This window comes from Sphingomonas qilianensis, from assembly GCF_039614825.1.
GTDB classification, from domain to species: Bacteria; Pseudomonadota; Alphaproteobacteria; order Sphingomonadales; family Sphingomonadaceae; genus Sphingomonas; species Sphingomonas qilianensis.
The window spans coordinates 1-57,327 of sequence record NZ_JBDIMF010000008.1 but is presented as its reverse complement, the minus strand read 5'-3'; the positions used below and the strand labels follow the sequence as shown (position 1 = coordinate 57,327).

The 57,327-nt window shown below is 64.4% G+C and carries 55 protein-coding genes and 1 pseudogene (1 of these 56 only partly in view); 33 read left to right on the top strand and 23 right to left on the bottom strand.

From position 1 onward, the window contains the following. A protein-coding gene (gene bchF / locus ABC969_RS15925; RefSeq protein ID WP_345866144.1) for a 2-vinyl bacteriochlorophyllide hydratase crosses the window boundary here: on the bottom strand, positions 1–381 show its 5' portion. It extends 138 nt beyond the left edge of the window; the window shows 381 of its 519 coding nt (coding positions 1–381); the start codon lies at positions 379–381; its stop codon lies beyond the left edge, outside the window. Between the two features lie 224 nt (positions 382–605). Between bchF and ABC969_RS15920 the strand changes: the two genes are divergently transcribed. The 7 genes from ABC969_RS15920 (at position 606) to ABC969_RS15890 (ending at position 7,372) form a co-directional block, all read left to right on the top strand. Beyond that, a complete protein-coding gene (locus tag ABC969_RS15920) occupies positions 606–1,493 on the top strand; it encodes a cobalamin B12-binding domain-containing protein (protein ID WP_345866143.1) in 888 nt (295 codons plus the stop codon). A 36-nt stretch (positions 1,494–1,529) separates the two neighbouring features. Next, complete coding sequence (gene ppsR / locus ABC969_RS15915; protein WP_345866142.1) at positions 1,530–2,960, top strand: transcriptional regulator PpsR; 1,431 nt, start codon at positions 1,530–1,532, stop codon at positions 2,958–2,960. Positions 2,961–3,184: 224 nt separating this feature from the next. Further along, positions 3,185–4,093: a chlorophyll synthase ChlG gene (gene chlG / locus ABC969_RS15910; protein ID WP_345866141.1), complete on the top strand. Its 909-nt coding sequence runs from the start codon at positions 3,185–3,187 to the stop codon at positions 4,091–4,093. After that, positions 4,090–5,460, top strand: a complete 1,371-nt coding sequence (locus ABC969_RS15905; RefSeq protein ID WP_345866140.1) for a BCD family MFS transporter — start codon at positions 4,090–4,092, stop codon at positions 5,458–5,460. Before chlG ends, ABC969_RS15905 begins: the two co-directional genes overlap by 4 nt. Further along, positions 5,457–6,647, top strand: coding sequence for a geranylgeranyl diphosphate reductase (locus tag ABC969_RS15900; protein ID WP_345866139.1), 1,191 nt, complete (start codon positions 5,457–5,459; stop codon positions 6,645–6,647). The genes ABC969_RS15905 and ABC969_RS15900 overlap by 4 nt, the downstream gene beginning before the upstream one ends. A gap of 3 nt (positions 6,648–6,650) precedes the next feature. After that, complete coding sequence (locus tag ABC969_RS15895; RefSeq protein ID WP_345866138.1) at positions 6,651–7,130, top strand: TspO/MBR family protein; 480 nt, start codon at positions 6,651–6,653, stop codon at positions 7,128–7,130. A gap of 26 nt (positions 7,131–7,156) precedes the next feature. Beyond that, a complete protein-coding gene (locus ABC969_RS15890; RefSeq protein WP_345866137.1) occupies positions 7,157–7,372 on the top strand; it encodes a hypothetical protein in 216 nt (71 codons plus the stop codon). Between the two features lie 36 nt (positions 7,373–7,408). On the opposite strand, the gene ABC969_RS15885 is transcribed toward ABC969_RS15890, so the two are convergent. Beyond that, complete coding sequence (locus ABC969_RS15885; protein ID WP_345866136.1) at positions 7,409–7,960, bottom strand: c-type cytochrome; 552 nt, start codon at positions 7,958–7,960, stop codon at positions 7,409–7,411. A gap of 109 nt (positions 7,961–8,069) precedes the next feature. Continuing rightward, positions 8,070–9,242: an MFS transporter gene (locus ABC969_RS15880; protein ID WP_345866238.1), complete on the bottom strand. Its 1,173-nt coding sequence runs from the start codon at positions 9,240–9,242 to the stop codon at positions 8,070–8,072. Positions 9,243–9,416: 174 nt separating this feature from the next. On the opposite strand from ABC969_RS15880, the gene ABC969_RS15875 reads away from it, so the two are divergent. The 6 genes from ABC969_RS15875 to ABC969_RS15850 all read left to right on the top strand — a co-directional run bounded on the left by ABC969_RS15875 (position 9,417) and on the right by ABC969_RS15850 (position 16,239). Next, complete coding sequence (locus ABC969_RS15875) at positions 9,417–10,094, top strand: fumarylacetoacetate hydrolase family protein (protein WP_345866135.1); 678 nt, start codon at positions 9,417–9,419, stop codon at positions 10,092–10,094. Further along, complete coding sequence (gene otsB, locus ABC969_RS15870; RefSeq protein WP_345866134.1) at positions 10,084–10,842, top strand: trehalose-phosphatase; 759 nt, start codon at positions 10,084–10,086, stop codon at positions 10,840–10,842. Before ABC969_RS15875 ends, otsB begins: the two co-directional genes overlap by 11 nt. Continuing rightward, positions 10,839–12,620 (top strand): glycoside hydrolase family 15 protein, encoded by a 1,782-nt coding sequence (locus ABC969_RS15865; RefSeq protein ID WP_345866133.1) that lies wholly within the window; start codon positions 10,839–10,841, stop codon positions 12,618–12,620. Before otsB ends, ABC969_RS15865 begins: the two co-directional genes overlap by 4 nt. Further along, positions 12,617–14,014: an alpha,alpha-trehalose-phosphate synthase (UDP-forming) gene (locus ABC969_RS15860; RefSeq protein ID WP_345866237.1), complete on the top strand. Its 1,398-nt coding sequence runs from the start codon at positions 12,617–12,619 to the stop codon at positions 14,012–14,014. The genes ABC969_RS15865 and ABC969_RS15860 overlap by 4 nt, the downstream gene beginning before the upstream one ends. A gap of 73 nt (positions 14,015–14,087) precedes the next feature. Then, positions 14,088–15,212, top strand: coding sequence for a DUF47 family protein (locus ABC969_RS15855; protein WP_345866236.1), 1,125 nt, complete (start codon positions 14,088–14,090; stop codon positions 15,210–15,212). Positions 15,213–15,225: 13 nt separating this feature from the next. Continuing rightward, positions 15,226–16,239: an inorganic phosphate transporter gene (locus ABC969_RS15850; RefSeq protein WP_345866132.1), complete on the top strand. Its 1,014-nt coding sequence runs from the start codon at positions 15,226–15,228 to the stop codon at positions 16,237–16,239. A gap of 71 nt (positions 16,240–16,310) precedes the next feature. On the opposite strand, the gene ABC969_RS15845 is transcribed toward ABC969_RS15850, so the two are convergent. The 4 genes from ABC969_RS15845 to ABC969_RS15830 form a co-directional block, all read right to left on the bottom strand. Continuing rightward, entirely contained in the window at positions 16,311–19,736 is a 3,426-nt protein-coding gene (locus ABC969_RS15845; RefSeq protein ID WP_345866131.1) for an amidohydrolase family protein, read from the bottom strand. A gap of 73 nt (positions 19,737–19,809) precedes the next feature. Then, positions 19,810–20,553: a DUF72 domain-containing protein gene (locus ABC969_RS15840; RefSeq protein ID WP_345866130.1), complete on the bottom strand. Its 744-nt coding sequence runs from the start codon at positions 20,551–20,553 to the stop codon at positions 19,810–19,812. A gap of 38 nt (positions 20,554–20,591) precedes the next feature. Beyond that, positions 20,592–23,579 carry a glycosyl hydrolase family 28-related protein gene (locus ABC969_RS15835; RefSeq protein ID WP_345866129.1) on the bottom strand — a complete coding sequence of 996 codons (2,988 nt, stop codon included), beginning with the start codon at positions 23,577–23,579 and terminating at the stop codon, positions 20,592–20,594. Between the two features lie 56 nt (positions 23,580–23,635). After that, positions 23,636–23,854: a helix-turn-helix domain-containing protein gene (locus ABC969_RS15830; protein WP_345866128.1), complete on the bottom strand. Its 219-nt coding sequence runs from the start codon at positions 23,852–23,854 to the stop codon at positions 23,636–23,638. A 334-nt stretch (positions 23,855–24,188) separates the two neighbouring features. Between ABC969_RS15830 and ABC969_RS15825 the strand changes: the two genes are divergently transcribed. Then, complete coding sequence (locus tag ABC969_RS15825; protein WP_345866127.1) at positions 24,189–25,529, top strand: GntP family permease; 1,341 nt, start codon at positions 24,189–24,191, stop codon at positions 25,527–25,529. A gap of 16 nt (positions 25,530–25,545) precedes the next feature. Beyond that, on the top strand, positions 25,546–26,223 hold the full coding sequence (locus tag ABC969_RS15820) for a FadR/GntR family transcriptional regulator (RefSeq protein ID WP_345866235.1): 678 nt from the start codon (positions 25,546–25,548) through the stop codon (positions 26,221–26,223). Positions 26,224–26,457: 234 nt separating this feature from the next. On the opposite strand, the gene ABC969_RS15815 is transcribed toward ABC969_RS15820, so the two are convergent. Beyond that, a complete protein-coding gene (locus tag ABC969_RS15815; protein ID WP_345866126.1) occupies positions 26,458–26,853 on the bottom strand; it encodes a VOC family protein in 396 nt (131 codons plus the stop codon). A gap of 330 nt (positions 26,854–27,183) precedes the next feature. On the opposite strand from ABC969_RS15815, the gene ABC969_RS15810 reads away from it, so the two are divergent. The 4 genes from ABC969_RS15810 (at position 27,184) to ABC969_RS15795 (ending at position 29,757) form a co-directional block, all read left to right on the top strand. Next, complete coding sequence (locus ABC969_RS15810) at positions 27,184–27,753, top strand: hypothetical protein (RefSeq protein ID WP_345866125.1); 570 nt, start codon at positions 27,184–27,186, stop codon at positions 27,751–27,753. Positions 27,754–27,925: 172 nt separating this feature from the next. Then, positions 27,926–28,237, top strand: coding sequence for a hypothetical protein (locus ABC969_RS15805; RefSeq protein WP_345866124.1), 312 nt, complete (start codon positions 27,926–27,928; stop codon positions 28,235–28,237). Between the two features lie 90 nt (positions 28,238–28,327). Next, positions 28,328–29,017, top strand: coding sequence for a hypothetical protein (locus ABC969_RS15800; protein WP_345866123.1), 690 nt, complete (start codon positions 28,328–28,330; stop codon positions 29,015–29,017). Positions 29,018–29,157: 140 nt separating this feature from the next. Then, a complete protein-coding gene (locus tag ABC969_RS15795) occupies positions 29,158–29,757 on the top strand; it encodes a TMEM175 family protein (RefSeq protein ID WP_345866122.1) in 600 nt (199 codons plus the stop codon). An 18-nt stretch (positions 29,758–29,775) separates the two neighbouring features. On the opposite strand, the gene ABC969_RS15790 is transcribed toward ABC969_RS15795, so the two are convergent. From ABC969_RS15790 to ABC969_RS15730, 13 genes are all read right to left on the bottom strand, one after another. Beyond that, a complete protein-coding gene (locus ABC969_RS15790; RefSeq protein WP_345866121.1) occupies positions 29,776–29,904 on the bottom strand; it encodes a hypothetical protein in 129 nt (42 codons plus the stop codon). Positions 29,905–29,934: 30 nt separating this feature from the next. Continuing rightward, the gene (locus tag ABC969_RS15785; RefSeq protein ID WP_345866120.1) at positions 29,935–30,639 is read right to left on the bottom strand and encodes a YoaK family protein; all 705 of its coding nucleotides are present in this window, start codon (positions 30,637–30,639) and stop codon (positions 29,935–29,937) included. 14 nt (positions 30,640–30,653) lie between these two features. Beyond that, positions 30,654–32,087: an alginate export family protein gene (locus ABC969_RS15780; protein ID WP_380808908.1), complete on the bottom strand. Its 1,434-nt coding sequence runs from the start codon at positions 32,085–32,087 to the stop codon at positions 30,654–30,656. After that, the gene (locus ABC969_RS15775; RefSeq protein ID WP_345866119.1) at positions 32,080–32,529 is read right to left on the bottom strand and encodes a DoxX family protein; all 450 of its coding nucleotides are present in this window, start codon (positions 32,527–32,529) and stop codon (positions 32,080–32,082) included. Before ABC969_RS15775 ends, ABC969_RS15780 begins: the two co-directional genes overlap by 8 nt. Further along, positions 32,526–33,431: a glyoxalase gene (locus tag ABC969_RS15770; protein WP_345866118.1), complete on the bottom strand. Its 906-nt coding sequence runs from the start codon at positions 33,429–33,431 to the stop codon at positions 32,526–32,528. Before ABC969_RS15770 ends, ABC969_RS15775 begins: the two co-directional genes overlap by 4 nt. Positions 33,432–33,455: 24 nt before the next feature. Then, entirely contained in the window at positions 33,456–35,300 is a 1,845-nt protein-coding gene (locus ABC969_RS15765; protein WP_345866233.1) for an amidohydrolase, read from the bottom strand. A gap of 83 nt (positions 35,301–35,383) precedes the next feature. Then, positions 35,384–35,632, bottom strand: coding sequence for a XapX domain-containing protein (locus tag ABC969_RS15760; protein ID WP_345866117.1), 249 nt, complete (start codon positions 35,630–35,632; stop codon positions 35,384–35,386). A 25-nt stretch (positions 35,633–35,657) separates the two neighbouring features. Continuing rightward, positions 35,658–36,500, bottom strand: coding sequence for an alpha/beta fold hydrolase (locus ABC969_RS15755; RefSeq protein ID WP_345866232.1), 843 nt, complete (start codon positions 36,498–36,500; stop codon positions 35,658–35,660). 158 nt (positions 36,501–36,658) lie between these two features. Next, the gene (locus ABC969_RS15750; protein ID WP_345866231.1) at positions 36,659–37,321 is read right to left on the bottom strand and encodes a hydrolase; all 663 of its coding nucleotides are present in this window, start codon (positions 37,319–37,321) and stop codon (positions 36,659–36,661) included. A gap of 146 nt (positions 37,322–37,467) precedes the next feature. Further along, positions 37,468–38,532, bottom strand: coding sequence for a FecR family protein (locus tag ABC969_RS15745; protein WP_345866116.1), 1,065 nt, complete (start codon positions 38,530–38,532; stop codon positions 37,468–37,470). Beyond that, a complete protein-coding gene (locus ABC969_RS15740; RefSeq protein WP_345866115.1) occupies positions 38,529–39,050 on the bottom strand; it encodes an RNA polymerase sigma factor in 522 nt (173 codons plus the stop codon). Before ABC969_RS15740 ends, ABC969_RS15745 begins: the two co-directional genes overlap by 4 nt. A 139-nt stretch (positions 39,051–39,189) precedes the next feature. Next, positions 39,190–42,258, bottom strand: coding sequence for a TonB-dependent receptor plug domain-containing protein (locus ABC969_RS15735; RefSeq protein ID WP_345866114.1), 3,069 nt, complete (start codon positions 42,256–42,258; stop codon positions 39,190–39,192). A 402-nt stretch (positions 42,259–42,660) separates the two neighbouring features. Next, positions 42,661–43,401: a class I SAM-dependent methyltransferase gene (locus tag ABC969_RS15730; protein ID WP_345866113.1), complete on the bottom strand. Its 741-nt coding sequence runs from the start codon at positions 43,399–43,401 to the stop codon at positions 42,661–42,663. A 145-nt stretch (positions 43,402–43,546) separates the two neighbouring features. Here ABC969_RS15730 and ABC969_RS15725 point away from each other — a divergent pair. From ABC969_RS15725 to ABC969_RS15675, 12 genes and pseudogenes are all read left to right on the top strand, one after another. After that, positions 43,547–43,768, top strand: a pseudogene (locus ABC969_RS15725) (IS3 family transposase); the annotation flags it as partial. A 620-nt stretch (positions 43,769–44,388) separates the two neighbouring features. Then, the gene (locus ABC969_RS15720) at positions 44,389–45,690 is read left to right on the top strand and encodes a tyrosine-type recombinase/integrase (RefSeq protein WP_345866112.1); all 1,302 of its coding nucleotides are present in this window, start codon (positions 44,389–44,391) and stop codon (positions 45,688–45,690) included. A gap of 97 nt (positions 45,691–45,787) precedes the next feature. Beyond that, positions 45,788–45,988 (top strand): helix-turn-helix transcriptional regulator, encoded by a 201-nt coding sequence (locus ABC969_RS16525; RefSeq protein ID WP_380808904.1) that lies wholly within the window; start codon positions 45,788–45,790, stop codon positions 45,986–45,988. Beyond that, positions 45,985–46,374 (top strand): hypothetical protein, encoded by a 390-nt coding sequence (locus ABC969_RS15715; protein ID WP_345866111.1) that lies wholly within the window; start codon positions 45,985–45,987, stop codon positions 46,372–46,374. Before ABC969_RS16525 ends, ABC969_RS15715 begins: the two co-directional genes overlap by 4 nt. Then, positions 46,371–46,631, top strand: coding sequence for a hypothetical protein (locus ABC969_RS15710; protein WP_345866110.1), 261 nt, complete (start codon positions 46,371–46,373; stop codon positions 46,629–46,631). Before ABC969_RS15715 ends, ABC969_RS15710 begins: the two co-directional genes overlap by 4 nt. Next, positions 46,628–48,703, top strand: a complete 2,076-nt coding sequence (locus tag ABC969_RS15705) for an AAA family ATPase (protein WP_345866109.1) — start codon at positions 46,628–46,630, stop codon at positions 48,701–48,703. The genes ABC969_RS15710 and ABC969_RS15705 overlap by 4 nt, the downstream gene beginning before the upstream one ends. A 73-nt stretch (positions 48,704–48,776) precedes the next feature. Continuing rightward, the gene (locus ABC969_RS15700; RefSeq protein WP_345866108.1) at positions 48,777–49,262 is read left to right on the top strand and encodes a terminase small subunit-like protein; all 486 of its coding nucleotides are present in this window, start codon (positions 48,777–48,779) and stop codon (positions 49,260–49,262) included. After that, positions 49,262–49,630 carry a hypothetical protein gene (locus ABC969_RS15695; RefSeq protein WP_345866107.1) on the top strand — a complete coding sequence of 123 codons (369 nt, stop codon included), beginning with the start codon at positions 49,262–49,264 and terminating at the stop codon, positions 49,628–49,630. The genes ABC969_RS15700 and ABC969_RS15695 overlap by 1 nt, the downstream gene beginning before the upstream one ends. Before the next feature lie 81 nt (positions 49,631–49,711). Beyond that, positions 49,712–50,332 (top strand): hypothetical protein, encoded by a 621-nt coding sequence (locus ABC969_RS15690; protein ID WP_345866106.1) that lies wholly within the window; start codon positions 49,712–49,714, stop codon positions 50,330–50,332. Beyond that, positions 50,332–52,377, top strand: a complete 2,046-nt coding sequence (locus tag ABC969_RS15685; protein WP_345866105.1) for a hypothetical protein — start codon at positions 50,332–50,334, stop codon at positions 52,375–52,377. The genes ABC969_RS15690 and ABC969_RS15685 overlap by 1 nt, the downstream gene beginning before the upstream one ends. 64 nt (positions 52,378–52,441) lie before the next feature. Continuing rightward, entirely contained in the window at positions 52,442–53,116 is a 675-nt protein-coding gene (locus tag ABC969_RS15680) for a recombinase family protein (RefSeq protein WP_345866104.1), read from the top strand. 280 nt (positions 53,117–53,396) lie between these two features. Beyond that, complete coding sequence (locus ABC969_RS15675) at positions 53,397–54,587, top strand: DUF6161 domain-containing protein (RefSeq protein WP_345866103.1); 1,191 nt, start codon at positions 53,397–53,399, stop codon at positions 54,585–54,587. A 364-nt stretch (positions 54,588–54,951) separates the two neighbouring features. On the opposite strand, the gene ABC969_RS15670 is transcribed toward ABC969_RS15675, so the two are convergent. Both ABC969_RS15670 and ABC969_RS15665 read right to left on the bottom strand, forming a co-directional pair. Beyond that, positions 54,952–55,917 (bottom strand): DUF2971 domain-containing protein, encoded by a 966-nt coding sequence (locus ABC969_RS15670; RefSeq protein WP_345866102.1) that lies wholly within the window; start codon positions 55,915–55,917, stop codon positions 54,952–54,954. A gap of 52 nt (positions 55,918–55,969) precedes the next feature. Further along, positions 55,970–56,209 carry a hypothetical protein gene (locus ABC969_RS15665; protein WP_345866101.1) on the bottom strand — a complete coding sequence of 80 codons (240 nt, stop codon included), beginning with the start codon at positions 56,207–56,209 and terminating at the stop codon, positions 55,970–55,972. Between the two features lie 44 nt (positions 56,210–56,253). On the opposite strand from ABC969_RS15665, the gene ABC969_RS15660 reads away from it, so the two are divergent. Then, positions 56,254–56,769 carry a hypothetical protein gene (locus ABC969_RS15660; RefSeq protein ID WP_345866100.1) on the top strand — a complete coding sequence of 172 codons (516 nt, stop codon included), beginning with the start codon at positions 56,254–56,256 and terminating at the stop codon, positions 56,767–56,769. 39 nt (positions 56,770–56,808) lie between these two features. Continuing rightward, entirely contained in the window at positions 56,809–57,237 is a 429-nt protein-coding gene (locus ABC969_RS15655) for a hypothetical protein (RefSeq protein ID WP_345866099.1), read from the top strand. Positions 57,238–57,327: the final 90 nt, after the last annotated feature.

The window sequence follows — 57,327 nt, the reverse complement described above, 5'->3', positions numbered from 1 at the left end:
GTCGCAGGCCAGCGCGACGAGATAAAAGGTGTGCAGCGCCAGCACGAGCATGCTGAACACGTCTTCCCAATAGAAAGCGGGCGCGAACAGCCAGCGATCGAACACGACCTTTTCCCAGATCGAGCCGGTGATCATGATCGTGTAGAGCGCGACCGTCTTGATCACGATCGAGGCCGTGGCGGCGGCGGCACCCTCTGCGGTGACGAGATAGCGCAGCACCAGGGCGAGGCTGATCAGGAAGATCAGAAACTGGATCGGCGCGAGAATGCCCTGGATCAGCGTCCAGCGCGACGAGTCGCGACGACGGCGCTGTTCGGGCGTGTAGAGCGGCGCGGCGCCGCCCTTCTGTCTCTCTGCGATGGAGGAAAAATCCGCCCGCATACCGCGTCCCACCTGCTTATTTTCTGTAGCAAGACTGACTTGCTCATCGGAAAGTGTCAACAATAATTGACGTCTATTAAATATGACACTTGCTGCCCTGCAGCATGCGATCGCGGTTGTCAGGGCCGGCAATGAGGCATAAGTTGCGAGTCGCGGGAGACTCGAAACATAACGAGTTGCGGCCAGTAACGAGAGCGTGTCGTCCAGGCTGGGGAGAGCCGGTAATGGCAGCGATGACCCATTATGCACATGGTGGCCTGGGGCTTGGCGGGGGACGGCTTGCCCGTAACTTTGCGATTGATGCGCATCGACTTGGGGACATCGGTGACCCGGGCGATCGTGACTATGGACTATCCTTGTCTCGCCTGATCGAGCGCGAGATTATCCCGCGGCTGATGGCGGTGCATGCCGCGGAGCCGCGCCAGCCGCTGACCGAGGCACCAGCGATCGACGCGGACGAGATCGCCGCTTTCGCGCCCCTGGTGATGCAAATCGATGCCGATGCGCTGCTCGCGCATGTCGAAGCGATTTTAGATCGTGGCGTGGCCGTGGAAACGGTGATGGTCGATCTGCTCGCCCCGGCCGCGCGCCTGCTGGGCGAATATTGGGAAGACGATCGCTGCGATTTCGTCGATGTGACGATGGGGCTGTGGCGGCTGCAGGAAGTGGTGCATGAAATTGCCGCGCGCACGCCGACCGGCAGCGCCGGCCCGTATCGCGCCTTGTTCGTCTCAATGCCGGGCGACCAGCATAGTTTCGGTGCGGTCGTGATCGACGAAGTGTTTCGGCGGGGCGGCTGGCAAACCGAGCGCATCAGCGACGCGCACACCGCGGCGTTGCTCAAATGCGCGGTCGATCACCACTATGACCTGATCGGATTGACGATCAGTTGTGACTGCCATATCGCGCCCTTGCCGTCGATCATTGCTGCGCTGCGCAACGTTTCGTGCAATCCGCAAGTCTGCATCATGGTGGGGGGCAGGGTGTTCAGTGCGAACCCCAGGCTCGCGCGCGAGGTCGGCGCTGACGGCACCGCGCGCGATGCCAAGCTGGCACTGACACTCGCCGAGGATCTCGTTCGCAAGCGCGCATGGGAGACGGTAAGCGTGTAATGTAACTATTTTCCCATGGGAGCGCGACGCTCGTCAATGAACAAGCCTATCGCCTCTTCCGCCGCCACGGTGTTCACCAAGACTGACGTCTTGCCCGGCACGCTTTCCGCACGCGCCGCGGCCGCCTTGCTGGCCGCCGTCGGCGACGTCTCCTTCATCCTCTCCGCCGATGGCACTGTGCTCGACGTCGCGGTGTCGCAGGGCGATCTGGCCAATCATGGCTTTGCCGAATGGATCGGCGAGCCCTGGATCGAGACGATGACGATTGAGAGCCGCCCCAAGGTTGCCGAGATGCTGGCTGGGGCAAACGCGACGGAGGCGCCGCGCTGGCGGCAGGTCAATCACGCCGCGGCGGGCGGCGACGTACCGGTGCGTTATCTTGTGCTGGCGTTGGGCGAGGCCGATCGGCTGATCGCGATTGGCCGCGACATGCGCGGCGCGGCCGCCGTACAGCAGCGGCTGTTGCAGACGCAGCAATCTCTGGAGCGCGATTATATCCGCCTGCGCCAGGCCGAGACGCGCTATCGCCTGTTGTTCGATATGACCTCCGACGCGATGCTGATCGTGGATGCCGACACACGGCGCATTCGTGAGGCGAACCCGGCGGCGCACCGGCTGCTCGATTCGGTAGAAGGCGATCTGGTCGGCGCGGGCATCGGCACGATTGTCCAACAACAAGACCGTGACGATCTGGTGGCTTATCTGGGGGCAGCGGAAGCGGCGGACGATGTTGCGCCGATCACGGTACGGCTGGGCGCGCGCGGCGCGGAGGCCAAAATCACCACGCGCTTGTTCCGCCAGGCGCGTCAGCCGCTGCTGATTGTGCGGCTCGAGCCGGCAGAGGCTGTCGCGCCCGGGCATCGTTATGATGCAACGCTGACCGACGTGATCGAGCGGATGCCCGATTCGTTCGTTCTGGTCGATCGCGATCTGGTCGTGCTGACGGCCAATGCCGCGTTCGTCGAGCTGACCGAAATGCCCTCGATCGAGCGCGTGACGGGCGCACGGCTGGGGCTGTGGCTGGGACGGCCAGGGATCGATCTCGAATTGATCGTCGCGCAATTGCGCGAGCATGGATCGGTCCGCAACGTAGCGACGATCTTGCGCGGCACGGCGGGCGCGCAGGCCGAGATCGAAGTGTCAGGCGTGGTTGCGCCGATGAACGGCGGCGATTGCTACGGCTTCACCCTCCGCCATGTCGGGCGGCGGCTGCGGCCGACTCCGCTGGTGCTCAATGATGCGCCGCGCTCGGTCGAACAATTGACCGAATTGGTTGGTCGAATGTCGCTGAAGGAAATCGTTCGCGAATCGACCGATCTGATCGAGCGGCTGTGCATCGAGGCGGCGCTGACTTACACCTCCGACAACCGTGCGTCGGCGGCGGAAGTTCTCGGGGTAAGCCGTCAGAGCCTGTATTCCAAGCTGCATCGCCATGGGTTGGGCAATCTGGTTTCCGGGGACAATTGAGGGCTCTCGTTCGCCTGAGCAATCTTGCTTGGCTGTCTTCCGCGGCACTGGCTGGGGTCTAGCCGCGAAAGGGCAGTACCAAGCAGCGCACCGCCTTACCGGCCATTCCACTGATGCGTTCAGCAAAGCTGACGGGAAAGGCGCGCCCGGCACGGGCTGGCATAAGCATGCGCTAACCGTCAATTTTATTTGACGGTTTCCTTTGTCCATCCTAGCTTTATCAGATGGATCGGTTAACCGCCCCCGGCCTTGCCACCCCGCTACCCGCGGCGCGCGACGTGCTGGAATTGCTCAAGCCGGTGACTTGGTTTCCGCCCATCTGGGCATTCATGTGCGGCGTCGTGTCATCGGGCGTGCCGCTGGCCGAGCGCTGGCCGTTTCTGATCGCGGGCGTATTGCTTACCGGGCCGTTGGTCTGCGGCACCAGCCAGGCAGTCAACGATTGGTTCGATCGGTATGTCGACGCGATCAACGAGCCGAATCGGCCGATCCCCTCGGGCCGCATTGCCGGGCAGTGGGGGCTGTGGATTGCGATCGCCGGCACGGCGCTGTCGCTGCTGGTCGCGTGGGCGACCGGGCCATTGGTGTTCGGCGCGACCTGCCTGGGGCTGATCTGCGCCTGGGGCTATAGCGCGCCGCCATTCCGCTTCAAGGTGAGCGGCATTTGGGGGCCGGCGGTGGTCGCGCTGACCTATGAGGGGCTGACCTGGTTTACTGGTGCAACGGTGATGGCGGGAGCATGGCCGGCGGGATCGGTGCTGATCGTGCTGGCACTCTACAGCCTCGGTGCGCACGGCATCATGACGCTCAACGATTTCAAGGCGGTGGAAGGCGATCGCGCGATGGGCTTGCGCTCGCTGCCGGTGGTGCTGGGGGTCGGGCCGGCGGCGCGGGTGGCGTGCGCGGTGATGACGCTGCCGCAGATCGTGGTGATCGTCTTGCTGGCAGGGTGGGGACATGTGCTGGTCGCTGCTGTCGTCGCGGCGTTGCTGCTCGGGCAGCTTGCGTTGATGCCGCGCCTGCTGCGCGATCCGCTGCGCCACACGCCGTGGTATAACGCAACCGGCACCAGCCTGTATGTACTCGGCATGCTGGCGTCCGCCTTCGGGCTTGGCGGCGTGGGCGGCTTATGAGCGGGGCACCGCTCGGCTGGCTCGGCATCGCCCGGCTGGGGCTGGTGCAGAGCGCGATCGGCGCGATCGTGATGCTGGCGACGTCGTTGCTCAACCGGGTGATGGTGGTGGAATATGCGCTGCCCGCGGCGTTGCCCGCAGGGCTGGTGGCGTGGCATTACGCCGTGCAACTGACGCGACCGGCCTGGGGGCATGGCTCTGATCGTGGGCGGCGGCGGACGCCGTGGATCATTATCGGCATGGGCACGCTGGCCCTCGGCGCTTTGCTCGCGGTGGATGCGGTGGCGCTGCTGGCGGCGCGCTCGGCGGCGGGCGTGCTGCTGGCGGTGTTGGCCTTCGCGCTGATCGGCGCAGGCGTCGGCGCGGCGGGAACGTCGCTGCTGGCCTTGCTGGCAACGCGCGTGGCGCCGGCGCGGCGCGCCGCGGCGGCGGCGCTGACCTGGATCATGATGGTCGGCGGGATCGCGGTTACCGCCAGCGTGGCGGGGACGCTAATCGAGCCGTTTTCGTTGCAGCGGCTGGCGGTGGTGGCGGGCGGCGTCGCCGGCGCGGCGTTTTTGGTTGCGGTGCTGGCGGTGTGGGGCGTCGAAGATGCAGCGGTGGCCCTGCCCACGGCGGAAGCGCCGGTGGTGTCGTTCGGCGACGCGCTCGGCGAAATGCTGGCCGATCCGGTGGCGCGACGCTTCACGCTGTTCGTGTTCCTGTCGATGCTCGCTTATTCGATGCAGGATCTGATTCTCGAGCCGTTCGCCGGTTTGCTGTTCGGCTACACGCCCGGGCAATCAACGCAGCTTTCGGGGCTGCAGCATGGCGGCGTGCTGCTGGGCATGATCCTGGCGGGCGTCGGCGGGAGCGCATTTGGCGGGGGGCGAGCGGGGCGGCTGCTGCCGTGGATCATTGCCGGGTGCATCGGCTCGGCATGTGCGCTGGCCGGATTGGCGCTTGCTGCGCGGGTGGGATCGGGCTGGCCGCTGGCGGCCAATATTGCGCTCCTGGGGTTCGCCAACGGGGTTTTCGCGGTAGCGGCGATCGGCACGATGATGGGGCTGGCGGGAGCCGGGCACGGCGGCCGCGAAGGCATTCGCATGGGCGTGTGGGGCGCGGCACAGGCAATTGCGTTCGGCCTTGGCGGGCTGATCGGGGCGGTCGGCGTGGATGCCGGGCGCGCGGCGCTTGGCTCGACCCCGCTGACGTTTACCGTGGTTTTCCTAGTCGAGGCGCTGCTGTTCCTGCTCGCCGCGCTGCTCGCGGTGCGCGCACCTGCACGCGAGGCCCCAGCGCGCGAGGCCCCGGCGCGCGAGGCCCCGTCGCGCGAGGCCCTGTCGCGCGAGGATCAGGCGACAGTGGCGCGGGGGGCGACAACATGATCACCTATGACTGTGTCGTGGTCGGCGGTGGGCCGGCCGGTGCGACGGCGGCGACGGAACTGGCGCGGGCGGGACGATCGGTGCTGTTGCTCGATCGCGGCGGGCGCATCAAGCCGTGCGGCGGCGCGATCCCGCCCCGGCTGATGCGCGATTTTGCCATACCCGAGACGCTGCTCGTCGGGCGCGCGGTTGCCGCGCGGATGATCGCGCCATCCGATCGTGCGGTCGACATGCCGGTCGATCCCAGCGGGGCGGGGGGCTATGTCGGGATGGTCGATCGCGAGACGTTCGACGAATGGCTGCGCGACCGGGCAGCGTCGGCGGGGGCCGAGCGGCGGACCGGGACGTTCGAGCGCATCGTGCGTGACGAGGATGGCTGTGCCTTGGTCTGCTATGCCGAAACGCGCGATGGGCCGGAACAGCGCGTGCGCGCCAAGGCGGTGATCGGCGCGGACGGCGCGCGCTCGCGCGTGGCGCTGGTGGCGCTGAAAGATGTCGAGCCGGCGCGGTGCGTATATGCCTATCATGAAATCATCCGATCGCCTGCGGCGAGCGATCCGTACTTCGATCGCAACCGCTGCGACGTTTTTTACCAAGCTGCCTATTCGCCCGATTTTTACGCCTGGATCTTCCCGCACGGCGATACGGCAAGCATCGGCGTGGGCAGCGCGAACAAGGGCTTTGGGCTGCGCGACGCGACCACGCGGCTGCGCGCGCACGTCGGGCTCGATGCGTGCGAAACGCTGCGCCGCGAAGGCGCGCCAATCCCGCTGCGGCCGCTGGCCCGATGGGATAATGGCCGCGACGTGCTCGTCACCGGGGATGCGGCGGGGGTAGTCGCGCCAGCCTCGGGCGAGGGTATCTATTATGCCATGGTCTCGGCGCAGCACGCGGCCGACGCCGTCGCGGCATTCCTGGCGACGGGCAATCCGCGCGCGCTGCGCCAGGCGCGGCGGACTTTCATGCGCGCCCACGGCCTGGTGTTCCGTATCCTCGGCATCATGCAATATTTCTGGTATCAGAACGACCGACGGCGCGAGCGCTTCGTGGCGATGTGCGCGGACCGCGATGTGCAACAGCTGACCTGGCATGCGTATATGAACAAGCGGCTGATCTATGCCCGCCCGCTGGCCTATGCGCGCATCTTCGCCAAGGATCTGCGGCATTTGCTGCAGACTGCGGGTTGAGCGATGGGCCGGTGGATCTTCCCTGTATTCATCGCCGCGATGCTTGCCGGGAGCGTCGCGCTGCTCGGCGCGACGATCACCGATACCGGCGCCTGGTATCAGGCGCTGCGCAAGCCCGATTGGGCGCCGCCCGATGCCGCTTATGGCGTGGCCTGGACCGTGATCTATGCCTGCACCGCGCTGGCCGGGGTGACCGGGTGGCTGGCGCTGTCATCGTGGCGCGAGCGCGAATGGCTGATCGGCCTGTTCGCGCTCAACGGCTTTCTCAACATCCTGTGGAGCCTGTTGTTCTTCCGGCTGCACCGGCCGGATTGGGCGGCCTATGAGGTGATTGCGCTGTGGTTGTCAGTCGCAGTGCTCACGGTGGTGGCGGCGCGGCGTTCGTGGACCTCGGCGACGTTGCTGCTGCCTTATCTGCTGTGGGTCGCGTTTGCCGGCTATCTCAACTGGACGATCGTGCAGCTCAACGGGCCGTTCAGCTGAGCGGGTTGTTCGCCAGCGGCCATGCCGTGGACATCGTGCTGCTGGTGATCGGCATCGAACTGGTATGGCTGATCGTCAAAGGCTGGAGCATGGCTGACGCGGTGCTGCGGCTGGCGCCGGGCGCGCTGCTGCTGCTGGCGCTCCGCGCGGCGCTGACCGGGCTCGATTGGCGCTGGATCGCGCTGGCGCTGCTGGCGTCGTTTCCGCTGCACCTGGCCGATGTGGTGCGCGCGCGCCGATGACGGCCGGCGGCGCGCACCGCCGGCCCGGTCGATCGATCAGGAGGTGGATTGCAGATAGGCGATCGTGTCGGCGCGCTTCTGCGGATCGGCCCAGCCGGGGAAGACCATCTTGGTGCCGGGCACGACCCGCTGGGGCTTTTCGAGATACTGGAACAGCTTTTCGGGCGTCCAGGTGATGCCGCTATTCTTGTTGGCGGCGGTATAGGCGAACCCGGCGACCGTGCCGGCCTGGCGCCCGACCACGGCATGGAGCGACGGCCCGATCTTGTTCACCCCGGGCTCGACCGCGTGGCACGTCTGGCAGGTGATGAAGGCGATTTTCCCCTTGGCGGCGTCGCCGGTATAGGCAGCGTATTGCACGCCCGAGAGCGTATCGGTGTTGTCAGGCGCGGGCGCGGCTGCGGCCGTTGCGGCAGGGGCGGCCGCGGGAGGCGCTTCGGCGGGCGTTGTAGTCACCTCGCTTTGCGTGGTGGTGGTCTCGGCCGTGGTGGTTTCCTCGGCCTTTTTTGAACAGGCGGCGAGCGCCAGCACGGATACCGCCGCGCACAGCGCTACATGGCCAAAACGAGTCGTCGATCGTGATTGCATGTTCGAACTCCTCTCACCTTACCGTCGATACCGGCACCATCCGCTTGTTGCGGCTGTGTGTCCAATAATCTTTACGCGGCTGACTATCCAGCGAAAGTTGCGATGACGATCAGGTCTGTCGGCGCTCCCCCACGAGCACGGATGCCGCCCAGATGGCAAAGCCGCCCAGCGCCAGCGCAGCACCGACCCAGCCGGTCGAGGTCCATCCATAGCCTGCGGCGATGGCCATGCCGCCGAGCCAGGGCCCGAGCGCGTTGGCGGTGTTGAAGGCGGAATGGTTGAGCGCGGCGGCAAGCGTCTGCGCATCGCCCGCCACATCCATCAGCCGCGTCTGCAGCACCGTGCCGAGGGCGCCACCAAGACCAATGGCGAACACACAGACAGTGACCGCCCAGAAATTGTGCGCAGCGACGGTATACAGCGCGAGCACCGCCGCCGACCACAGCAGCAACAGGCCCGCGGTTGGCATCAGCGCTTTGTCGGCAAAGCGCGGGATGAGTAGGTTGCCGACCGTCATGCCGATGCCGAACACGGCCAGCACCAGCGGGACCATTACCGCTGACACGCCGGTGACTTCCATCAGCGTGGAGCTGAGATAGGTGTAAACCGAGAAGAGTCCGCCAAAGCCGATCGCGCCGATGCCGAGGGTCAACCACACCTGGCCCTTCTTGAGTGCGCCAAGCTCACGCAGCGGGCTGGCATCGACGGGTGCTTCGTCACGCGGCACGATGAGGACGGCCAGAGCGGCGGAGATGACGGCAAGGACGGCGACCACGCCGAAGCCCCAGCGCCAGCCCAGTGCCTGGCCAAGCCAATTCGCCGCCGGCACACCGATGATCGTTGCCACGGTGAGCCCGAGCATGACCCGCCCGACCGCTACCGTGCGCCGCTCCGCCGGCACGAGCGAGGCGGCAACCAGCGCGGCGACGCCGAAATAGGCGCCGTGCGGCAAACCGCTCAAGAAGCGGAAGATCAGCATCGAATTGTAGGACGGTGCCAGCGCGGAGAGGCCGTTGGCCAGCGCGAAGACCAGCATCAGCGCGATCAGCAGCGTGCGCTTGGCGACCTTGGCGGACAAGACCGCGATCAACGGCGCGCCGACCACCACGCCCAGCGCATAGGCGCTGATCACATGGCCCGCCACCGGCTCGGTGATCTGCAAATCCTTGGCGAAATAGGGCAGGAGGCTCATCGTGGCGAATTCGGTGGTGCCAATGGCGAAGCCGCCAACTGCGAGCGCGAAATGCACCAGCCCGACGGACGGCGCGGCCTGGCGGCGCATGTCCGCTGTAACGATAAGGGTCACGAAATGCTCCTGGATCCGTGGCCGGGGATCGGCGACGGGCCATCGTGCAGCCTCTCCGGGAAGGTGCGGGGTTGATCCGCGTGGCCAGGGCCATACAAGCCTCAAGCGAACCGGCCATTTCGTTATGTTTTCTGGCCCGAAGCGGAGAAGATGATGCGTCTGCCCGAAATTTCCACCCCCAGCATCGCTATTGCCGACAGCGACGCGCGCTTTCCCGTCCGACGGATTTATTGCGTGGGGCAGAATTACGCTGATCATGCGCGCGAGATGGGCGGCGATCCAGGGCGCGAAGAGCCGTTCTTCTTCTCCAAGCCGGCCGATGCAGTGGTGGCCAGCGGGCGCACACTGGCGTTCCCGCGCGGCACCGCCAATCTGCATTATGAGGCGGAACTGGTCATCGCCCTGGGCGCGGGCGGCAGCGACATTGCGGTGGGCGATGCCGCCGCGTTGATCTTCGGCCATGCCGTGGGCATCGATCTCACGCGTCGCGACCTGCAGACGGCGGCGAAGCAGAAGGGTCAGCCGTGGGACATGGCCAAGGGCTTCGACCAGTCGGCACCAATCGGCCCGCTGGCGCCGGGCGCGCCACCGACGAGCGGCGCGATCGCACTGACGCTGAATGGCGCGCCGCGGCAGGAAAGCGATCTGGCGAACATGATCTGGCGGGTGGACGAGATCATCGCCAAATTGTCTACCCTCGTCACCTTGGCTGCGGGTGACCTGATCTTCACCGGCACGCCGGCGGGCGTCGGCCCGATCGTGCGCGGCGATACGGTGCGCGCGACGGTGGCGGGCGTCGCGCCGGTGGAGGTGACCTTTGCCGCATAAGGCGGTGCCGCCGCGCGACCTGCTGCAAGATGCCGCGTTGCTGCTCGATTTCGATGGCACGCTGGTCGAGCTGGCCGCGCGGCCCGAACTGGTGGTGGTGGATGAGCGGCTGTCGGCGTTGCTCGGGCGGCTGGCCGAGACGCTGGGGGGGCGTGTGGCGATCCTGAGTGGACGATCGGTGGAGAGCATCCTCGGCCTGTTCGGCCCGCTGCCGCTGACCATCGCCGGCAGCCATGGCCTTGAGGTGCGCTGGCATGACGGAACGACATCGCTTCCGGAACGACCCGCGGCCCTCGATCGTATTCGTTCCATCATGACAGACTTTATGCACACCACGCCCGGCCTGCTGGTCGAGGAGAAGCCATTCGGCGCCGCGCTCCATTATCGTGGCGCGCCCGAGATGCAGACGCAAGCGACAGCGCTGGCGCAAGCGCTGGCCAACGAGACCGGGCTGCATCTGCAGACCGGCAAGATGATGGTCGAGCTTAGGCTCGGCGGTGCGGACAAGGGCACTGCGCTCAACCAGTTGATGGAGCGCGCGCCGATGGCGGGGTTTCGCCCAGTGTTTCTTGGCGATGACGATACGGACGAGCCGGCGATGGCGGCGGCGGCAGCGCGCGGCGGGGCGGGCATCCTGATCGGCGCTGCGCGACCGAGCAGCGCGGCCTATCGGCTGCCCGACGTGGCGGCGACGCTGGATTGGCTCGAGACCGCCTGCGCGCAGGCCGCAACAGGACACAGCGCATGAGTTCGGTGGATCTGTGGCCGATCGGCAATTGCCAGGTGAGCGCGCTTGTTGATCGCGCGGGCCGTTTCGTGTGGGGCTGCGTGCCGCGGATCGATGGCGATCCTGTGTTCTCCGCCTTGCTCGGCGGCGAGACGCCCGAGCGCGGTTATTGGGCGATAGAGATCGAGGACAGCGTCAGCGTCGAGCAGCATTATTTGCGCAACACGCCGATCCTGATCAGCCGGCATACCGACGCCAGCGGCAACGCGATCGAAGTGATCGATTTCTGCCCGCGCTTCGAGCGGAGTGGGCGCAGCTATCGCCCGGTTGCCTATGCCCGGATCGTCCGCCCGGTGAAGGGCAGCCCGCGCATTCGCGTGACACTGCGGCCGACCTGCGGGTGGGGCGGCAAATGCAGCGAGCAATCCGCAGGTTCCAACCATCTGCGCTTCCTGATGCCCGGCATGGCGCTGAGGCTCAGCACCACCGCGCCGATCGGGGTGATCGAGGCCGAACGCGTGTTCCGGCTAGAGCGACCGCTGCATTTCTTTCTGGGGCCGGACGAGAGCTTTGCCGGCGATCTGGCGGCGACCGTGGATACGATGCTCGCCGATACCACGCGGCACTGGCAGGAATGGGTGCGCGGCCTGGCCATCCCTCTCGAGTGGCAAGAGGTAGTGATCCGGTCGGCGATCACGCTCAAATTGTGCCAGCACGAAGAAACCGGCGCGATCGTTGCGGCGATGACTACGTCGATCCCCGAACATGCCGATTCCGGGCGCAACTGGGATTATCGCTACTGCTGGATCCGCGACGCTTATTATACCGTGCAGGCGCTCAACCGGCTGGGCGCGCTCGACGTGCTCGAGGGCTATCTTGGTTATCTGCGCAACATCGTCGACGATGCCGCGGGTGGGCATATCCAGCCGCTGTATGGCGTCCTTGGTGAAGCGCGGCTGGAGGAATGGGAAGCGCCCGATCTGCCGGGTTATCGCGGCATGGGGCCGGTGCGCGTGGGGAATCAGGCTTATGAGCAGATCCAGCACGATGCTTACGGCCAGATCGTGTTGTGCGCCGTGCATGCCTTTTTCGATACGCGGTTGTTCCGGATGGGCGCGATCGAGGATTTCGAGGCGCTGGAACGCGTGGGTGAGCGCGCCTGGGCAAATTACGATGCGCCCGACGCCGGCCTGTGGGAGCTGCGCACACGGCAAAGCGTGCACACCTATTCTTCGGCAATGTGCTGGGCGGCATGCGACCGGCTGGCCAATGCCGCACAGGCGCTCGGGCTGACCAAGCGCTGCGCCTTCTGGCAGGAGCGCGCCGACACGATCCGCGCGCGGATCGAAAGCGCTGCGTGGCGGCCCGAGACGCGGCGCATGTCGGCGACGTTCGCGGGCGACGATCTGGATGCCAGCGTTCTGCAATTGCTCGATCTGCGCTTCCTGGAGCCGGACGATCCGCGCTTCCTGGATACGCTGAAAGCGGTCGAGGAGGGGCTGCGGCGGGGCTCATTCATGCTGCGCTATGCGATCGAGGACGATTTCGGGCTGCCCGAGACAGCGTTCAACGTGTGCACTTTCTGGCTGATCGAGGCATTGCATTTCACCGGGCGAACGGATGATGCGCGCGCGCTGTTTGAGGAGATGCTCGCCCGGCGCACCGCAGCCGGGCTGCTGTCAGAGGACATCGATCCGGCGAGCGGGGAACTGTGGGGCAATTATCCGCAAACCTATTCGCTGGTCGGCATGATCAATTGCGCGGCGTTGCTGAGCAAACCGTGGAGTTCGATCCGATGAACCGGCTGGTGATCATCTCGAACCGCGTGTCGGCGCCCAAGGGCTCGGAATCAGGCGCGCAAGGCGGGCTGGCGGTGGCGTTGTCCTCGGCGCTCCGGCAGTATAGCGGCGTGTGGTTCGGCTGGTCGGGCGAGCGCACCGACACATTTACCGGCGATATCCATTTCCAGCGCGATCACGGCGTGACCACCGCCACGATGGACCTGGAAGACCAGGATATCGACGAATATTATAATGGTTACGCCAACCGCACCTTGTGGCCGTTATTCCACTACCGTGTCGATCTGGCGGAGTATGAGCGCGAGTTTGCCGGCGGTTATCAGCGCGTCAACGAGCGGTTTGCGCAGACCGTGACGCCGCTGATCGAGCCGGGCGATGTCGTGTGGATTCAGGACTACCATCTGTTCCCGCTGGGTGACGAACTGCGCCGCCGGGGCTGCGAGAACCGCATTGGCTTTTTCCTGCACATTCCGTGGCCGCCGCGACGGCTGCTGTCGATCCTGCCCGAGGCGCAGGAATTGGTGCGGCGCTTGTTCGCTTATGACGTGATCGGCTTCCACACCGAGGAATGGCTCGAATCCTTCCTCGATTTCGTCAGGCTGGAGATGGGCGCGACCATTACGGGCGATGTCGTCACGCTGGGGACGCGCAGCGTGCGCGTGCTGGCCTGCCCGATCGGCATCGATACGCCTGAATTCGTTGATCTGGCGCGCGGCGTGACCGCGCGGCTGGCCTATCGCCGGATGCGTGACAGCGCGGACGGACGCGACATGATCGTGGGGGTGGATCGGCTCGATTATTCCAAGGGGCTGGAGGAACGCTTCCTCGGCTATGAGCGCTTCCTGGTCGAGCATCCCGAGGAGCGCAAGGAAGTGTTCCTGCTGCAGATCGCGCCGCCATCGCGCGGCGCCGTGGGCAGTTATCAGCGCATCCGCAACACGCTGGAGAGTTTGTCCGGACGGATCAACGGCGCTTATGCCGATGTCGATTGGGTGCCGATCCGCTATGTCAACCAGGGCTATGGCCGCGATACGCTGGCCGGCATCTACCGCGCCGCGAAGATCGGGCTGGTCACGCCGCTGCGCGATGGCATGAACCTGGTGGCCAAGGAATATGTCGCGGCGCAGGATCCCGAGGACCCGGGCGTGCTGATCCTGTCGCGCTTTGCCGGCGCGGCGGCGCAATTGACCGAGGCGATCCTGGTCAATCCCTATAGCGCGGAAGAAGTGAGCGATGCGATCCGCATGGCGCTGCGTATGGACAAGCCTGAACGCATCCGCCGCTGGCGTGCGTGCATGGCCTCGATCGAGCAGCAGGACATCAATTGGTGGCGCCAGCAATTCCTCGATGCGCTGATGCTACCGCTGTCGGTGGCGGCCCCGGCGGCGGACTGAACGCACACGGCGAAGGCTATGCAGCCGCGGCGGTTTGCGGCAAGGGCCGCACTCGTTTTCATCGGATCCCATCATTCGCCAGATCGCTGCTCTTCCCTATCGCACCGAAGGCGTCGCGCCGACGACCACCGTGCAGGTCATGCTGGTGACCTCGCGCGGCACCGGGCGGTGGGTGATTCCCAAGGGGAATATCGAGACGGGCATGGAACCGCATGCCGCCGCGGCGCTGGAAGCAGAAGAGGAAGCGGGAATTTGCGGCGCGATCTGCCCGACGCGGCTGGGCAGCTACCGCTATCGCAAACGGCGCAGCAACGGCGCGTCGCTGATGGTCGATGTCGACGTCTTCCCGCTGGCGGTGACGCGCGAACTGGCGAGCTGGAAGGAACAGGAGCAGCGCGAGCGGCGCTGGTTTTCGCTGGCCGAAGCGGCCGACGCGGTGGACGAACTGGATCTGCGCGATCTGATCCGCTCGTTCGCTACTGCCGAATTCACTGCCGCCGCGCGGCGCACAACTAGGCTCGGCGTGGTCGCCGAGCGATCAAGGGTAGGGTCGATGTTCGCCTGGTTTCAGCGTTTGCTCCCCAAGACGGGGAATTTCTTCGAGATGTTCGAGGCGCATGCGCGCACCATCACTGCTGCGTCGGATGCCACCGCGCGGATGATGCAGGGCGGCGCATCGGCGCCCGATCATATCCGCGAGATCATCGAACGCGAGCATGACGCGGACGAGATTACCCGCACCGTACTGCAGACGGTGCGCAAGACATTCCTTACGCCGTTTGATCGCGCCGCGATCACCAGCCTGATCGCGGCGATGGACGATACGGTGGATGAAATGCAGGCCGCGGCGCAGGCCATCGACCTGTATGACGTAACCGACTTCGCACCCGAGATGAAGGATATGGCGGCGATCGTCGTCGATGCCGCGCGCGTCACCGCGGAAGCCATGCCGCTGCTGCGTGATGTGGCGCGCAACGGCGAGCGACTGCACGAGCTGACCGAACGGCTGGTGCGGATGGAAAGTCATGCCGACGAGATTCATGCCGCCGGGCTCAAGCGCTCGCTGCAGGAACATGGCGCCACCGACACGCTGCGCTTCGTGATCGATCGTGAAATCTACAAGCATCTCGAGCGCATCGTCGACGCGTTCGAGGATGTCGCCGACGAGATTGACGGCATCGTCATCGATCATTCCTAATCGCTGCTGAACCATGCACCAGCTTGCCTTTCCGCTGCTCGTCGGGCTGATCGCCGTCGCGCTGGCCTTCGATTATCTCAACGGGCTGCACGATGCGGCCAACTCCATCGCTACCGTGGTGGCCACGCGATTGCTGTCACCGGTCAAGGCGGTGCTGTTTGCCGCGGTGTTCAATTTCGCCGCATATTTCCTGACGATCGCCTTTCCCAGCTTGCACGCCGTGGCCGATACGATCGGCAAGGGGCTGATCGACAAGGATCTAATCACCCCGGCAGTGATCTTCGGCGCGCTCGGCGGGGCGATGTTCTGGAACGTGGTGACGTGGATCAAGGGCATCCCGTCGTCGAGCAGCCATGCCTTGGTCGGGGGGATGATCGGTGCGGGCGTGGCGCATGCGGGGATCGGCGGGATCCAATGGGCCGGGCTGAACAAGACGCTGATCGCCATCGTGCTGTCGCCGACGATCGGGATGTTTCTCGCCATGCTGGTCATGCTGCTGTCGAGCTGGGCGCTGCACCGCGTCAGCGCGCAGCACGCCGAACGCAGCTTCCGCGTGCTGCACCTCATATCGTCGGCAGCCTATTCGCTGAGCCACGGGCTGAACGACGCGCAGAAGACGATGGGGATCATCACCGTGCTGCTCTATTCGACCGGCTATCTGAGCGGGCCGTTCGCGGTGCCGCACTGGGTGGCGATCAGCTGTTATATCGCCATCGCCATGGGCACGATGACCGGCGGCTGGAAGATCATCGAGACGATGGGCTCGCGCATCACCAAATTGTCCCAGCATCAAGGCTTCAGCTCGTCGCTGGCGGGATCGATCGTATTGTTCACCGCCTCGGCCATGGGCATTCCCGTATCGACCACGCACACAATCACCGGCGCGATCATCGGCGCGGGCACGGCGCGGCGCGCTTCCGCGGTGCGCTGGGGCGTGGCGCGCGGCGTGGTGGTGGCGTGGCTGATCACTATCCCGGCATCGGCGGCGGTGGGCGCGCTGTTTTACGGGATGACGACGCTTTTCTGAGACTGCGGCTCAGGATGAGGCGTCACCCCGGGACGGGCCCGGGGTGACGACGGAACGCAGCAGGCCCGGCCTTAGTCGTGGCCGTGTGCGTCGTTGATGCTCGGCAGGTTGCCAGTGCCGTTGCCCGCACCTTCCCACCACAAGGGCTGACGCTGGCGCGTGCCGGTGCCGACTTCGTTAAGCGTCAGTGGATCATACAGCCGGCCGCCAAGCATGACGCGGTGGATCTTGTCGCTGTTGCGGATATCCGCCGTGGGATCGGCATCGAGCACGACCAGGTCGGCGAGCTTGCCGACCTGGAGCGAGCCGAGATCGGCGGCATAGCCAAGCGATGTGGCGGGCACGATGGTGGCGGCGCGCAGTGCCTCGATCGGGCTATAACCGCCGCGCACGAACGACCACATCTCCCAATGCGCGCCGAGCCCGGGCTGCTGGCCATGCGCACCGATTGAGACCTGAACGCCGCGCTCGGCGAGCTTTTTGGCCTCCCGCGCGGTATCGTCGTCGACGAACGCCTGCTCGGGCGCCATCGTGCGGCGACCATTCTGCGCCAGCAGCATCGCGGGCGGCTCGTAGCGCGACAGGATCGGGTGCTTCCACACCTCCATATGCTGGCGCCAATAGGGATCGCCGGCGAGACCACCATACGCCACGACCAAGGTCGGCGTATAATTGGTCTTCGTCTGCGACCACAGGCTGAGCACGTCGGCATAAAAGGTCTCGACCGGCATATTATGCTCGAGCGTGGCATTGCCATCCTGGATCAGGCTGATGTCAAGCGCGTAGACCGAGCCGCCCTCGGGCACGACCTCCATATTCTCGCGCTGCGCGGCGGCGACGACCATCTGGCGCTGATCGCGGCGCGGCTGGTTATAGTTTTTCACGCTATACGCGCCCTGCGCCTTGAGCCGGCGGACATCGGCCAGTGCATCCTCGATCGTGTCGATCTCGGCATAGACGTCAGGCGATTTGGCCCCATAGATCACTTCGCCGGTGGAGAAGGTGCGCGGCGCGATGATCTTGCCGGCGCGTTGCAGCTCGGCGGCGGCAAAGATTTCCGACGCGGTAGCCGACGGATCGTGGATCGTCGTAGTGCCCATGGCGAGATTGGCCATCGCCGACCAATTCTGCTGCGGGATCAGATCGTCTTCGGCTTGCGGGCCATGCGCGTGCGCATCGATCATGCCCGGAATGATCGTCTTGCCGGCCAGATCAATGATCGTCGCGCCGGCCGGGATGGCGACAGAGGCGCGCGGGCCGATCGCGGCAATGCGATCACCCTGGATCACCACCACGCCGTCCGCGATGATGCCGCCATCGGGCGCGGCCATCGTGACGAGCCGGGCGCCGGTCAGCGCGATGGTGCGCGTCGGGCGATCGGCGGTGACCTCCATGGCGAGCGACAGACCCGTGGCGGGGGGCACGAATTTGGCAGCATCCTTGTCGGCGTCGTCCTGCAGCGGCGCGGTCTTGAACAGGGCATCGGTCTGCACCGTGTAGAAATTGGGCCCGAGCGACCAGTTGAGTTGAGCGCCGTTCGCCGACCAGCCGATGAAGCTGGCGCCTTCGCCGCTGGCGCGCGTGATGGGCAGCGCGCCCTTCTTGATATCGACGGTGACATCCTGCGTGCCGGGCATCAGCGGCATCACAAAGGCTTCGTAATTCTGCCGGAACGCGACGTTGCGGCCATCGGGCGAGACCTGATAATCGTTGACCAGCTCGCCGCTGGCATGGACGCGTTTGGCCTGGCCCGAGAGATCTGTGCTGACCAGCTGGCGCTTGCCTTTCTCGCGCGCGATGAAGAACACGCGGTCGCCCTCCGCGCCGAATTGCGGGGAGATGCCGCCCTTGGCAATGCGCGTCGCCGCGCCGCCTCCGGTGGCAATGCGATAGATGCCCGGGTTATCGCTGCCGCGCGCCGCAGTAAGCGGGCCGCCCTCGTTGCTTTGGAATACGATACTGCGGCCATCGGGCGCGAAGCGCGGGACGCTATAATGGCCGGCGCTGGCCGTCACCGTGCGGGCCGTGCCGCCGCTGGCGGCAACGGTGCGGATCTGGCCGAGCCCGGCGTCGGTCCAGCCGACGAACACCACCGATCGGCCGTCGCGCGACCAGGACGGCCACAATTCGAAGCCCTCCTCGTCGCCGCGCACCAGGCGGCGCGGGGCGCCGCCGCTGACCGGCTTGACCCACAATTTGCCCAGTGTTTCGAACAGTACGCTGCGGCCATCAGGCGACAAGCTCGCCCAGCGCGGCATCTTGGTGGTAAACGTCGCGGGCGCGACCGCCACCTGCGGGTGCACCGCATCGATCACCACGCGCGTATCATTGATGGCGAACGGGATTTCGCGTGCGCCGCTGCCATTGCTGGCGGCGCGGCGGATCTTGCCGCCGGCCCAGAACACCAGGCTGCCACTGTCGGGCGTCCATGCCATGTTGGGATAGACGCCGGTTACCGCCCAGGTCTCTTGTACGTCCTGATCGAGCGCGTCGTAGATCTTGCGTTCGGTGCCGGCGGCCAGATCCTTGACGTACAGCTTCGAGCGACCAGCCTCGCGGCGCACGAACGCGATCTGCTTGCCATCGGGCGACGGCGTCGGGCGGACCGAACCGCCTGCACCGGACACCGCCGTGCTGACCTCGCCCGTAACCATGTCATAGCGTTCGATGTTGAACAGATCCGTGTAGGAATCCTGGGCGTATTCGAAGATCGGCCCCGGGGTTACGTTGCGCGTATAATAGACGCTCCTGCCATCAGGCGCATAAATCGGTTCGCCCAGTTCCTTCTGCAATTCCTCGCTGGCGCGCTTGACCAGTTGCACGCCGCCGCCGCCCGATACGTGATACAGCCAGACCTCGCCCGTGCCGAGCGACCGCCCGGTGGTGAAATGCTTCTTCGCGACGATGAAGCGGCCATCGGGGCTCCAGCTTGGCTGGTTGAGCAGGCGGAAATCCTCCTTGGTCAGCTGGCGCTTGTCGCTGCCATCGACATTCATGATCCAGATATTGTCCCCACCGCCGCGATCAGAGACGAAAGCGATGCGCGTGCCATCGGGCGAAAAGCGCGGCTGTTGTTCATAGGCCAGTCCCTCAGCGATGCGGCGCGGCGTGCCGCCGGTGATCGGCATGGTATAGATATCGCCAAGCAGATCGAACGCGATGGTGCGGCCGTCGCGCGCGACATCGATGTTCATCCATGTGCCTTCGTTGACCGCGATCGGCACCTGGCGCGTGACCATGCCGGGAGGCGCGTTGACATCCCATTTTGCAGGCTTCGGCTGTGCAACGGCGGCAGGCGCGGCGCGAACAGCCGGGGCAACCGGCGTGGGCGTGACGGGCGGCGTCACCGGATTGGGCACGGGCTGATCGGGATTGGTGACCTGGTTTTCCGGCGCTTGCGTCTGTTCGATCGGGGCGGCTGCGGGCGGCGCGTTTTGCGCCATACCGGGCATGGTTACCATCAGGCTGGCGATCACCGCCGTCACATTATTGCGCATCTGAACCCCTTGAGTGGCTATTAAAGCCTTTTCGACAATGCCTTGGTATGCGGCGGCGCGGGTTCGCGCAACGTCATCCGGGCATGAGCATCGTCTGGAGCGCCAGTGCATTGCCGGTGGCGGCGCCGGATGCGGTGTTGTCGAAGATACACCAAGCCGGCGTGTCGCCCGCCAACGTTATGGCAAGCGCTTCGAGGAATGCAGCTTCATAGGACGAGTAATAGATGCGCGGGGCGCCGTGGAGGCGGTGATAGCGGAGGCCGGGCCAGCCGCCGGGCTGCGCACCGCCGGGGGCAATGACCGGATCTGCCGCGACGCGCGCGACACGCTGCATGGCGAGCCAGACTTCGACGTCCGGCGCGAACCAGCTGGCGTGGCGGGGTTCGCAGGCGAGCTGAACCGTCGGCGGTATGCGGTGGCGAAGCGCCTCAAAGAAGCGCGCGACGACCCTTTCGTCATAGCCGAAGCTGGGCGGCAGTTGCAGCAGCAGCACCGCCAGTTTGCCCCCGAGGCCCGCGACCTCGGCGACGAAGGCATCGAGCAGCGGCTCGGTGTCGATCAGCCGCGCCGCGTGCGAGATTGTCTTGGGGATTTTGACGGAGAAGCGGAAATCAGCCGGGACGGTGGCGGCCCAGCGTTCGTAGGTCTGGCGGCGGTGCGGGCGGTGGAATGACGAGTTGATTTCCACTGCCGACAACACCGCGCTGTAACGTTGCAGATGCGAGCCCTCAGCCGGAAACGCCGCCGCATCCGTTTTGGGGATCGACCAGCCCGCCGTGCCGATACGAACAGGGGACGGCGCGGGGGACGGCTGCATGATACGCTCTCATCAACGGTATCATGCAACCGTAGCGATTAGATGCCGGTGGCGTACAGCGTGTGGTGCGTCAGAATGAACAAGGTGCGCTGATCGGCGCCGCCGATGATCAGTTGCAGCGGGCGCTCGGGCACGTCGATGCGGCGCGGCAGCGTGCCGTCCGCTGCGTAGACGAACACCTGGCCGTTGGCGACATAGAGGTTGCCCGCGGCATCGCGCGCGACGCTTTCGCCACCGCGATCGGCGACGACCTTGAGATCGGTGACGGTGCCGCTGGCACCGACCAGCCCGCTATAGGTGCGGTTTTCCGAGGCGTTGGTGAGCCAGACGCGCTCGCCGGGCTTGGCGGTGACCAATCCGTAAGCATCCAGCGTATCCGACCAGCGCCAGCCCTGATGATCGTCCGGCCCCTGATTCCACACGCGGAAAGCGGGGAGCACGAGCGAGCCATCGGGCGAGACATATTCGCGCGGCTTGGGCTCGCCGAGACCGCGCGTAAAGAATTCGGATAACGGCGGGTATTGATAGGTTTTGGGATCGATGCGATCGGCAAATTCGCCATTGGCCCAGACGTTGACGGGCAGGGCGGTGGCGGCGCCGCTGCGCGGCTTGCTCGCCGTGGGGGCGATCACGCGCACGTCGCGCGGATGGGCGGGATCGATGCTGTAAACGCTGGCATCGTGCCCGGCCGAGGACAGCACAAGCAGGTCGCCCGAGCGGTCGATCGCCAGATTGACCGGATCGAGCGGCGCGTCGGCAAGGATGGTCAGGCCTTCCTTTTCCGACCAGCCATGGATGCGCTGGAACTGGCGATCGATGAAGTAGAGCTTGCCCTTGGCGTCGACCGCCGCGCCGGCGATCGAATAGAAGCCGTCGGCGAGCTTTTCGACACCGGGCGTGACGGGAAGGGCGGTGCGCGCCGGAGAGCTGGTGAAATCGAAGCGGGCGAATTCGCGCTCGCGGATTTCCTGGCCGCTGGTCATATCCTTGATCGCGTTTTCGAACGGGAATTTGCTCGCGCGGGTATAGGTGCCGCAGCCTTTGTCGTCGCAGCTGGCGAAGCCGCTCTCGGCGTTGACGTGAACGTTGCGGAAGCGGATGTCGCTGGAATTGTAGAGCTTTACCGCGGCATCCATCGGCTTGATGGTGCGCGTGACGCGGTAGCCGTGATAATTGGCGAACAGGATGTTGCGCGAATTGCGGAATTCGGTGGAGACGGCGTTCACCCCGTCGCGCACTTCCTGCTCGGTTTGCGGCGCGAGGAATTCCCAATTCTCGACATTATCGAGTACGATTTCGGCGCGATAATGATGCTCGGCGGACAGCTCGTAGACATGGCCCGGGGTCTTGGTGTCGGACACGTAGAAGCCGGCCGAGGCCAGGGTGTTGGGTGACCACAAGGCGGCGAAGGTGCCGCCGCCGCCGTCCGTCACCCAGATGCTGGGATGCTGCCCGTCCTGCCGCGCCTTGGCGTCGTTGAGCCCGATCGGGCTGCCCTTCGTCAGCACGGTGCCGCCGCCGCCCTGGATCTTCACATCGTTGACCATCGAGGCTTCGCCCGCCTTCCACAGCAAGGCGGTGGCGCGCGGATTAACACCACCGGTCCATAGCCCGAGCCCGGAGACGATGGCGTTGCCGCCCTTGGCGCTCTGCAGCAGGGCCTTGGCGCTGCCCACGCCCGTAAAAGCGGGGGTTTCATCGGGCAGATACAGATGCGTCAGGCTGGGGTGGAGCGCGATCAGCACGCTATCGGGGCGCAGCCTGAGCGTGTCGGTCAAGCGGTAGCGGCCCATCGGCAGATAGACCACGCGGTGCGTATCGACCGCGCGTTGCAGCGCGGCGGTGTCGTCCGTCTCGTCGTCTCCCTTGACGCCGAGATCGTGCGCATTGGCCCAGTCGCGCACCGGGGGGAGCGCGCGGATCGCCGCCGCGCGGCGCGCGGGCAGGCGGCCGAGCGGAGCGATCTTCACGTCGGTGGCATACTCGCCGATCGCGCCCAGGCCGGGCAGTTTCAGCCCGTAGGAGAAATCGGCGACGCGGTAGGCGCGGCCGGGCGCGTTGACGGTTTTACCGCTCTCGCGAAAGCGCGCGAACACCGGCGTGTTCGCGGCGACGGCATTGTCGAAACCGATCTGCGTGAAGACGTTCTTCTCGTTCGAAATCAGCACGCCGGCCTGTGAGACGTTCTCGAGCCGCACGTCCTTGCCCCAGAGCGAATCCGAATAGCCGCGATCGATTTCGATGCCGACGGGCGTATTCTTGATCGCCACGTTGACGAGGGTGAGATCGACTTCATGTTCGCGGATCGCGGCATCGCGTTGCCCGTCGAATTCGGAATCGATCAGCGTGAACTGCCAGGCGGGCGAAGTCTTTTCGGTAAGAATGCCGTAGCGCCCGCCATAAAAGCGCAGATTTTCCGCCTCGTTGCCGGCCTGATAAATGCCCGCCAGCCCCGAGCCGAGATGGAAATCGATATGCCGCAGATAGCCATGCTGCGCGACGCGGAAGCGCACCGCGACCGCGCCGGCATTGCCGCGCCCGATCTCGAAATCGACGTTGGAGAGCGTGGAATAGAAGGTGCTGGACGTGGCATCGAAGGTGGCCGGATCGAACGGCACGCTGGTGGGTGGTGCAATCGGTGCCCGGCCGACGCGATATTGATCCTCGCCGGTGAAGCTGACCATCGCCGCCACGCCGCTGCCGAAGCCGGCGCTGTTATCGCCGAGCAGGATCACCGGGCGCGTGGCCCCGACGCCGAAGATCCGCACGGCGGAGCGCACCAGGATCGTGCGGCTGATGCGATAACGGCCCGAAGGCAGGAACACGACCCCGCCATGTCCGCCCGCTGCCGCCGCGTCGATCGCGCTCTGCAGCGCGGCGCTGTCATCGGCACGGCCATCGCCCACGCCGCGGACGGTGATCGCGCGCGGATCGCTCGGCGCTCTGAGATAGACCGAGGTGGATTTGGCGAAGGCCGGCGCGGGCGCGATCAGCAATGCCGCGCAGCACAGAATGGTCTGCTTCATGTGTTTTCCGATCGTGCTACGCGCCGCACGGGCGCCGGGGAGGTTGGCGCGCCGCGTCAGAACGGATGCAGTGGCAGCGCGTGGGCAGCGATCGCCACCTGCGTGCGATTGCGCACGTTGAGCTTGCGCATCAGCGCGGTCATGTGCGCCTTGACCGTGGCCTCGGCGATGCCGAGATCGAACGCGATCTGCTTGTTGAGCAGGCCCGAACGGACGCCCTGCAAGACCTTGATCTGCGTCGGCGTTAACCGCACCGTCGCGATCGCGGGGGCCATGGCGGGCGGCGGCGCGATAGGCTCGTGCGCAGACTGGGCGGTTTCCCTCATGACATCCTCGCTCCCCGGCTCATGGCCACATCGTCATCGTAGACCGGGCGTGGTGCCGCGGCATCGATGGTGCCAAATGCTCCGCTTGGTGCGGAATCGGTTGGACAGGTTATAGTATGTTCCGCATTTATACTGCCGATCAAGCCTTTTCTATTGCCGATGCAGAAAAACCTGTCCTACAGCTCTGCCAGGGGCCAGGCGAACGCGCCGGCCGATTGGCGAGGGGAGCGCGGACGATGCCAGCGACGGTAAACAAACCTGCAGCGCACAGCGGTGCGCCGCAATGACCGGGGGCGATATTCGGCTGATCCTTGCCGCGTTGGCCGGGATCCTGCTCGCCGTGCTGATGATCGTGCGCGGCCGGTTGCATCCCTTTATCGGGCTGTTGTGTGGCGCCTTCGTGGTTGGCGCGTTTGCCGGACTGCCGCTGAGCGATACGGCCAAGGCGGTGCAGAAAGGCGTCGGCGACATTATCGGCGGCACCGGGCTGGTGGTGGCGCTGGGCCTGTCGCTGGGCGCGATGCTGCATCTGTCCGGCGCCGCCGCCTCGCTGGCCAGCGGCGCGCTGCGCATGACCGGCGTGAAGGTCGCGCCCTGGGCGACGTTGGGCATCGCCATCATCATCGGGCTGCCGTTGTTTTTCGAAACGGGGCTCGTGTTGCTGCTGCCGATCGTGATGGCGGCCGCCGCGGCGATGCCGGAGGAGGAGGATCAAGATTATGCCAAGCTGCGGCTGATCATGCCCGCGCTGGCCGGGCTTGGCGTGGTGCATGCGCTGGTGCCGCCGCATCCCGGGCCGCTGCTCGCGGTCGAGGCGCTGGGCGCCAGTCTCGGGCTGACAATGCTCTATGGCATCGCCATCGCCATCCCGATCGCGATCCTGGCCGGGCCGGTGCTGACCACGATCGTCGGGCGCGGGGTAAGGCTGACCACGCCGGTGCTGCTCGATCACCCGTTTGAGATCGCGCCGCCGCGCCGCGCGGTATCGTTGTTCATCGTGCTGCTGCCGGTGGTGCTGATCGCGACGGGCGAGTTGGGCAAACTGGTGCCGGCGCTGGCCGACAATACGCTGCTGATGGCGGCGAGCAATCCCGTGCTGGCGTTGCTCATCACCAACCTGGTGGCCTTGCCGCTGCTGTTCGGGCGGCGGCTGAGCGAGGCGGCGATCCAGGATGCGGTGTGGTTTGAAACGATGGGCGCGGCCGGCGCCATCCTGCTGGCGATCGGCGCGGGCGGCGCGCTGAAACAGGTGCTGGTCACCGCCGGCCTGTCCGATCTGCTGGCGCGATTGGTGTTGATGTACTCGATCTCGCCCTTGGTGCTCGGCTGGCTGGTCGCGGTGGGCATCCGGCTGGCGGCGGGCTCCGCCACGGTGGCGACGATCACGGCGGTAGGCATCATGCCCGGCGTGGTTGCCGCCTCCGATGTGTCGCCTGAACTGGTCGTGCTGGCGATCGGCGCGGGGTCGGTATTCTTCAGCCATGTCAACGATCCGGGCTTCTGGCTGGTCAAGGGCTATGTCGGCACGAGTACGGCGGACACTTTCAGGACCTGGTCGATGCTGGAAACGGTGATCTCGGTCGCCGGGCTGGCGATGGTGGTGGGGCTGAGCTACCTTGTCTGACCCGCGCAAACCGGCGGTGGCCGAGGGGCGGCTGGCGGACCGCGCCTATACCGCGATCGTGCAGATCATCAATCAGGATGCGCTGGCGACGGGCGATCGCCTGCCCTCGGAAGCGCGGCTGGCGGAGACGTTCGGCATGTCACGCACGATCGTGCGCGAGGCGCTGGTGCGGCTGGCGGCGGATGGCATCACCGAGGCGCGGCGTGGCGCGGGATCGTTCGTCAAGCGGCGCCCCTCCGAGCGGCTGGGCTCGCATATGCCGATGGATGCGCTGGCGGCGACGCTGGGCACGTATGAAGTGCGCTTCGTGCTAGAAGCGGAAGCGGCGCGGCTGGCGGCACAACGCCGCTCGCACGCGCAGCTCGATGCGATCGAGGCGGCGCTGGCGGCGCTCAGGGCGGCGTTGCTGTCGAGCGCGCCGGCGCATGACGAGGATTGGCTGCTGCACCGCGCGATCGCCGAGGCAACCGCTAATCAGGCGTTCGTCGCAATGTTCGATCATTTGCGCGAAGAAGTGATCCGCATCCTGCGCGCCGGTGTCGACATTTCGCGCTCGCGCCCGCCCGAGGTGATTGGCGCAATGATGGACGAGCATGACGCGATCGTCGACGCGATCCGCGCGCAGGACGCGGATGGCGCGGCGCTGGCGATGCGCTGGCATCTGTCGCAAGGGCGCAAGCGACTGATGCCGTGAGGGTTGCTTGGCCAGATAGGCCCAAGCTTGGCGCCTGCAGACAGAGGATTACCAAAATTGCAGAATAATCAGGCTGGCGTCGGCGCACCCGGCCCGGCCGCAACGCGCGCGTTCGTGGTGCCATGCGGCGATGCCGGCAATCCTTGCAGGGGCAAGGCCAGCGGGCCGGACGGTTCCAGCCCGCTGGTAATAAACCAGGTACGACGATCCGATATCAGCTTGCGTCGCGATCATTTATGCGGGGATGTAAATCCCGCACAGCTTGTTGCCATCCGGATCACGAACATAAGCCAAGTGGACCGTGCCCATTCCGGTTTGGCGGGGGCCCGGCAAGCCCTCGATCGACGTGCCGCCGTTCGCAATGGCGGTTGTGTGAAACAGTTCGACTTGCTCGGGCGATTTGCAGGAGAAAGCCACGGTGCTGCCGTTTGCCACCGTTGCAGGCTCATCGTTGATTGGCTGGGTGACGATGAAGTTCGTTCCTCCCTTTTGCCGGTAGAACAGGCGGGTGTGGCCGCTGCCGGCCATGTTTAGCGTCGCTTCGCCCGCGCCGAGGGCGCCGAGCACCGCGTCGTAAAAGCGCCTGGATCGCTCAATATCGTTGGACCCGACCATTGTATGAAACAGCACATTATCTCTCCCAATATTTATCAGAGCGATCGGCCTAAGCGTCGCCTGATCGGCCTAATAACTGGATTTCGTATGTCGTCCCACAGGGATTGCGCCACAGACAGATGCTGCGCCGCTTCGTAGCGCGCGAGCGGACAGGCGGGAACTCGTGGCCGCTTGTGATCAGCGCCTGGTTTGGGAGGGAAGAGGGTCAGGGGCGCAGCAGCCATGGTCAGTCGCGCCTCGGACGGTTAATGCGGGGTTGGAGAGTGTTTGATGCAAATGTCACAAGATCGGATCGAGACGATAGGTATCGATCGGAGATCGCGGGGGGCGACCCTAAGGGGGATTTTGGCCGCATCCGCTGTCGCCCTGACGGTTTTCGCCAGTGCTGACGTGGTGGCGCAGGACTATGCTGCGCGGGACGTCAGCGGTTGGACGGTCGCGGCAAGCAACGATAAGCAAGGGTGCTTTCTGACCCGCGTATACAAGCGGGCGGGGGACACTACGCTGCTGCTCGGGGTGGATATCGACAGCACTAACCGCCTGTCGGTGCTAAACGCCAACTGGTCGATCAAGCCAAAGGACCGGTTGAGCTTGGATTTTCGTCTGTCTAACGGCGGCTTTGCCAAGCATGCCGCGATTGGCATCGCCGCGGATGGCAAACGGGGGTTCGTCACGAGCTTCGAAGCGAAGTTCCCGTCCCATTTCGCCGCATCCAAATATCTTCATATTTCTCGCGACGACATCCCGGTCGAGCAGTTGAAGCTAGATGGGAGCGGCGCGGCGGTTGCCGAGCTGCGCCGCTGTGTCGCGGGGCTGCGGGCGACACCCGCTGCGACGGCAAGCGACAAGGAGCGGCCTGGCCATATCCCAAAAGATCCGTTTGCCACCGAGGCCAAGCGAAAATCGAGGAAATAGCGGTTCGCGGGAAGCATGCGGGCAAGCGAAAGCCAAAAAGCCGTAAAAGCGCGGGGTTAAGGGCGTGACGCCATCCATCGACCCGACAAGATGCACAGCCCGACCCAATTCGGATTGTCGCAGCTCAAGCGTTCGGCTTGTGTTGGAAACATAGTTAGCGATTGGAAAAACAATGCCCCAGCTCACATCGAAAATCCTCCCTGCCGCAGTACTTTTGGTTGGCGCAGTCGGGCTCGGTGGCTGCGCCACCAAATCCTATGTCAGGGAACAGATCGCCCCGGTAAGCCAGCGTGTAGACACGCTCGAGACCCGGTTGCAGGCGACCGACGGCACAGCCAAATCGGCTCTAGCCGAGGCGCAGGCAGCATCCGGGCAATTGCAGAACAACGGCCAGCGGCTTGATCAACTCACCGGCCGAGTAGACGGCATCGATCAGCGGTTGCAGGTGCAGGAGCGCAAGCCGGCAAAGCGGCCGCGCAACTGATCGCGCGAGCAGCCCGGTTGATGGTATGCTAATTTCCCCGCTCGGCTGCGTTCCAGCCGGCGGGTCCACCTGGATTGGGCGCTTGCATCGATGATCCTTGGTTTCCGGGTGTTGGCCTGGCTCGCGGTGGTGGTTCCGCTGGCTGCGGGCGCGCGTCCCGCGGCCGGGAAGCAAGCCCGCCCCCCGGCGGCAAAGACCGTACCGGTGGTCTCCGCTTCGGTAGCGGCGGCGCGTGTTGCCGATTGGGTCGCTGCGTCGCAAGACAATCACGCGCTTCCTTATATCGTCATCGATAAGACCACCGCGTCGCTGTCATTCTACGATGCGGGTGGCGAAATGGTTGGCCGTGTGCCGGTCTTAATCGGTGTCGCCATCGGGGATGATGCGAGCCCGGGCGTGGGCAGCAAAAACCTGGCGGAGATCGGTCCGGCCGAGAAGACCACGCCGGCCGGCCGCTTCCTGGCGAAATTCGGACGCCCGATCGGTAAGGAAAGAATCCTGTGGGTTGATTACGCCACGTCGGTGGCGATTCACCCCATCCCGCCGGGCGCGAGCAAGAAGGAACGGCGGCGCCAGCGGATGCTGTCGCCGACCGCGACGGACAATCGCATCACCTTTGGCTGCATCAATGTGCCTGCGGCATTTTACGGCAAGACGATACGACCACTTTTCCAAAAAAAGGGCGGCTACGTTTATGTGCTCCCTGACACGAAGCCGCTCGAGATGGTTTTCCCGCGATTGATGGTCGAGGCGCTTAAGAACATCGCGCCTGTTGAGTAGTGAACCGCATTGGCGCGAGCTTATGGTGGTGGACATAGCTTGCCCAATACCGTGAGCGTGTGGGTCGTCGGGCTGCGCAGGATGCGATCAACGCGGACACAATGCCAAGGCGCGCGATGGCGGGCGAACAGGAGAGTGGGGTGAGCGGGGAGGTGATCGGCAAAGGCCGTATCGAAGCGTTTAGCGACGGCGTCATCGCGATCATCATCACGATTATGGTGCTCGAGCTGAAGGTGCCGCACGGCACCGCGTTTGCCGATCTGCTGCCGATCGTGCCGGTGTTGCTGAGCTATGCGCTGAGCTTCGTCTATGTCGGCATCTACTGGAACAATCACCACCATCTGTTGCAGGCGGCGCGCGGCATCACCGGGCCGATCATGTGGGCTAATCTGCATCTGTTGTTCTGGATGTCGCTGATCCCCTTCGTCACCAGCTGGATCGGCGAGACGCGCGATACGGTGGCGCCGGTGGCAAGCTACGGCATCGTCCTGCTGATGACCGCCGCGGCCTATCAATTGCTGGCGACGATGCTGGCGCGGCATGATGGCCCGGGCTCGCAACTGGGACAAGCGATCGGCACGGACCGCAAGGGCACGCTGTCGCTGGTGCTTTATGCCAGCGGGATCGCCGCGTCGCTGCGCTGGCCGGACATCGGGCTGGCCATTTATGTCGCCGTTGCCGTGATCTGGTTCATCCCCGACCGTCGGGTGGAGCGCGTGTTATCGGACGAGCGCCCCTGAGAGCGCTCGGTCGATCGATCAGCGTAACCGCGGCACGATGCCGCCGGGGCGGGCGGTGGTATCGCCGCTCGCCTCGGCAGCGGTGGTCAGGATGAGGGTGACAATGGCCGCTGCGGCGGCACGGGCCAGCGTGTGAGCATGGGGCATGGTGGTATCTTCCTGTCGATCGAACGGTGGTCAGGCGCGAGCGGGCTGCGCGGCGGAAGGATGGATGGCGCAGGCGATCGTGCCGATCAGCACCAGCGCGCCGGCCATCGCGAGCGACACGGGCAGCCCCCAGTGCGACACCAGCAATGCGCCGATCACGGCACCGATGAAGATCGCCAGCACGGCCGCGATTCGCCGCCCGATATTTGGATTACCGCCACCCGCGAGGCTGGAATCCGCCGCCAGCCCGGTCAGCGTCAGTGTCAGCACGGTCGTGCTCAGGTCCGGGATCCTGAGCTGGCGGATCGTGGCGTTGCGAAAGCCCATGGTCACCGCGGTCAGGGCGATGATGGCATAGAGCCGGGCATCGGGGCTTTGCGTGGCGACGTCGAAGCCGATCGCCACGGCGGCGGCGATCCACAGCAGGCTCGCCTCGACCAGCGCCGCGATCAGCAGCCAGCGGCGCAACGGCTTGTCGGTATGCGCCTTGCCCGTCCGCCCGGCGATCAGCGCGCCGAGCAGGAAGGCGGCGATCGCGACGATGTAGGACGACGCGTGGAAATTGGGCGTCCCGGCCACGGCAAAGCCGAGGAACACGACATTGCCCGTCATGTTGGCGGTGAACACCTTGCCCAGCCCGAGCACGCTGATCGCATCGACGAGCCCGGTGGCCACCGACAGCGTGAGCAGCAACGGGACTCGGGGATCGAAGGAAGAAGGGGCGGCGGTGCTCATGGCGGGATCCTTGGTCAGAAGCGAAAATTGCTTTCGAACCCCAGCATCGCGATCGTCCTGGCCGTGCCGGTCTGCCGGATGAAGGCGCCGGGGGCGAAGGCGGACAGCGAGGTGGAGAGTTCGAGTTCGGGCGATGCCTGCCAGGCGAGCGTCGCCTCGGCCTGCTGGCCGATGAAGCGCGCGCGCGACGTGCCCGGCGCGCGCACCAGATTGCCGGGAATATCGTACACGCCGTCACCGCGGGAATAGCGCCAATAGGCCATGCCGGCGATGCTGGCGGTCAGCGCCGGGCGCAGCGTTGCGGCGACTTGCGGGTTGACGCTGACGATGTTGGTCGGCCCGACGGGGGAGAGTTCGCCGAAATACTTGCCCTTGGGGAACAGCGCGTTGAACGTGCCGAGCCGGCCGTCGCCCGCCCGCCTGTCGCCGCTGACGATATTGACCCGGAGCAATGCATCGGGCGCGAGCGGCGTGGCGGCGAAGGAATGGCCGACTTCGGACGCCAGCGTCCAGGCGCGGATGCGTTGCCCGGCGAAATGACCGCGCTGCGCGACGCCCTCGACATTCCAGTGCCAGTCGCCGGCCGCACCGAACAGGCGCGCGCCGAGGCTGTCACGACGCTCGCGCCCCGCCAGCGCGCCGAAGGTCGCGGCGGTATTGCGGTAACCGAGATAATAGAGATCGATGCCGGTGCCGATCCCGCTTGCCGATACGGTCGTATAGACGCCCCGGAGTGCCTTGGCGCGCGAGCGCGTATCATCGAAGCTCTGCGGGCCGGGCTGTACCGGGCGCACCGCCAGCAGGCTGACCGTCGCCCCATCGAGCGACACCAGACCGCGCAGGCCATCGAAGGCCAGTGGCACGTTGGGGCCGTAGCGCGTGCCCACCAGCCGCTCGGTGCCGAGCGACAGCATCTGGCGGCCGGCGCGCAGCGTCACGCCCGGCGCCGCTGTGCTGCCCGTTTCCGCGCCCAGCCGGACGTCGAGAAAGCCTTGCAGCAGATCGATCCGCGTCTGTTCGATCGGTCCGGCCGCCGGCGCGACGCCGAGCGCATAGGCCGCGATCGGCTGGACGAAGCCGCGCACGCCGACACGGCCGGTGCCGACATGCAGATCGGCATAGGGCATCGCGCGGAGCCAGAGATAGCCATCGTCGGGCGCCGGAGCGTCGCCCCACGCATTGTCGCGATACGCCTCGTTGCGGGCACGAAGCTCGATGCCGGTGGTCAGGTACGCGAGCGGTCCAAGCGGGATATATTTGAACCGCCCCGTCCAGTGATCGTCGCGCGCCGCCGGGTCGGCGAGGGCGGTCCAGTGCTCGTCGTATCGCGTGGTGGTCAGCGTCGGGGCCTGCCACGCTTCGGTGGCGCGCGGGGCGACCGCGCCCGGCTCGCTCTGCGCCAGCGCGGGCGCGGCGATGCACAGCGCGAGCAGCGTGACCCTAGCCACGTCCTCCAGCCTTCCGCCGCTGATCGGCCTCCGCCACCAGCGCGGCCAGCACGAACCCGCCGATCAGCCCGAAATGCTCGAAAAAGGCGTTGGTCGCCATGAACCGTTCCGCGCCGGGGGGCATCGTCCAGAAGGCATTGGCGGTGATCGCGGCGAGCAGGGTGAACACGCCGAGCATGCCGGCGCCAAGCCAGACGCGCCGCCCCGACAGGATCAGCAGCGGCCCGACGATCTCGACCGCGATGGTCAGCGCGGCCCATAACGCCGGCGGGTGCATGCCGAAATGCGCCTGCTCGGCGACCGCCGCGGACCAGTCGCTCGCCTTGACGATGGCACCGAGCAGATAGGCGCCGACCAGCGCCAGCCGCGCCACAAACCCGGTCCAGCGCCAATCGAGGATCGCCGCGACGAAGCGCGGATCACGCGCGGGCAGGGCTGTCATCGCGGCAGCGGCGCATGAATTTCGGCGATATAGCCGCCGGGGAAGCGCACCATGGCGGACTGTCGATCACGCTCGGCGTGCGGCGGCACCAGCGTTTCCACGCCGGCAGCGCGCGCCTTGGCGAGCGTCGAAGGCAGGTTCGTCACGGCATAGCCGGTCAGCTCGTGCCCATAGGGCCATGGCACCTGCCCATCGGAGACGATCACCAGCATCGCCCCATAGCCCGAGGTCAGCCGCACGCGGCGATACGTCTTGCCGGGCGCGCCGATCTCGGCGCCATCGGCGGCCTTGGTGTCCTCGGTCACTTTGGCATGCGCATAACCGCCCCAGCTCTTGAGAAAGGCGTCCGCGGAATCGGCGGTCAGGTAGATGCGGTTTTCCGGCACGGTCGCCAGCGGGGCATAATTGGGCTTGGTGGTGTGCCAGTAGAGCTGCATCGTCACGCCGCCGGGCCATTGGATCACGACATCCCGGCCGATCGGATCGGGGAAGGTATTTATCATCCGCGCCGCGCCGTGCTTGCGCGCCGCCGCGACCGCAGCTTCCATATCGGTAACGAGATAGCCGGTGCGCTCCTGCCCGAACGGATACGGGATCGGCGTCAGGAAGCCGAAGCCCGAGACGGTTCCCGCCGGGGTGAGCGCCAGTTGCGACTTGGTCTTGCTCGGCGTCGGCGTAACCTGGAACTGGCCTTGTGCGCTCAGCGTGCCGCCGAAAGTCGCGACGACGCTCGCCATGAAGGCATCATATTGCTCCGGCGGGACGTAAACGTGCGTCGTGTCATATTGCGGGCCGACCGCGTAATCGGGGGTGGTGGTGGTCTGCGCGGCAACCGGCGCGATCGGCGCGATCGGCGCGACACCGAGCAGCGCTCCGGCCAGGAGCAAGGTGAGCCTGTTCACGGATACTCTCCTTCAAGGATGACATCAGACGGCCCAGCAGCCGCAACCGAACGCGCCCCAGAAGCTCTGCACATCGGCGACCGGCACGTCGCGGCCCAGCGCCGCGGCATGATCATGGCCGTGCACCGCACATCCGCTGGCGCAGCCGCACGCGCCGGCGAGCGTCGCCAAGGCCTCGGGCGAGCGGTGGTATCCCCCGAACGTGGCGACCGGCGACCAATCGGGCATCGGCCGCGGCAGCGCGGGCGCCAGCGGGGCATAATCGCCCTCGCCGAACACCACTGTGCCGCCCAGCATCGTCAGCACCGCGCGCAGGTGCGGAATATCGCTTTCCGGCACGTTTAAATAATCGTCCGACAGCAGCGCGAGATCGGCCAGCTGCCCCGCCTTGATCTGCCCCTTCTTGCCGACTTCGCTGGAGAACCAGGTGTTTTCATGCGTCCACATCGCCAGCGCTTTCTCGCGGCTGACGCGGTTGGCGCCGGGATAGAGGCCGAGCCCGCCGACCGTCCGCCCGGTGACCAGCCAGTTGAGCGACACCCAGGGGTTGTAGCTGGCGACGCGCGTCGCATCGGTGCCCGCGCCGACGTGCAGCCCGGCGGCGAGCATCCTGGCGATCGGCGGGGTGCGCTCGGCGGCCCTGGCGCCGTACCGCTCGACGAAATACTCGCCCTGATAGGCCATGCGGTGTTGCACCGCGATGCCGCCGCCGAGCGCCGCGATACGATCGATGTTGCGGTCGCTGATCGTTTCGGCATGATCGAAGAACCAGTTGATCCCGTCGAACGGAATGTCTTTCGCCACCTTTTCATACACGTCGAGCGCGCGGCCGATCGTCTGGTCATAAGTCGCGTGCAGCCGCCACGGCCATTTATGCTCGGCGAGCAAGCGGATGACGGGTTCGAGATCGCCCTCCATGGTCGGCGGCATGTCGGGCCGTTCGACGCGAAAATCCTCGAAATCGGCGGCGGAATAGACCAGCATCTCGCCCGCGCCATTGTGGCGGTAGCTATCGTCGCCCTGGCCGGGCGTGACCTGCTTCACCCAGCCCTGGAAGTCCGCCAGCTCTTCCTTGGGCTTTTGCGTGAACAGATTGTAGCTGATGCGCAGCGTTAGCTGGCCATCGGCATGGAGCTTCTCGATGATGGCATAATCGTCGGGATACTTCTGGAACCCGCCGCCCGCATCGATCACCCCGGTAACGCCGAGGCTGTTCATCTCGCGCATGAAGTGCCGCGTTGAATTCAGCTGATACTCGGGCGGCAGCTTCGGGCCTTTGGCGAGCGTCGCATAGAGAATCGTCGCGTTCGGCTGCGCGAGCAGCAGCCCGGTCGGGTTACCCGCGACATCGCGCACGATCTCGCCGCCCGGCGGGTTGGGGGTGTCCCTGGTATAGCCGACCACGCGCAACGCGGCGGCGTTGAGCAACGCACGGTCGTAGAGGTGCAGGATGAACACCGGCGTATCGGGCGCGACCGCGTTCAGTTCGGCGATCGTCGGCAGGCGCTTTTCGACAAACTGATGCTCGGTAAAGCCGCCGACGACGCGCACCCATTGCGGCGCCGGGGTTTTGTCGACCTGAGCGCGGAGCATCGCCATCGCATCAGCCAGGCTCGGCACGCCGTCCCAGCGCAGCTCCATATTGTAGTTCAGCCCGCCGCGGATGATGTGCATGTGGCTGTCGATCAGCCCGGGGATCATGCGCCGTTGCCTGGCATCGATCACCTCGCCCAGCGGCGCGGCGGCGCGCACCTCCTGCTCGCTGCCGACGACGAGGAACTTGCCGTCGCGGATCGCCACCGCCTCGGCCTGCGGATTGGCGCGATCGAGCGTCGTGATCTTGGCGTTGACGATGATCAGGTCGGTCATGCTGGGCTTCCTTGTGGCGGCGGCCAGGGGGCCGGCCAGGGTGGCGGCGGCGATGCCGGCGAGCGTCTCGCGTCGGTTGGGCGTCATCCCGATTTCTTCCCGCCGGGCAGACGACCCAGGACATGCTCGGCGCACTCGGTGCGGAGATAGGCGAGCGCTGCGGGCGGATGGCGCGCCAACCGCTGCGCGAGCGGGATCGCCTGCTCGCCGATCAGGATGCCGAGCAACCCGACCAGCGCGATTGCCGGCGGCGCCGGCGATCGGACGCCGAGGAGGCTGTAGACGATGCCGACCAGCAGGCCGGCCCCCAGTGACAACAGATAGGGTTTCATCACGTCCTCCTCGGCGCGCGGGAGATCAGCTGCGGATGAACGCAAGCAGATCGGCGTTGAGGACATCGGCGTGCGTCGTCAGCATGCCGTGCGGGAAGCCCTTGTAGACCTTCAACGTGGCGTGCGGCAGCAGCTGGGCCTGCAGCTCGGCGGCGTTTTTATAGGGCACGATCTGATCGTCATCGCCCTGTGCCACCAGCGTCGGCACGGTGATCGCCTTCAGATCGTCGGTCTGATCGGTTTCCGAAAACGCCTTGATGCCCTGATAGTGCGCCAGCGCGCTGCCCATCATGCCCTGCCGCCACCAATTGTCGATCACCGGCGCCATCACCGTCGCGCCGGCGCGGTTGAAGCCGTAGAACGGGCCGGCGGCGACATCATGGAAGAATTGCGCGCGGTTGGCGGCGAGCCCGGCACGCAGCCCGTCAAACACGCTGATCGGCAGGCCGCCGGGATAACGCTCGGTCTTGACCATGATCGGCGGCACCGCGCTGACCAGCACTGCCTTGGCGACGCGACCCTGCGGCTGGCCGAACTTGGCGACATAGCGCGCGACTTCGCCGCCGCCAGTCGAGTGGCCGATATGCACGGCGTTCTTGAGGTCGAGATGCTCGGCGACGGCGGACGCGTCGGCGGCATAATGATCCATGTCATGGCCGAAATCGACCTGCGCGGAGCGGCCATGGCCGCGGCGGTCATGCGCCACGACGCGGTACCCGTTGGCGAGGAAGAACAGCATCTGCGCATCCCAATCGTCCGACGACAATGGCCAGCCGTGATGGAAGACGATCGGCTGCGCGTCCTTGGGACCCCAGTCCTTGTAGAAGATTTCCGTGCCGTCCTTGGTCTTGACGAATCCGCTGCTCATTTTGGATGCTCCTGTGATGGTCTTGCGGTGGGTTTGGGCGAAGGTCGCCGCGGGCAGCAGCGTCACCGCCGCGGCACTGGCGGAAGCGAGCACGACGGCCCGGCGCGACATTTCAATGGCGAGATGTGACATGACGTGTCCCCCGTCGGATCGCGTGATCAGCCGTGGCTGCCTTCGGACGCGCCGAACATCGTCTTGGCGTAGGTAACGCCGAGCCCGTAGGCGCCGCCCCACTTCTTCGCGATGCCGGTGGTCGATTCGTAGGTCTCGGTGCGCGCCCAATCGCGCTGCAGCTCAAGCAGATATTGCAGCGACGTCATCGGCGTGGCACCCAGCTGGATCATGCGCTGGACCCCGCGCTCGTGCGCCTCGGCCGACACGTCGCCACAGGCATCGGCGATGAAATAGGCCTCAAAGCCCTGGTCGATCGCGGACGCGACCGGCCCGACGATGCAAACGCTGGTCCACAGGCCGGCAAACACGATGCGCGGCTTGCCGATGCGGTTGACCTCGGCGATCACGGCGGCGTCTTCCCACGTGTTCATCGAGGTGCGGTCGAGCATCGGCTGATGATCGAAGGCCTCGACGATCTCGTCGAACATCGGGCCTGAAAAGCTCTTCTCGGCCACCGTTGTCAGGATGGTCGAGACGTTGAACGACCTGGCGGCGCGGCTGATCAAGGCCGCGTTGTTGCGCAGCAGTTCGGCGGCAATCGATTTGGTGGCAAACGCCATCTGCGACTGGAAGTCGATCAGGATCAACGTGTGGTCGGTCGGCGAGAGGAGAGATTGGCCGGGGGCGGGTGTCGCAGTGACTGTCATCATGGGTCTCCTTCGAGGGGGTCGGTAGCGATGACGCTGGGCCGAGAAATTTCCACATGAGCAAATCGACAAAAAAATCGCACGCACGGTTGGGGGGACGCTGAACAGGGCAACACAGCGGGGTCGGAGCGCCGGCGCGCGTCGATTTAGAGCCGGTTGCGGAGCTCGATCCGCGTGGGGCTCACACGCACGACGCGCAGGGACAATAACGCGGACACGGTACGCGCAAAACGCTCGGGATCTCGTAAGCGGAACTGGCCGGATACGCGCAGCTTGGCCACGGCGGGATCGGCAATCGCAAGCTTTACGGTGCTTCCGGCGTTGATCGTCGCAACCGCCGCAGCCAGCGTGACGTTATCAAACTGCGCCAGATCCGTCGATCCATCGGCCGACGAAATTTGCGTGATCGCGTCGCGCTGCCCGGCCCGCGCTACCAGCTGCTGCCCCGGGATGAGCGTGGTCGCATGGCCAGCCTGGTCGTCCACGCGCACGCTGCCCTCGTACAGCGCCACCGTCAGCGCCTCATTCCCCAGCGCGACCTTGAAGCGCGTGCCGACATCCACGATCGTCCTGTCGCGGGCGGAAACGGCGAACGGGCGCGCGGCATCGTGAACGACGGCGAAGACCGCATCGCCATGATCGAGCGTTACCCGCCGCCGGGCGCCGGCCATATCGACGCGCGCCTGCGCGCCCGGCGCGAGCGTCATGCGCGTGCCGTCCGCCAGCCGATAGTCGCGGGAGGCGTCCGGTGGCGCGGCATAGGTCCGTGGCATGGATGCCGGTCCGGTCGCTGCAGCCACCTCCTGCTCGCCAGCGGATGGCCGCTGGCTCAGCTGCACGCCGCCGGCGATGGCGGCGATCAACGCCGCTGCCGCCGCCAGCGACCGCCACCCGCCCGGAACGCGATTGCTCTGCGCTGGCGCACGGTCGGCCCCAGTATCGGCCCCAGTATCGGCCCCAGTATCGGCCCCAGTATCTGCCAACGCTGCCTCGCGCAGCGATGCAAAGACGGGATCGTCGGCATCGTCGAAAATATCCCAGGCGCTCTCAGCGGCCGCCCAGGCGTCTTGGTTGGCCTCGCTTTGCGCCAGCCAATCTGCAAACAGGCCCGCTTCGACGGGGGCACCCTGATCCTGCTGGATGATCCATAATGCCGCCGCCTCGGCGGGCGTGAGCGTCGCCAGCCGCGCTTTCGTGATCGGGGTGGTCATCGGCCGTCCCTCAGCGCTGCCAGGTGGGCAACGGCGCGCACCATGTGCTTCTCGACGGCGCTGACCGACAGCCCGAGGCGTTTGCCGATGTCGATATAGCGCATGCCTTCCAGCCGGCGCAGGACGAAGATCGTGCGCGTGCGTTCGGGCAACGTCTCCAGCGCGGCCCGTGCCGCATCCAGCGCCTCGCGCCCGGCCAGGATGCGATCCGATCCGATCTCGGGCTCGGCCATGCTTTCGGGATCGAACTCGACATGCGCATCGGCGTGACGCACCGTGCGCCGACGCTGGCGATCAGCGAGCACGCTGGCGGCGACCTGGAACAGATACCCCCGCAGGTGATCGATGTCGTCGGTGGCGCCCCGCATCGACAAACGTGCAAAAACTTCCTGCACCAAATCCGGCACATCGTCCTGCTCGCGCACGCGGCGGCGGAAATAGCCGGTGAGGGGCGAGCGCAACGCCTCAAGCGCGGCGCCGCGCGCGTGATCATCGGGGTTGAGGGCGGATGGGTCCACCACGCGAATTTGCGCGATCGCGCCGCCAAAGGCCAGCCTCGCTGCCAGCGGCGCGGGCTGAAGTGGCCCAGGGAAGCGGCTAAACTGCGGTCTCATCGACAGGCAGGACGCGCGCGCCCGAGAAATCCACACGGCAGCGCTAAAACCCCGCCACCACGGTCAGCTCGAACCGCCGCCGCCGCGGATCGGCATAGCTGCTATAGTCGCCCGGCGCGTTGATCACGGTGGCGGGGCGGTGATCGAAAAGGTCCTGAATGCCAAAGCGCAGCTCCAGCGTGCGCGGGCGACCCGACAGCCCCGCACCGGGCAGCGCCAGCCGATGTTCGATGCCCATATCGAACGATGCCTGCGCGGGAACGCGCTTGCCGCCCTGCAGCAAGACGTCCTGATCGAACAGCTCCCGCAGATATTCGATCCCGCTGGTGATCCGGTAGCGCCCGGTAAATTGTCCATCCAGCGATACGGACCAGGCGCCCTTGCTCCAGCGCGCGCCGGCATTGCCGCGAATGGCCAGCGCGCCATCGATCGCGTTGCGATAATTGCGGTCGGGCACATCGAACCCGATCACCTGCTGGAAGCGCGGTTGCCAGGTGGCGGCGGCGGACAGCGCGATCGTGCCGGCACGCGCCGTCGGCACGATCCAGTCGAGGCGGCCATTCAGCGTATCGATCGTGGTGGCGCCGGTTTGCAGGCTTCCCGTATCGACGGCGGCGATGCGCCCGGCGGTATAGCCGAGGGCAAGATCGGCCGCGCTGAGCGGCAGTCGCGTCACGCGGCCGGGAACGGCATCTTCGTTGGCAATGAAGAATTCGCTGTCGCCCGCCAGGCTGTCGACGGTCTGGCGTTGATTGGTGATGTGGATGTAATCGAGCGACACGCGCAAGCCGGGCATGGCGACGGGCTGCACGACGATGCCGGCGGAGATGCTGCGCGCGCGCTCCGGCATCGGACGCAGCGGGCCACCGACGATCACGTCAAAGGAATATATGGACCGCTCATTGCCCCGCTTGGGGTCCGGCAGCAGCGATACGCTGGAGCTGCCACGCCGCGCCAGCGCGGTGACGGTCAGCGGCTGCTCCCCCGTTGCCACGCTGCCGCGGAGCATGATGCCCGGCGCCGGCGAGACTTTCACCCCGGCGGTGTAGACGGTGCCGGCGATCTGCACGGTGCGTGTCGCGGTCGCCGCGAGCGCGTCGAGGGGGGCCTGTGTCGTGGAGCGATCGTGGCGCACCGCCAGTTGCAGCTCGAGTTCGCGCAGCAAGGACAGCGCCGAAGACTCGCTCGTCAGCGGCGCCCGCAGCTCGCCGTAGAGCGAGCGTGTGACTTGCGAAAACTGCGCCAGCGGGGTTGGGCCGACCGTGCCAAGCAACGCCGAGGATGCGGTCGCTACCCCGTCGGCGACCTGTTCACGCCGGCGCTCGGCCAGAAAGCTCGCCGTGAGATCGCCACCGCCCAGCCGCACCAGCGGCCCGGCCACCCGCACGGTCGCATCGGAAAAGCGGTTGGTCTGCGCAAACGCCCGGCTGTCCGTCCCGTACAGGCCATCGAAGGACGCCACATAAGCGCTGTAGTCCACCAGCGGATTGCGCGGCCTGCCCACCGCATCGGTTTGCGAAAAATAGCTCTCCAGCCCGGGGAGGGTGAAATAACGGCCCCGTCCATCGAGGCGGCGGCGCCCGGTGCCGAAGGAATAGTCCGCGCTGCCGCGCCAGCGCATCGGCAGGTCGATGATCACCCCGCCGGTCGCGCGCGTCACCGTCGTGCGAAAGTCGTACTCATGCCGCAGGTCGGGATCGGCCGCATAGACTTCGATGGCCTGCGTAAAGGGGTTGCCCGGATCCTCCGCTGCCAGCGTGGTGCCCATCGTGGTGTAGGACACCACCGCATGCCCCTGATTGGTCAGGCGCAGATAATCCGCGAACAGTTCGATTGGCCCCGCGCGGTGCCGCACGCTGGCGATGATCGAGCGGGTGCGGCGCCCAGACAGCAATGAGGCCCCGCCGCCGGCGGCGGTGGCGGTGGGCGTCGTATCCAGCATGCCGGCATTGGCCGTCAGCTCCTGCGCCAGCGCCGCCGCGGCGCGGCCATCGGCAGGCACGGCATAGCTATAGGCAGCGCCGAGCGCCGCGCCGCCATAGCCGGGCTTGAAGGTCAGCGCGCTGCCGTCCTGCGACACGACATTGAGCGAGGACGATGCCGGGGTGAAGTATCTGGCGATGTACGACGGATCGTTGGCAAAGGTCCGCGCGGCGGCGCGCGCCAGATAATCCCGCGCGCCTGCCTCCAGGCCCGCAAAGCTGGAGCTGAAGAGCCCGAGCATGACATCGGTTGCCCCATGATCCGGCGTAAAGCCGAGGCGTGCATCGACCCGGCGGTACGGCGCATCGCCCCGCGCGGTGACGCCGCTGGTGACGGCCACCTCCATGCCGCGATACTCCCGCCGCAACACAAGATTGACGACGCCGGCTGTAGCGCCGGGCCCATATATACCGCCGGCCGTCGCGGTGATCGCCTCGACGCGATCGATCGCCTGTGGCGAGATCGCGTTGACGTCCGATTGGAGGAAGCCGGTGACCTCGTCCGCCATCTGCGGCAGGCGGCGACCATCGACGAGGATCAGCGTCTGCGCCGTGCCCAGCCCGAACAGATTGATCGACGATGCCGTCTCGCCGAACGCTGTCGCTCCCCGTTGTGACAATGTCGCGCTCTGTGCATTGGCCGGCAGGCGTTTGGCCGCCAGTTCCTCAACGGTAGCAATATGCGATGTCGCGATCTGCTGCCGGGTCACGACCTGATATGGCCGGACGTCATTCTCCGTGCGTCGAATATCCGCGTTCTGCGTGCGTCGCCCGATCACGAGGATCTCAGGAATTGCTTCCGGCTTGGCCTTGGCATCGCTAGGCGCAGCGACGACGACCAGATAGCTGCCATCGGGGGTTCGCTGGATTGCCAGCCCGGAACCCGCCAAGATCCGGTTCAATGCTTCGATAGCGTCGAAGCGTCCGGACGCTGCGGGTGCAGAGCGGCCAGCCAGCATGTCGGTTGAGAATAGCAATTCGATGCCGAAGGTGCGCGCAATCGCCTGCAGGCTGTTCGCCAACGGCTGCACCGGGAGATGTATTTTTCGCGGACCGCCGGCTGGCGCCGCGCCGACCGACGCCGGCATGATCAGCGCCGCGATCGCGACGAAATGGATCCGTGTTGTCATGACCCCCTGGCCGGCACCCCGCGATGATCCGCGCCGGCCGCCCCGGTAGAACATCAAATGCCGTTTGTCTCATACCTTTGGCGTGGCGATGGCTACGATTTTTACCATTTTCGTCCGCTGTTGCCGAACCTATTGCGCGGGCGGCATCTAGAACAAAATCCTTGGCCAATTGCTGATCATCTGGCGTGCCGTGCAGAGCCGGTGATGCGCTCGAATGGTCGTGTGGGCTGGTGCGAGCTCCGCAGGCTACAAAGGCACGCAGCCAGCATCGTTGGATTACATGGCGTCCGCCGCCGAGCGATACATTGCACCCCCTATGAGCGAGTAATTCGGCCGGCATATTAATCCGCTCTGCTCAGCTTAATCCGCTCTGCTCAGCAGCTTCGGTGTTTGGCTTGTCGTTTACGCCGGCTTGTCCATCACGGCCAACGACTGCCAAAAAGCAGGATGCCTGCTGTCATCGGAACCATGGGTGAATTGCGGTTCGGCAAACCCGGCGTCCTGGGCAAAGCGGCGAATCCAGTCACGGTGTAGAAACGCATCAAGTTGCTCACCCGGCTGGCCCCTGCGCAGGCGCGCCAGGTTTGCATTCCAAACCCGGTCGTGCGCGGGTTCCTCCATCTCCAGAAAGGAGAACAACATCTTACCCCCGGGCTTTAAAGCGCGGAAAGCATCGGCAGTGTAAAGATAACATTCGCTCGGGTAGAGATGAGTAAATACCGACCAATGGAATATCATGTCCAGCGACGCATCGGGCGCTGCGATTGTGGGCCTAAAATTAAGATGCACATGGTAATCAGGGCACTGGCGCGCTAATTCTTCTATAAGTTCCGGTACTACATCCACACCGATATAGTGACCTGCCCAACCGGAACGACGCAAGGCCTGCGCCGTGCGCCCACAACCACAGCCCAAATCATAAACCGACATGTTGTCCACTAGACCATGGTGGCGGAGGACCGCCACATGACCGTCCCCCTGTGAGATAAAATTCGCCATGGTCTCAGCACCGATCGCCTGGGCCAGCGCCAGCGGACGATCCTTCGGCAGTTCACGCAGCCGGCGCCGCACAAGCTTCTGATAGTCGGCAATAGAATGGCTCTGACGACGCTTCCGACTTTGCAGGCCTAAGAGTCGCATCATAAATTCGCCCCCCGACGTTTCAACCGCATTACCAATCCATATAGCCCTGTCAACGGATCAGTGATCGTCGGTATTTTGTGATCGGCTATCGCGGCGGGAGACCAATGTAATTAAAGCGCCCCGGGTTAGTTGAAGGCTTCAACTCCTGAGAAGGTGGAAGACAACGAACAAGTTTGCATCGGACATCCGCAAGCGAGCGGGATCACCTGTGCAGATGGGCTAGCGTGGTCTCGATCGCCGAGAAGATCGGCTGCGTTCCGCAACGCTGCTTGAGTGGGGCAGGAGGACGGAGGTCAACAGCGGCAAACGCGCCTGTGTCCCGACGGAAGTGGCCCACGAGGCGGAGGCGCTGGAGCGCGATGTCCGTTAACGGCGGCAATCCACCGAGATACTGCGCAAGGCTCGGGTATGATCAGTAGCGCGATCGCGACGAACTAGATCCTCGTTGTCATGCCCCCGGCGGGCACCCGCGACCATCCGCGCGCCCCGGCCCGGCAGAACATCCAATGCCGTTTGTCTCATACCTTTGGCGTGGCGATGGCAACTGGCGTAGTTGTCGATGCAAAGCTGACCGCGCACCCTTGTAACCATGGGCTGCGCGTATGATTGCGGCCCGCTGCTGTATTAAAGGGCGATGTTGAAGCCGGGGAGGGCCAAGTGGTAAGAGCTGTCAGCACCCATGTGGAAAGCGAAACTCTTTGGCCTGTATGCGATCTGATTGCTGGAGCGGTCAAAGACAACTCATGCCCAAAAGTTCAATTATTAAGCCATTTGAAAATATGGTGGACGCACTTGGGCTCGAACCAAGGACCCGCTGATTAAGAGTTACCAGCTATAAGGTAGATCGTTGTTCCCTCTGGTTCCCGGATGGCTAGAAATCCCCTGATTTCCGCGGATCAGGCAATTGTTTTGTTCTTCTTTGTTCCGCGCGGTTCTGTCATGGTGGGTGCACGGTGGGTGCAAACGACTAAGCGAGGGACCAGGCGCATGCCAACTGGCAAGATTACGAAAAGCAGCGTCGACGCTCTGGCGGCGGATGGCACCAAGCAGTTTCTATGGGATGATGAGCTCAAGGGGTTCGGGCTACAGGTCACCCCCGCCGGGGGCAAAAGCTACGTCTATCAGTATCGTACCGGCGGGCGCGAGGCGCAGAAGAAGCGGTACACGATTGGGCGGCATGGCTCCCCCTGGACACCGGCGCTGGCTCGTTCGGAATGTAAGCGTCTGGCGGCGCTTGTGGGGCAGGGGATCGACCCCACCGACACCGATCGTGAGCGTCGACGGCAGGCGGTAGATCTCGCCTTCGTTCCCTTTATCGACACATTCAGGGACGGGTATCTCATGTCCGAATGGAAGGACTGGGAGAAAGCCGAAGCGCTTCTACGGCGCGAACCGGCGACGGTGCTGAAGCGCAAGCCGTTGCCGACGATCACACGCGCAGATCTAGTTGCCGTGTTCGATTTGCTAAAGGACAGGCCGGCGACCGCCCGCCAAGCGCATTCCGTCCTGCGCAAGCTGTTCCGGTGGGCCGAGGGCCGCGGAGAGATAGAGCAGGGCAAATCCCCGCTCGGCGCCGATTTCCCGGCGCCGAAGGTGGTAGCGGCGCGCAACCGCGTCCTGAGCGATGGAGAGCTCGCACTGGCATGGTCAGCAGCCTGCGCCATGCCTTACCCATTTGGCCCGCTCTATCGCTTCTTGATGGCCACTGGTCAGCGCCGCGAGGAATGCGCGGCGCTCGGCTGGGCAGAGCTGGACCGAAAGCAAATGATGTGGACGCTTCCCTCTGAGCGGGCGAAGAACGAGCAGGCGCATATCGTGCCGTTAAACCAGCTCGCCGCGCAGGCGCTCGATGACGTGGCACGGATCGGTCAGGACGACAACGAAGCGACCGATTGGCCCGACGCCGGATACGTGTTCACCACCACCGGCAAGACGCCGGTTTCCGGTCACTCCAAGGCTAAGAAGGCGCTCGACGCGGCAATTGCAGCGCTGGTTGCGAAAGAACCGGCGGTGAAGGAAAAAAAGCCGAGGATCGTGCCGCCTTGGCGGGTCCACGATATTAGGCGAACTGTGGCGACAGGCCTGCAGCGCCTCGGGGTCCGCTTTGAGGTGACAGAGGCGGTGCTGAACCATGTAAGCGGCGCGCGCAGCGGTGTCGCGGGTGTCTATCAGCGGCACGACTGGAAGAATGAGAAGCGTGCCGCGCTTGATGCTTGGGGGCGACATATCGAGCAGATCGGCAAGCCGCAGGCGCCTAATGTCGTAGCGATAAAGGCAGCCAAAACCTGACAAATCCTGACATTTTATCCGGGCTGTGCATTCACGCATTTTAGCGCCGACCGTTCCGTAGGGTTCCTCGCAGTAAACCACTGTTCGAGGTCAGCACATGTCCAGCCAGGTAGTCGATACCAACGAGGCGTCGAGGTTGTTGGGACTTTCCAACGGCACCCTTCGCAAAATGCGTCTTTACGGGAATGGCCCGAGATTTGTGAAACTGGGAAGGGCCGTCCGCTACCGGGTTAGCGAGCTCGATGCCTATTTAGATGCTCGGGTGCTGTGCAGCACGTCCGAGAAGGTGGCAGGATGAGCGGCCCCCTAGACGATAACGCCCCAGCTGTGGAAGCAGCCGGGGCGTCGACCTTAGGCCTGGCGGGCGACGGTCGAGAGGTGTTTACCGAGCTTTGCCAGACGGGAAGCGAGGAATGCACAACTGACCCGGCGAAAGTCGTTTCCATATTTGGCGGTGAGGTCACAACTCCCTACGATCGGGCACGCGTGGTCGTTACCGATACCCGAACCCCCGGCGAATTCTGGATCTTTGTCTGGTTTGCAAACGGGGACCGAGTCCACGTCGGATTTTCTTCCAATTACCTGGATGCGCTAGACGAATCTCGCCACCGGGCGCGGGCATTGGGGGTGTTCGCGATCGACCTGACGACGATTCCCGATGATAACTGGTCGGTGCCCTCATGACCGCGGCGCCGAGGTATCGCCCGCTGATCGTGCTGCGCCAGGTCGAGGGCACACAATGGTGTGTGGTGCGGCATCGGTTCGAGGGCGCTAAGCGGGTCTTTGACGCTCGGATCGCAACGGCTCGCGCCTACGCCCTGGCCTGCCAAGCAGCGATGAAGGCCGCAAACGCCCAACGGCTGCCGCTCGGCATTGAGGCGAATGGCGTAAAGCTGCGCCGGTTCGATCCCGCGCGCGACGTGCCGGAGTCGGCTCGATGAGCGGCGTCGCTGAAAACATCACCCGCCACTTTAAGGGCGACTGGCACGGCAACCAGGGACTGTTCCCGGCACCTGGTCATGGCCCAAAAGACCGCGGTGTGTCCGTCAAGGATGCCGGGGATGGCGACGTCGTGTTCCATTCCTTCAACGGTGCAGACTGGCGCGAGATCAAGGACGAGTGCCGGCGCGTCGGACTGCTGCCCGGGCGTGGGATAGAGCCCGCCGCGCCGGCGACTTGGCGCGAAACCGGCGTCTATGATTATGTCGGCGCGGACGGCGCTGTGGCCTATCGCACGGTGCGCAAGGAGAAGCGCGGCGAGGGCAAGCGGTTCGTCGCCCAGCGCCCAGATGGTCGTGGCGGCTGGATCAACGGCCTCGGTGACGTCGAGCGGGTCGTGTACCGGCTGCCCGATCTGCTCGCGGCTGATCCAACGGCGATCGTTTATGTCGTCGAGGGCGAGCGCAAGGCGGATAAGCTGGCTGATTGGGGCATGGTCGCCACTGCCGTCGCATTCGGGGCCAAGGGTTGGCGAGATAGCTATGCCGCGGCGCTGGCGGGGCGCACGGTGGGGATCCTGCCGGATAATGATGATCCTGGGCGTGCGTTTGCCGAGCGTGTTCGTGAGAGTGTCGAGCGAGCTGGTGGCGCCGCGGTCATTGTTGACCTCCCCGGCCTTGGTATCGGTGAAGATGTGATCGACTGGTCTGGCCGCGGCGGATCGGCCTTCGATCTTCGGGCGCTGACCGCGGCCGCGCTTAAGGCGCCGGCCGAAGATTTGATGGCCATTGATGACGTCGCGGACTGGGAAGGCCTAACGGTTCCGCCGCGGCGCTGGCTGGTCAAGGATTGGTTGCCGATCGGGGAAGCCGCCCTGCTCACTGGTGCGGGCTCGATAGGCAAGTCGCTGGTATCGCAACAGCTCGCTGCGACGGTGGCGGTGGGCCACCCCTTCTTCGGCGTTGGCGTCGAGCAGGCGCGCAGCCTCTACATCACCTGCGAAGATGGGCGCGAAGAGGCCCAGCGCCGGCACAGGGACATTGCCAGCACGCTCGGCGGGCGAATAGCTCGCGGCCAGTGCTTGGTGAAAAGCTGGAAAGGTGAGCTCGGGCTCGAGCTGGTGACGTTCGATTCCGAGCGCCGCATGCGACCGACCGACCGTTATCGCCGATTGCGCGCAACGGTGCTGACCGCTGGCATCCGCTTTCTTGTTCTCGACAACACCTCGCATGTGTTCGGCGGCGATGAGAACGTGAAGCGCGAAGTGGCGGCGTTCGTCAACCTGCTCAACGGTCTCGCGGAAGAGATCGACGGCGTAGTCTTGCTCCTTGGGCATCCAAACAAGACCGGGCTGAACAATCCCGACGCCGGCAATGCGAACCAGTTCGGGGGCTCGGTCGCCTGGGAGAATCAGGTCCGATCGCGCATGTTCATGTCGGGCATGAAGGACGACAACGACGCTCGCGAATTGAGCAACCCGAAGGCCAACTACTCCGCCAAGGGCGCAACCTTAACCTTCCGCTGGCACAGCGGCGCCTTCGTTCGCGACGTAGATCTGCCGGATGATCGGCGCTCGGAGATGGCCGCCGTGATCCGCGCCAATTCCGATGATGCAGCCTTCCTGGCATGCCTTGAAGAGCGCACCCGCCAGCACATGGCAGTGTCCGAAAAGACGTCGAGCACCTACGCGCCCACGGTGTTTGAACGCATGCCAGAGAGCAAGCGTATCGGCAAAGGTCGCCTTGAAGCAGCAATGGAACGCCTGATCCGCGTCAACCGGATTGAGCGCGCACTGCTGCCTTGGAAGCGTGATCGAAAGGACGTTTTCGGGCTGCGCCTGACCTGCGCCGACGGTTGCGCCGACGCTGCGTCGGCACATTGCGCCGACGCTCCCGACGTCTCCGCGCCGAACGCGCCTGACACACACTCAATATCTAAAGATATATCCGGCGCGGCCACTGGCGCCGCCGCGCCGATTGAAGAAGCAGCCCCAGACCCAACCGACCGACATACTTGCCGAATTGCCGGCATGATCCTCGCGGATGGGGAGGACGGCGATGATGTCGATCTCTGACTGTGCATATCCAACCGATGCCGGCCCGGTTGGCGGTAATCCCGCGGGACCAATACGCGCGCACGAGGCAGAGATGACCGACGACGAAACCCGAGCAGCACTGCAGGCCACGATCTGCGAGCGTCTGGCTGATGGGCTGAGCCTGCGGGAGATATGCCGCGGCGAAGGCATGCCGGGCAAATCGACCGTGATGCGATGGCTCGCAGCTGACGAGGCGTTCCGCGGCCAATATGCCACCGCGCGCTTCCTGCAGGCTGACGCGCTCGCCGACGAGGTGCTGGAGATATCTGATGACGGCCGCAACGACTGGATGGAGCGCTTCGAGGGCGACAAGCGCGGCCCCGGCTACGACCTGAACGGCGAACACGTCCAGCGGTCAAAGCTGCGTGTGGATTCGCGTAAGTGGCTGGCTGGCAAGATCGCGCCGAAGAAATACGGCGATGCGGCGCTGCTCAAGCTTGGCGGTCACGATGGCGGGGAGATGGGCGGCGGCGAGATATCCGCAGCTGTCGCCGGCCTGGCGTCTCTCGCCGCCTCCCTCTTAACGAAAGGAAACTGATGATGTTCAAGGCACCAAATGCGGAAGAGGGGCGCCGGTTCGTGACGCTGATCGCGAACTCGACGCAGCAGCAATGTCGCGAAATGGGCGAGATGATGATCTCGCTTGCATCGGCCCCGCGTGACCATCGCTGGCAGACCCAGATGGCGAAGGCGCTGGAGGACTTTCCCGAGCCGCCGGCCAGCACCATTGTGACAGCGATGGAGCAGGGGCGGAAGCGCATCGAGGCACATGACCGCGAACTGTGGTCGACGGGGTGGCACCCGGTTCAGATGCGCCGCGAGCTTGAAGCCCGAGGCTATCAGGGTGAGCAGGCGGCCACGGAGCCTACCGCCACCGACCTTCGGCGCGCGGCGCTCTGCGACTAGGATAGCTGTGCATTGCGAGCTTTGCTCTGCCACGTGATCGCTACCGTCGTGTTGGTACTGGCGAACTGACGGAGACAAATCATGGAACAGCTGAACACCTTTGCGCGCACCCGGGCTGAACTTGTCGCCGAACTTAGCGATGCCGAAGGCGCCCGGCTCAAAGCCTCGCTAGCTGCCCTGAACGGGACTGGCACAAAAGGCGAATTGTTGGCGGCGCGCGGACGGGTAGCCGAGCTCAATGCGCTGATTGAAGAGAGCGATGGTGTTACGGCTGAGCTGGAGCGCCAGGCTGCCAGCCAAGCGGCTCTCGTGCGGGCCGAAGCGCGTGCGCAAGGTGCCACGTTGATCCGCGGCGCGATGCACGACCGCCTTGAGGCCGCGCGCGCGATCGAAAGCGCCATGGCAGTCCTCGCGGCGAACTTGGCGATCTGCATTGCGGCGGACGCGACAATTCAGACGGCGGCAGCGCCATGGGTAGAAGATTATCGCGATCCGGAAACGGCCCGTAGTCTGGTCAGTACGGGTCTGAGCAGGGCGGGCAATGAGAACTGGATCATAGGCGCTCTGCATCTCGCCGGTGTTGACAGCGCGGGCGCTCATCACGCCGCGAAATCTCGGGTGATCACCCTTGCCGAGTTAGTTGAAACCCAGAACGCTACGGTAGCTGAACGAATCTGCCGTTACATGCCGGAGCTCGGCTAATGGCCCGGGTCCCCATCATCGCCACTACTAGCGTCGCAGCGGCTCCACTCACGCGCGAACGTGTCCGTGCAGCAGATAATGAAGGCGGCGCGCTCGGTGGCTTCTCGAAGGGAGCGGCGGGAGCGGCACAAGCTCTGAGCGCTCATTCCGACGTTCAGGAGCAGCTCGACGTTCAACTCGATAACGCAGCGACAAAGCGGCAGGATAATATTGCTGCGACGCGCCTGCGTGAACTGCTGCGGACCGGCGAAGATGCCTATTTCTCGAAACAGGGCTTCGTTGCAGCCAATGCCCGAAAGCCAACGGAAAAGGCGATTTCGGATATCCGGCAAGAGCTTTTGTCCGGCCTGACGACCCGTCGACAACGTGACATGTTCAGTCAGTCATTTGACGATCGAGCCAGCTCGGAACTTGTCCGCATTGCTGAGCATGCAAACCGGGAAATTGGGGTTGAGGAAGGTCGCCAGTCGGTCGCCAGAATGTCCAACGCGGCAAGTGACGCTGTCATTCATGCCGACGAGCCCGAGCTATTTGCACGGTTCGTGGCAACGGGGCTTGGCGAGATCGAGGCGAAGGCCGCCGAACATGGGCCTGATGCTACCCGCGCCGCCAAGAAGGCGTATGTTTCCAATATCTGGACGCAGGTTATCGACCAGAAAATGACGGCCGACCCCGAGGCTGCCGCGCGTTCTTACCGTGATAATTACGATAACATCGAACCCAGCGATCGTCTCAAGATCGAGAAGGCGTTGTATCACCCGCTTATGGAACGGCAGGGCGAAGCTGATGGCGATGAGATCCAAGCCACGCTCGAAGGCGGGGCGCCGCGCATCGAGACCGCCGCGCCAACTAAGGGAGCTGTCAAGCCGGTAGCCAACGGAAGGGCGGTAGTCGCGTCGGTCTATCCCGGTGCGCGCATTACGTCGAATTACCGATCACCAGATGATCCGTTGTCTAAAGCCAACCCTACTTCCTGGCACACACAATCTCATGGTGCTGTCGACGTCGCGCCAATCAAGGGTATGTCGTTTGAGCAATATGTTGGGGGCCTAAAACGGGCAGGCTATACAATAATCGAGGCGAAGAACGAGGTCGGGTCGGGACGCAGCGCTCATGCGACAGGCGATCACTGGCATGTAGTCGTTGGCCAGCCCGGCAGCGGCCAGCCCGCGCCGGCCGCACCAGTGGGGCATCCGCGGCGTGACGACCTTGGCGGGTTGTATCAGGCTATCGATGCCAGATCCGATTGGAGTTTTGAGCGCAAGAAGTTTGCACGACAGGCGATCGAGGACAGGGTTTCGCGCAACGATCGGGTCATTGCGCGGTCTGAGGAATACGCCAAAGACGAGGCATATCGCCACATCGACGCATTGGGAGATGACTACACCTCTGTCTCGCAGATACCCGCCGCCGTCCGTCGGAACCTGTCGGCTGAAGCGCTTCACTCGCTGACCAATCAAGCACGGCAGAACGCTGCTCCCAAGCCGGTTGAGGCGAACGGTGAAGTGGTTACCAACCTGCACCAGCTTATTGAACTTGATCCAGATGCGTTCCGTAAGAAGGATCTGCGGCTCTACAAGCAGAGCATGACCCGCGCCGAATACGATCAGGTTTCAACTTTGCAGGCTCGGATGATAGCCAAGCCGAACGCTCCCGAGGCGGTCGCGCACTCCCGCATCTGGGGCATGATCAACCGCTACGCCGTCGACGTAAACCTGGACATGAAGCAGACGAGCAAAGAGGGTAAGCCTGAACGTAAAGAGGCGATGCGCCTATTCTCCGTCATGCAGAATTATATCACAGCACTGACCGGCGGAGAGCGTCAGCCGACCGACGACGAGCTAAAGAAGGCGTTTGATAATGCCGTGATGCCGGTGGTGCGCGGTGGCGCGGCGATAGCACGTTTCCGCGACGACGCTTTGCCAACAAACAGCGTGGCGATACCGCGCGCGGTTCAGGAATCCCTTCGCGCGCGGCGCAAGGCGGTTGGCCTGCCCTATGATGACCAGACGATTGCGCGGATGTATATCCAAGGCGCACGCTGATCATTGCGAAGTCCTACAAAATGGCGTAACGGTCGTTTAGCCATTGTGTAGGAATGACGCAGCCATGAAAGCCGTTGCTTATTACCGTGTGTCGACCGCTGCCCAAGGCCGCTCCGGTCTCGGTCTGGAGGCGCAGCGAGAGGCAGTCGAAAGCCTATGCACCGCCCGTGGCTGGGATCTGGTTGCGCCACCCTATACCGAGATCGAAAGTGGCAAGCGCGCCGATCGACCCGAGCTCGCCAAGGCGCTACACCGCGCGAAGGTCACTGGCGCCACGCTCGTCGTAGCTAAGCTGGATCGCCTAAGCCGTAACGTGGCATTCCTCGCCGCTCTGCAGGACAGCGGCGCCCCCTTTATTGCAGCGGACATGCCCGAAGCGAACGAGCTGACCGTACACATCATGGCCGCGGTGGCCCAGGCGGAGCGCAAGGCGATCTCCAAGCGTACCAGCGAGGCGCTGCAGGCTGCGAAGGCGCGTGGCCAGCGCCTGGGTAATCCAAACGGCGCTGCAGCGCTCAGGCGGGCGGCCAAGGGCAACACTGCTAGCATCGATGCGATCCGATCCGAGGCGGCCGGGCGGGCCGAGACCATGCGCCCGGTGATCGACGACATGCGCGCACGCGGCATCACCTCGCTAGAGAACCTGGCCGGGGAGTTGAATGCTGGCGGGTTCATAACCGCACGTGGCGGCCAGTGGCACGCGTCGACCGTGCGGAACATGCTCGCACGCCTAACCTAGTGGCGACCAGCCGCAACGGCGGGGCCTTGACCACAGTCGTGCATAACCATATTTTCAGATGCGGTTTCGTCGGCCCGCCTGCTGGAATTAGACCAGATGGCGAGGGTTGAGATAAACTGCCCGGCTGCGGCTTTGCGCCGGCGAAACCCTCCCCCAAATATACTGGCTTGCTTCAAGGGCGGGATGCTGCCTTGCGATCTTACGATCGAGAGGCGCTAATTTCACGATTAGCTTGCCGTGGAACGTCCGCCATGTACTCAGCGTTCTGGGGAGCCATGCGATGAGCGATGCAAAAGTACTTAAGATTTCTTTGGACGGGGCTAATGAGGAACTCCATTTCCCGTCATATAGCTCACTCAAGAGATGGATCGTGACCGAACGCGAGAGGTGGGATTGGCTTAATCCGACGTCAAGCTCCGCGAATCAGTTCAATATCGCGATCAACTTGCAGACAAACTTTGATCACCTTCAGCAAATCATCCATAATAACGAAGCAAGCCAAGTTCCTGTTTCGAATAATCTTGATACAATTCAAGAGATTTATTCTTCTCGCAGGCTCATTTGGTCCCAATCTGTCGTTGGCGATACTATCGCGATGATAATCGATCAGGTCGGAATTGAAGCCGCAGCTTTTGCAGCTGGGCTGCATATGAGAATTGTGAACTTAGGGAGTGCGACGAGCGCGGAGCAAATTAAAGGCGCTGTCCTTTATTCGTTTCCCGCGGGGTTTGATGCCGAGCTTGCTGCCAAACGCTTTGCCCTTGAGCGCGCGAATTTCCGTGACGCAGCTCGGGCTGCCGCTCGTGCCCATGAAGCCGCCCTCGCGCACGCAGAGCAGCGCGCCATGGTTATCGTGGAGCGCGGAAAGGGCATTGCTGCAAAAGCATTCACAGCCGCACGCGCTAGCTGGCGGAGCGATCAGCAGCGATTTGGCGAAGCCACCGAAACCTCGATCGACGCCATCAATGCAGTGCGGATGACTTATCAGGAGTTCATGAAACTCAAGGCGCCAGTGGAATATTGGCAGGCCAAATCAGTCGAACATAAGTTTGCCGAGAAGAAGGCTTGGCGGACCCTGACATCGTACTTTGGGATCGCCATCATAGCGCTCGCGGTTACATTTTACGCGGCTGTTGCTCTTCTTCTCAGCAGCACAACCAAGGCGACCAGCCCAATAGTCGCGGTAATCGTCTCGGCCGGATTGGCGGCAATATCCGCGCTCATCTTTTGGGTGGGCAGGATCCTGACGAAGCTATACCTTTCGGAACACCATCTACGGTACGACGCCAGCGAACGCGCCGTGATGACCGAAACATATCTATCGCTCACGGAGACGGGTGCCGCGACGGAGAGCGATCGACAAATTATCCTCGGGGCCCTGTTCCGCAGTTCGTCCGACGGCATCGTAAAGGACGACGGCATGCCCGAGATCGGCTTGGCTGCATTTTTGTCGAAGGTGGGCGTTAAATAACAACCTTGCTCCGGCAACCCGCTTTGACCTGCCCGGCGCGAGGCCGCTCACGCCAGCAAAGTGAGCCCGGCGGCTCGGCTTGGTTCGTCCGCGCTGTGGGCCTCACAGCCTAATCCGGCGGGGGCTTCGGGCCTTCCGGAACCATCACGATCCCGATGATCACGAACATAATGCACATGACGAAAAGCTCTCCGCTCGGACGAAAGCGTTCGACGATAAGTCCAATCACCGAGCAGCCGATCGCCAGCCGAGTCCATGTTTGATAGTCGTTACCGTCCCACCGATCCACGGCGATGCTCCCAGTCTTAACGGTGAATATGCCGAGTGTAGCGGCGGTGCGGCAGGCGTTAAGTCTGACAGCGCACTAGCCGCGCTGCCTCAGAGGTATGTCCGATATAAGGATACGGTCGCGGCTATTTTTGACGCCGGCCGCCTGGAGGGCTGTATCCAGCGCATAAGCGACTTGCTGCGGGTACTGGCAAGGACCCACGACAACCCGATGAACGAGCCGATCGAGCTCGAGCTCAGGCAGATTTATGGGAGACTGATCCCCAAGCTTGATCTTGTGCACAACTTGCGGAATGCCGGCAATGGTGTGGATGCCCTTATCCATATGAGCAGGTCCGAACAACGGGGGCGCGAAGATCACCCTCCATTCCTCTTCCTCAGCAAACCCGGGATGTTTAGTTGTTAGAACTAAGTCCTGGAAAGTATGAAATAAAACAGACTTAACCCGCGCCCGGGGGAGCTGTTCGAGTAGATCGCCATGCGATCGCAGGTTCGCCACGATCTGATCAAAATGTCGATCAAACTCCGCCTGTCCATACAGCACCGGATACATGAAGGCATTCAGGGCCTGCCCGACCTCTTCACTCTCGAATACATCCGTGTTGAACACGATCGCGACACCCGCGACCGGGCCGCCATATGCCCGCCACATCGACAGTTTTCCGAGAAAATCGTTTTCGGAATGTTCGGCGAACGACGTCAGGTAGGTGTGTGTGTTGATTGGCTCTTCGACCTCAACCAACCAATTAATAATCTCAGTCGCCAACTGATGGTGGGCGCCGCCTAAAATCGTGTCAATCTCCGCCATCTGCCGTTTTAAAGCATCAACAAGCCGCTCTTTGCCGTATTTGATCTCCGAGAAATCGTTCATCAGCGCGGAGTTGCGCAGCCATATCGATTTGCCGGTGATAATGTTCATGGCGTTTTCGGCGGTCGTATAATGGGCAACCTTACGCCGGTTCTTTTTTAGAAGATCCAGACGAGCATTCATGTGAGTGTTCATCAGGTTATAAAACGTGATGGCGGCCTCGTCTTCTGTCATCGCTAACAGCTAGCACCGCTCCGTCCGTGGATAAAGTAGCAGCGAGGGCCGGTCAGCGTCGGCTCAGCGCTTCCCACAGGATACGACGTGCAGCCTCTGGCCTCGACGGTTTCGGCTCGACCTGGGCCTCGATCCATTCATCGAGCGCGGCCAGTAAATCCGGAAGCATCCGGATGCCGATCAAAGAGCCCTTGCCGGTGGTGACCGGACGGCCTCGTTTATTTGTGTTATCACTATTTGACACCATACTGATTTTGAGATAACACAAATGCGAGCTGAGAGGAAGCGCCAACTTCCACCCAGCTCTTACCTCAACCGATCGTAAGGAGATCGATAGTGGCTAACACCATCTCTAGCATAATCGCGTCAAGGCGCGCCATCTTCGGTGCTGCGTTGACTGCGCCCGCCCTGGTTGCAATCAGCGGAAGCGTCGCAGCGGCAATGCCCGTAATGCGATCCGACTTCGACGCCGCATTGAGCACATACCACCGTGCCCGTGACGCAGATCTGCACGATCTGAACCACGGGGCGCTCAAGAGCGCTTCTGACTTATACGATTGCCGGACCGCACCGTTTGCCGCAAAATTCGGCGCCACAAGAAACTTGGCTCATGGCCAAGACGCTGTGCGCTGGGATGCCTACTTTGAAGAGATGCAGGCCGCGGAACAGCGCCACACCGAGATGTTCTCCAAGCCCCGCTGGGCCGCGTTCGAGGCGCTAATCGCTGTGCCGGCCCCCACGATCGGCGCGCTTTTGACTAAAATCAAAGTGGCCGGCAACGAAGTTGACGGCGACGACATCGTGGAATTCGTGCGCGCCGATCTTGCTCGCTTTGCAGCGCAGGAGGGTTGAGCGATGACGACGAATCCAACCGCCGCCGCCCCGCTTTCGTTGATCCAGGCGCTTCACGAGCGTTGGGAGGCGACGCAGCTCGAAGGCACCGCGATCGAAAACGCTCAAATCGCGACCAATGACGACACCGCTCGCGACGGCCGATTGGATCGCGCCAGCCGCGCCAATGAAGCCGATGGCGACGCGCTGCGGTATGCCATCCTTACCCAAGTCCCGGACGGCAATACCGACTTGTTGATCCTCACCTACCACGTTCGGCTGGAACATGACTTCCAGGCCAATATCGTCTCGCCATTCGGGCGAACGGACCCGCGGCCTGGCATCTTGTCGAATGCGATCGACGCCATGCTCGACTTCATGGCTTGCGACTTTGGCATCAATCTGGAGGCGATCGGTTCGCAGATGCAGGACGGATGCGCGATCGTTTTCAGTGCGCGCCGGTATCGAACCGGCGAAACGGAGGTTTGAGCAATGACCCCCACCATGAGCCGCGCCGCCCAAGCCGAAACCCTGCTGCAGGAGGGGGTGTCCTCGGCACAGGCGATCCTATTCGCAATC

Coding starts and splice junctions, on each gene's coding strand:
- ABC969_RS15865 (WP_345866133.1), top strand. CDS start 10,839: ATGAGTTCGGTGGATCTGTGGCCGATCGGCAATTGCCAGGTGAGCGCG.
- ABC969_RS15860 (WP_345866237.1), top strand. CDS start 12,617: ATGAACCGGCTGGTGATCATCTCGAACCGCGTGTCGGCGCCCAAGGGC.
- ABC969_RS15830 (WP_345866128.1), bottom strand. CDS start 23,854: ATGGCCCCCGCGATCGCGACGGTGCGGTTAACGCCGACGCAGATCAAG.
- ABC969_RS15800 (WP_345866123.1), top strand. CDS start 28,328: ATGATCCTTGGTTTCCGGGTGTTGGCCTGGCTCGCGGTGGTGGTTCCG.
- ABC969_RS15885 (WP_345866136.1), bottom strand. CDS start 7,960: ATGCAATCACGATCGACGACTCGTTTTGGCCATGTAGCGCTGTGCGCG.
- ABC969_RS15720 (WP_345866112.1), top strand. CDS start 44,389: ATGCCAACTGGCAAGATTACGAAAAGCAGCGTCGACGCTCTGGCGGCG.
- ABC969_RS15895 (WP_345866138.1), top strand. CDS start 6,651: ATGGGCCGGTGGATCTTCCCTGTATTCATCGCCGCGATGCTTGCCGGG.
- ABC969_RS15760 (WP_345866117.1), bottom strand. CDS start 35,632: ATGAAACCCTATCTGTTGTCACTGGGGGCCGGCCTGCTGGTCGGCATC.
- ABC969_RS15850 (WP_345866132.1), top strand. CDS start 15,226: ATGCACCAGCTTGCCTTTCCGCTGCTCGTCGGGCTGATCGCCGTCGCG.
- ABC969_RS15730 (WP_345866113.1), bottom strand. CDS start 43,401: ATGATGCGACTCTTAGGCCTGCAAAGTCGGAAGCGTCGTCAGAGCCAT.
- ABC969_RS15715 (WP_345866111.1), top strand. CDS start 45,985: ATGAGCGGCCCCCTAGACGATAACGCCCCAGCTGTGGAAGCAGCCGGG.
- ABC969_RS15900 (WP_345866139.1), top strand. CDS start 5,457: ATGATCACCTATGACTGTGTCGTGGTCGGCGGTGGGCCGGCCGGTGCG.
- ABC969_RS15700 (WP_345866108.1), top strand. CDS start 48,777: ATGACCGACGACGAAACCCGAGCAGCACTGCAGGCCACGATCTGCGAG.
- ABC969_RS15735 (WP_345866114.1), bottom strand. CDS start 42,258: ATGACAACACGGATCCATTTCGTCGCGATCGCGGCGCTGATCATGCCG.
- ABC969_RS15790 (WP_345866121.1), bottom strand. CDS start 29,904: ATGCCCCATGCTCACACGCTGGCCCGTGCCGCCGCAGCGGCCATTGTC.
- ABC969_RS15825 (WP_345866127.1), top strand. CDS start 24,189: ATGACCGGGGGCGATATTCGGCTGATCCTTGCCGCGTTGGCCGGGATC.
- ABC969_RS15775 (WP_345866119.1), bottom strand. CDS start 32,529: ATGACAGCCCTGCCCGCGCGTGATCCGCGCTTCGTCGCGGCGATCCTC.
- ABC969_RS15750 (WP_345866231.1), bottom strand. CDS start 37,321: ATGACAGTCACTGCGACACCCGCCCCCGGCCAATCTCTCCTCTCGCCG.
- ABC969_RS15755 (WP_345866232.1), bottom strand. CDS start 36,500: ATGAGCAGCGGATTCGTCAAGACCAAGGACGGCACGGAAATCTTCTAC.
- ABC969_RS15845 (WP_345866131.1), bottom strand. CDS start 19,736: ATGCGCAATAATGTGACGGCGGTGATCGCCAGCCTGATGGTAACCATG.
- ABC969_RS15875 (WP_345866135.1), top strand. CDS start 9,417: ATGATGCGTCTGCCCGAAATTTCCACCCCCAGCATCGCTATTGCCGAC.
- ABC969_RS15765 (WP_345866233.1), bottom strand. CDS start 35,300: ATGACCGACCTGATCATCGTCAACGCCAAGATCACGACGCTCGATCGC.
- ABC969_RS15675 (WP_345866103.1), top strand. CDS start 53,397: ATGAGCGATGCAAAAGTACTTAAGATTTCTTTGGACGGGGCTAATGAG.
- ABC969_RS15695 (WP_345866107.1), top strand. CDS start 49,262: ATGATGTTCAAGGCACCAAATGCGGAAGAGGGGCGCCGGTTCGTGACG.
- ABC969_RS15690 (WP_345866106.1), top strand. CDS start 49,712: ATGGAACAGCTGAACACCTTTGCGCGCACCCGGGCTGAACTTGTCGCC.
- ABC969_RS15680 (WP_345866104.1), top strand. CDS start 52,442: ATGAAAGCCGTTGCTTATTACCGTGTGTCGACCGCTGCCCAAGGCCGC.
- ABC969_RS15745 (WP_345866116.1), bottom strand. CDS start 38,532: ATGACCACCCCGATCACGAAAGCGCGGCTGGCGACGCTCACGCCCGCC.
- ABC969_RS15805 (WP_345866124.1), top strand. CDS start 27,926: ATGCCCCAGCTCACATCGAAAATCCTCCCTGCCGCAGTACTTTTGGTT.
- ABC969_RS15710 (WP_345866110.1), top strand. CDS start 46,371: ATGACCGCGGCGCCGAGGTATCGCCCGCTGATCGTGCTGCGCCAGGTC.
- ABC969_RS15840 (WP_345866130.1), bottom strand. CDS start 20,553: ATGCAGCCGTCCCCCGCGCCGTCCCCTGTTCGTATCGGCACGGCGGGC.
- ABC969_RS15880 (WP_345866238.1), bottom strand. CDS start 9,242: ATGCGCCGCCAGGCCGCGCCGTCCGTCGGGCTGGTGCATTTCGCGCTC.
- chlG (WP_345866141.1), top strand. CDS start 3,185: ATGGATCGGTTAACCGCCCCCGGCCTTGCCACCCCGCTACCCGCGGCG.
- ABC969_RS15835 (WP_345866129.1), bottom strand. CDS start 23,579: ATGAAGCAGACCATTCTGTGCTGCGCGGCATTGCTGATCGCGCCCGCG.
- ABC969_RS15670 (WP_345866102.1), bottom strand. CDS start 55,917: ATGACAGAAGACGAGGCCGCCATCACGTTTTATAACCTGATGAACACT.
- ppsR (WP_345866142.1), top strand. CDS start 1,530: ATGAACAAGCCTATCGCCTCTTCCGCCGCCACGGTGTTCACCAAGACT.
- ABC969_RS16525 (WP_380808904.1), top strand. CDS start 45,788: ATGTCCAGCCAGGTAGTCGATACCAACGAGGCGTCGAGGTTGTTGGGA.
- ABC969_RS15920 (WP_345866143.1), top strand. CDS start 606: ATGGCAGCGATGACCCATTATGCACATGGTGGCCTGGGGCTTGGCGGG.
- ABC969_RS15705 (WP_345866109.1), top strand. CDS start 46,628: ATGAGCGGCGTCGCTGAAAACATCACCCGCCACTTTAAGGGCGACTGG.
- ABC969_RS15785 (WP_345866120.1), bottom strand. CDS start 30,639: ATGAGCACCGCCGCCCCTTCTTCCTTCGATCCCCGAGTCCCGTTGCTG.
- ABC969_RS15905 (WP_345866140.1), top strand. CDS start 4,090: ATGAGCGGGGCACCGCTCGGCTGGCTCGGCATCGCCCGGCTGGGGCTG.
- ABC969_RS15685 (WP_345866105.1), top strand. CDS start 50,332: ATGGCCCGGGTCCCCATCATCGCCACTACTAGCGTCGCAGCGGCTCCA.